The organism is Promicromonospora sp. NFX87, from assembly GCF_048564965.1.
Lineage (GTDB): Bacteria > Actinomycetota > Actinomycetes > Actinomycetales > Cellulomonadaceae > Promicromonospora.
In genome coordinates this window covers 3,460,161-3,517,831 of record NZ_CP183413.1, presented here as the reverse complement: position 1 = coordinate 3,517,831, position 57,671 = coordinate 3,460,161, and the positions used below count along the sequence as shown (strand labels likewise).

Sequence of the window (57,671 nt, the reverse complement as noted above, 5' to 3'; positions counted from 1 at the left end):
CCGCGAACCGGGTCCGTGAGGGTGTGCACCGGTCCGAGGCGGTGATGGTGCTCGGGGGCGACGGCACCATCCTGCGTGCGGCGGAGCTGACCCGGGGCACCGACGTGCCCCTGCTCGGCGTGAACCTGGGGCACGTGGGCTTCCTCGCCGAGTCGGAGCGGGAGGACCTGCGCGCCGCCGTCCAGCGGCTCGCGGCCCGCGACTACGAGGTCGAGGAGCGTGCGACCGTCGAGGTCACGGTGCACCTGCCCGGCACGGCGGAGCCGGTGGTCGGCTGGGCGCTGAACGAGGCGACGGTCGAGAAGGCCACGCGCGACCGCATGCTCGAGGTCGCGATCGGAGTGGACGGTCGCCCGCTGCTCTCGTTCGGCTGCGACGGCGTGATCATGGCCACGGCCACGGGCTCCACGGCCCACGCCTTCTCGGGCGGCGGCCCGGTGATCTGGCCCGACGTCGACGCCGTGCTCATGGTGCCGCTGTCGGCGCACGCCCTGTTCGCGCGGCCGCTGGTGATCGGCCCGCGGTCGCGGTACACGGTCGACGTGCTGCCCCAGTCGACGGTCGAAGGAGTGCTGACCTGCGACGGCCGGCGGGAGATCCGGCTGCCCCGCGGGTCTCGCGTCGTCGTGCGGCAGGGCGGTACGGTGCGGCTCGCACGGCTGTCCAACGCGCCGTTCGCGGACCGTCTCGTGTCGAAGTTCAGTCTGCCCGTGTCGGGGTGGCGGGACCGTGTCGGGTCAGGTCACACCGAGGCGCAGGATGTACCTTCTGACCCAGCCGACATCAAGGACCCGGCCGACAACACAGCAGAGATACCACCAGAGATACCACCAGAGAATTAAGGAGTCCGGTGCTCGAGGAGATCGCTATCGAGAACCTGGGCGTCATCCGCTCGGCCCGGGTACCCCTGTCCGACGGCCTGACCGTCATCACGGGTGAGACGGGTGCGGGCAAGACGATGGTGCTCACGGGTCTCAACCTGCTCATGGGCGCCAAGGCGGACCCGCAGTCGGTGCGTCCGGGGGCGTCGTCGGCGGCTGTCGAGGGCCGCGTGCGCGTCTCCGGCCGGGACGCGGTGCTGAGCCGGGTCGACGAGGCGGGCGGCGAGGTGGAGGACGACGGGACCGTCGTCATCCTGCGCACCATCGCCGACGGCCGGTCGCGGGCCCACCTGGGCGGGCGTGCCGTACCGCAGGGTGTCCTCGCGGAGATCGCCGAGGACCTGTTCACGGTGCACGGCCAGTCGGACCAGCTGCGGCTGCGCACGTCGGCCAAGCAGCGCGACGCCCTGGACACGTTCGTCGGCCCGGCCCACCAGCGCGTGCTGGCCTCGTACCGCACCGCATGGACCGAACGCGGCGGGCTGCTCGCCGAGATCGCCGACCTCGAGGCGCGCGGCGCCGAGCGGGCGCGCGAGGTCGAGCTGCTGCGGATCGGCCTGGAGGAGATCGAGCGGGTCGACCCGGTGACGGGCGAGGACGCCGAGCTGCAGGCACTGATCGAGCGCCTGTCCAACGCCGAGGCCCTGCGCACCGCCGCGACCGAGGCGCACGAGGCGGTAGCGGGAGAGGACGCCGACGGCGCGCGCGAGAACGCGATAGCGCTCGTGGAGCGGGCGCGGCGCGCCCTGGACACCGCCGCCCACTCGGACGCGGCGCTCGGCGTGCTCGCCACGCGGTTCGCGGAGGTGGGCTACCTGCTGTCCGACGTCGCGACCGACGTCGCCGCGTACGTCGACGACCTGCAGGCGGACCCGGCCGGGCTGGAGACGGCGCACAACCGGATGGCCGAGCTGAACGCCCTGACGCGCTCCTACGGCGAGACGATCGACGACGTGCTGCAGTGGGCGAGCGACGCCGGCCTGCGCCTGCTCGACCTGGACGACGGCGGCGACCGCCTCGTCTCGATGCGCGACCGTGTGACCGAGCTGGACGGCGAGCTCGCCAGGCTCTCCGAGATCCTCACGGCGGAGCGCACCCGCGGTGCGTCCCAGCTCGCCGAGGCGGTGACCAACGAGCTGCACGGCCTGGCGATGGGCGGCGCCCACCTCGTGGTCCAGGTGGAACCGCTCGACCAGCCCGGACCGTTCGGCGCGGACCAGGTCACCTTCCTGCTCGTGCCGCACCCGGGCGCGCCGGAGCGGCCGCTCGGCAAGGGCGCGTCCGGCGGTGAGCTCTCGCGCGTCATGCTCGCGCTCGAGGTCGCGCTGGCGACGTCCGGCGGCGCGGCGGCGGCGCGCACCGCCGACACCCCGCGCAGCACCTTCGTGTTCGACGAGGTCGACGCCGGCGTCGGCGGCCGGGCCGCCGTCGAGGTGGGTCGCCGTCTGGCGCAGCTCGGCCGCAGCACCCAGGTGGTCGTGGTGACCCACCTGGCGCAGGTCGCGGCCTTCGCGGACGCGCACCTCGTGGTCACCAAGAGCTCCGACGGAGAGGCCGGCGCACAGGGTGAAGATGACGGAATGATCACGGTTACGGGCGTCCGCGAGGTCACCGCCGACGCGCGGGTCCGTGAGCTGGCGCGCATGCTGTCCGGCCAGGACGACTCGGAGACGGCGCGTACCCACGCGCTGGAGCTCCTGGAGTCCTCGGTCGTGGGACGATAGAGCGGATGAAGCTGATCTCCCGACCCGAGAAGCGCGCCGAGAAGAGCGCAGCGAAGAGCGCCGCGGCGCAGTCCCTGGCGACTACGCAGGCCACGGTGCACGGGCCTGCCCGGATCGGAGCTCGCACCAAGGAGCTCACGTCCCGGCTGAACAACGGTGACGTCGCCGTGATCGACCACGTGGACATCGACCGTGTGGCAGCGGACGCCCTGGTCTCGGCGGCGCCCGTCGCGGTGCTGAACGCGGCGCCGTCGACCTCCGGCCGCTACCCCAACACGGGCCCGAACATCCTGATCGAGGCCGGGATCGTCCTGGTGGACGGCCTCGGCCCGGCGATCATGGCGCTCGACGAGCGGGCCGACGTCCAGATCGTCGGCAACGAGATCTACGTCGACGGCGAGATGGTGGCCAAGGGCACCTACCAGACGCCGCAGACGGTGGCCGCGGACCAGGCGGCCGCCCGCGAGGGCCTGTCCGCCGAGATCGAGCGGTTCGCCGAGAACACCATGACGTACCTGCGCCGCGAGCGGGACCTCCTGCTCGACGGCGTGGGCGTGCCCGACATCCGTACCCCCATCGAGGGCCGCCACGTGCTGATCGTGGTGCGCGGCTACCACTACCGGGAGGACCTCGCGCTGCTGCGGTCCTACATCCGGGAGAACCGGCCCGTCCTGATCGGCGTGGACGGCGGCGCGGACGCGATCCTCGACGAGGGCTGGCAGCCCGACATGATCGTGGGCGACATGGACTCCGTCTCCGACCGGGCCCTGGCCTGCGGCGCGGAGATCGTCGTGCACGCCTACCGCGACGGCAAGGCACCGGGCCTGGAGCGCGTCAAGGCGCTCGGCGTGGAGCCAGTGGTCTTTCCCGCCACCGGGACCAGCGAGGACATCACCATGCTGCTGGCCGACGACAAGGGTGCCGAGCTCATCGTCGCCGTCGGCACGCACGCCACGCTCGTCGAGTTCCTCGACAAGGGGCGCTCCGGCATGGCCTCCACCTTCCTCACCCGGCTGCGCGTCGGTGGCAAGCTCGTCGACGCCAAGGGCGTCTCGCGGCTCTACCGCACGCGGATCTCCAACACCCAGCTCACGCTGCTGTCCGGCGCGGGTGTCGCGGCGGTGCTCGCGGCGCTGGCCTCGACCTCGGCGGGCCAGACCTTCTTCGGGCTGATCGGGGCACGCATCGACGACGTCGTGTCCTGGATCAGCCAACTGTTCGGCGGCTGACCGGTCGGGAGCCCGCTCCCTGACCTCCTGCCGCCCCGACCTGATGCCGGGCCCTGACCGCCCGGAACATGCCTAAGGACTCCTCCGTACCGTGATCGACTTCCGATACCACCTCGTCTCGCTCATCTCCGTCTTCCTCGCGCTCGCCGTCGGCATCATCCTCGGTGCCGGCCCGCTGCAGGGCGCGATCGGGGAGACCCTGACGGAGCAGGTGGACGCGCTGCGTGCCGAGCGCACCGACCTGCGCACCGAGCTGGACGCCACGCAGACCGCCCTCGACGGCGACGAGCGCTACATCGAGGCCGCGGGCGCACAGCTCGTCACCGGCGCGCTCCAGGACCAGCGGGTCGCGATCGTGCAGCTCGGCGACGTCCCGCAGGACGACGCCGACGGCGTGCTGAACCAGCTCACCACGGCGGGCGCGAACGTCGTGTCGACCTCCGTGCTCACCGATTCCTGGACCGACGCCGCCGAGGAGTCGTCCAACGAGACCGTCGCCGGCGGGCTGCTCGCCAACCTGGGCACTGCAGCCCCCGAGGGTGACGACCCGAGCGCGATCCTCGGCGCGGCGCTGGCGCTCGCGCTCACCGGCACGGAGAACGGCACCGAGCGGAGCGCGCAGGCGTTGGACCTCGAGGTACAGCTGGAGCGCCTCGGCTACATCGAGGCCGGCGACGAGCAGACGGAGCCCGCCCAGGCGCTCGTGCTGCTCGTCGGCTCCGCCGCGCAGCCGCAGGCGACGACCGACGGCGCCACCGAGGCGGCGGAGACCACGCCCGACGTGTGGACGTCCGTGACCCGCGCCGCCCAGGAGGTGTCCGGCGCGGCAGTGCTCGCCGGGCCGACCGACGAGCCCGGCGACACCGTGCAGGCCGTGCGCGACGACGAGGACATCGCCGCCGAGGTCACCACGGTGAGCGGCATCAACAGGCTCGTGGGACGCATCAACGTGCCGCTCGCGGTCGCGGCCCGGCTGGACGACATCGTCGGCCAGTACGGCCTCGAGGACGACGCCACGGCCGTCATACCGCCGGTGGTCGGCGCCGAATAGCTCGCTGAGGTACTACTTGCTGACGTACTAGTCGACACGGACCGAGGGGTAAGTCATGGGTGCAGGCAGGTTCATCGCCGCTGGCATCGTCGCCGGAGCCGCGACGGCGTTCGCGCGCCGCAAGCTGGACGAGAAGGTCGCGGAGGGCCGCCTCGGCGGCGCCGCCACCTGGACGCGGACCAACCATCGCGGCGAACCGATCAGCCTGCTGGAAGGCCCTGCGGTCACCGTGGGCCTCGTGGCCGGCGCGGCGGTCGGTGGCGGCAACGCCCCCGGGGCGACGGCGTTCGCCACGGCCGCCGCGGGCGCCTTCGGCCTGGTGGACGACCTCGCCGAGGACACCTCGGTGCGCACCAAGGGCCTGCGCGGCCACCTCGGCGCCCTCCTGGAGGGCCGCCTGACGACCGGCGGGCTCAAGGTGCTCGGCATCTCCGGCTCCGCGCTCCTCGCCTCCGCCGTGGGTACGCGCCGCACGGGCAGCGCGTTCGGGCACCTGGTCGACGTCGGGCTCAACGGCGCGCTCATCGGGGGCACCGCGAACCTGATCAACCTGTTCGACCTGCGCCCCGGCCGGGCGCTCAAGGCCGGTGCGGCGGCGAGCCTCCCGTTCGTGCTGGGCGGCGCGGGCGCCACGGGCGCCGTGCTCGGCGCCGCGGCGGCAGCGGCCCCCGGTGACCTGGGGGAGCAGGACATGCTGGGCGACGGCGGCGCCAACGCGCTCGGCGCGCTCGTCGGCAGCCAGATCGCGTTCGGCACGTCCCGCGCGGTGCGGTGGACGGCGCTCGCGGGCGTGGTCGGGCTGATGCTGGCCTCCGAGAAGATCAGCTTCTCCAAGGTCATCGCGGGGAACGAGTGGCTGAACAAGATCGACATGCTCGGTAGGCGGCCGGTCGTGGCCGCGGATCCGGTGGTCGAGCCCGGTCCGGTGTCCAGCGGCGGGCGGTCGACCTCTGCCTCCGACCCCATGGGTTCCCCGGGCGCGTGAGCCGCGTCAGAACCCTGGCGAGCGCCGCGCTGCTCGTCACCGTCGTCACCCTCGCCAGCCGCATCGTCGGGTTCGGCCGCTGGCTCGGGCAGGGTGCGTGGCTCGGGTCCGACGGCGTCGGGACGGTCTTCAACTCCGCCAACCAGCTGCCCAACCTGCTGTTCGAGGTGGCTGCGGGCGGTGCGCTCGCGGGCGCCGTCGTGCCGCTGCTCGCCGGGCCGCTGAGCCGGGCGGCGTTCACCGCGGACGGCACCGCCGCCTCGAAGGAGCAGGCGTCGCGGATCGCCTCGGCGCTGCTGGGCTGGACGCTGGTGGTGCTGGTGCCGCTGGCCGGGCTCATGGCGCTCCTGGCGCGCCCGATCATCGGCCTGACCGGGCTGACCGATCCGGTGCACGTGGACGTCGCCACGGGCTTCCTGCGCGTGTTCGCCGTGCAGGTGCCGCTCTACGGCCTGGCCGTCGTGCTGGGCGGCATCCTGCAGGCCCACAAGCGGTTCTTCTGGCCGTCCTTCGCGCCGCTGATCTCCAGCCTCGTCGTGATAGTGGTCTACGCGGTCTTCGGCGCCCTGGCGAACGGCGACCAGCAGCAGGTCGCCGAGCTGTCCGGCAGGGCGCTGGTGTGGCTGGCGTGGGGCACGACGGTCGGCGTCCTGTTCCTGGCGCTGCCGCTCGTCGTGCCCGTGTGGCGTACCGGGCTGCGGCTGCGGCCCACGCTGCGGTTCCCGTCGGGGGAGGGCCCCCGGGCCGCGCGCCTCGCGTTCGCTGGCGTGGGCGCGCTGGTGGTCCAGCAGCTCTCCGTGTTCCTGACGCTCCGCGCGGCCAACGCGGCCGGCGGCGACGGCACGCTCTCGGTCTACCTGTACGCTCAGCAGGTCTACCTGCTGCCGTACGCCGTCCTCGCGTTCCCGATCGCGACCAGCGCGTTCCCACACTTCGCGGAGCACGCGTCGGCGGGCCGCCTCGACGAGCTGCGCTCGCTCGTGGCGCGGACCACCCGCAGCCTCCTGCTCGTGACGGCCGCCGGCGTCGCCGCGCTGATGGCCGCCGCGCCGTACGTCGAGCGGGTCTTCGACCTCATCGTGCGCGGCGACGCCCCCGGCATGGCGGCCGGGCTCGTCGCGCTGGCGCCGGGGCTCATCGGTTTCGCGCTGATCCTGCACCTGTCGCGGGCGCTGTACGCCGTCGACCACGGGCGCGCCGCCGTGATCGCCACCGCGAGCGGCTGGGGCGTGTCGGCGGTCGGCGCGGCCCTCGTGCCGGTGCTGTTCGCCGGGCGGTCGCCCGGACGAGGCTGCGCAACACCTGCGTGCGCCGACAACGTGCTGCAGACCGACGTCATGGCGGTCCTGGGAGCCGTCGGCACCGCGGGGATGGTCGTGGCCGGGCTGGGGCTGCTCCTGGCGGTGCGCAGGCACCTGGGCGCTGACGCGTTGAGCGGCGTCTGGCGGGCGCTCCTGGTGCTCGTGGCGGCCGCGGGCGTGGGTGCCGCCGCAGGGTGGCTCGTGCCCGCCTGGATCGGGTCGCAGAAGCCGTTCGGCTGGTTCGTGTCCGGATCAGGGCACGAGGTGGAGTTCGACGGCGGCCGGTTCGCCGTCGAGCTGGGCCTCGGGCTGGTGGTCGGCCTGCTGGCCGCGTGCGTCACGCTCGTGGTCGCGGCGCTGCTCGACCGGGACCTGCGCGCCGCCGTCGGGCCGCGGCTGGGCGCGCTGCGGGGGAAGTTCTCCCGCAAGCCCTGACACAGCGAGCGCGATGGGCCCGACGGGGGCAGACTCGATCCGAATCAAACCGACAATCCCCGAGTAATGAGCGCGTGTGCTGGTTCTAACACCACGAGCACGCCGCACCTCGGATAGGGTGGAGTTCCGTGGTCGAACACCGAAACAGTCTCCAGTCCCGTCAGCGGTCCGGCGCCTCCACGCCGACCAAGCACATCTTCGTCACCGGTGGTGTGGCGTCCTCTCTCGGCAAGGGGCTGACGGCGTCGTCACTCGGCCGACTTCTGCGCTCACGTGGCCTCAGCGTCACGATGCAGAAGCTGGATCCCTACCTCAACGTGGATCCCGGCACGATGAACCCGTTCCAGCACGGCGAGGTCTTCGTCACCGAGGACGGTGCCGAGACCGACCTGGACATCGGCCACTACGAGCGGTTCCTCGACATCGAGCTCCCCGCCTCGTCCAACGTGACCACCGGGCAGGTGTACTCCCGCGTCATCGCGAAGGAGCGCCGCGGCGAGTACCTGGGTGACACCGTGCAGGTCATCCCGCACATCACCGACGAGATCAAGTTCCGGATGCGCGAGCAGGCCTCTGACGCCGTCGACGTGATCATCACCGAGATCGGCGGCACGGTCGGCGACATCGAGTCGCAGCCGTTCCTCGAGTCCGCGCGTCAGGTGCGGCACGAGCTGGGCCGCGACAACGTGTTCTTCCTGCACGTCTCGCTGGTGCCCTACATCGGCCCGTCCGGCGAGCTGAAGACCAAGCCGACGCAGCACTCCGTCGCCGCGCTGCGCACCGTCGGCATCCAGCCGGACGCCATCGTGCTGCGCTCCGACCGCCCGGTGCCCCAGGGCATCAAGAACAAGATCGCGCTCATGTGTGACGTCGACACCGAGGCAGTGATCAACTGCGCCGACGCCCCGTCGATCTACGACATCCCGCGCGTCATCCACGCCGAGGGCCTGGACGCCTACGTGGTGCGCCGCCTCGGGATGCCTTTCCACGACGTGGACTGGGACGGCTGGAGCCGCCTCCTGGAGCGCGTGCACGAGCCGGAGCACAACGTCGAGGTCGCGCTGGTCGGCAAGTACATCGACCTGCCCGACGCGTACCTGTCCGTGACCGAGGCGCTGCGGGCCGGCGGCTTCGCGAACGACGCGAAGGTCGGCATCCGCTGGGTCGCGGCCGACGACTGCCAGACGCCGGAGGGTGCTCAGGCCTCCCTCGAGGGTGTCGACGCGATCCTCGTGCCCGGCGGCTTCGGCGTCCGCGGCATCGACGGCAAGGTGGGGGCGCTGCGCTGGGCGCGCGAGAACCTCGTACCGACCCTGGGCATCTGCCTCGGCCTGCAGTCGATGGTCATCGAGTACGCGCGCAACGTGCTGGGCTGGGCGGATGCGTCGTCGACCGAGTTCCACCCCACGAGCAGCCACCCCGTCGTGGCCACCATGGCCGAGCAGAAGGCGATCGTGGACGGCGAGGGCGACATGGGCGGCACCATGCGCCTGGGCGCCTACGAGGCGCAGCTCGCCGCCGGCTCCGTCGTGGCCAAGGCCTACGGCAGCGAGAAGGTCACCGAGCGCCACCGGCACCGGTACGAGGTGAACAACTCGTTCCGCGGCGAGCTGGAGGAGGCCGGCCTGCTGTTCTCCGGCACCTCGCCCGACTCGTCCCTCGTGGAGTTCGTCGAGCTGCCCGCCGAGACGCACCCGTACTACGTGTCCACGCAGGCGCACCCCGAGTTCAAGTCGCGCCCCACCCGCGCGCACCCGCTGTTCTCGGGCCTGATCGCGGCCGCGCTCGAGAAGCAGGCCGCGGGAGCATGACCAGCGACGAGGTTACCGACGTCATCGACCCGCGCCCGGCGCGTCGGCTGGACGTCCCGTTCCAGGGCTTCGTGGTCGACATGGTCTCGGACGAGGTCGACCTGGGCGAGGCCGGCGGCATCGTCCGCCGGGAGTACGTCGACCACCCGGGCGCGGTGGTCGTGGTGGCGCTGAACGACGACGGCGACGTCCTGCTCCTGCGCCAGTACCGGCATCCCGTCGGCGCGTTCCTCTGGGAGGCGCCCGCCGGCCTGCTCGACCTGGACGGCGAGGACCCGCACGTCGCGGCGGCCCGCGAGCTGGCCGAGGAGGCGGACATGTCCGCCGCCACCTGGGACGTGCTGCTCGACCTGCTGCCCACGCCGGGCGGCAGCAACGAGGCGGTGCGCGTCTACCTGGCCCGCGACCTCACGCCGGTGCCCGACGACGAGCTGCACACCCGGGAGGCCGAGGAGGCCGACATGGTCGTCGTCCCCGTGCCGTTGGAGGAGGCCGCGGCGCTGGCGCTCGCGGGCAAGCTGCACAACGCGGCGACGATCGCGGGGGTGCTCGCGGCGGCGATCGGGCGGGCCTCCGACTGGGAGACGCTGCGCCCGGTGGACAGCCCGTGGGAGTACCGCAAGAACTGACGGCTGGCTGACTTCGGTCGGTTGCCTCGAGATCGGTCCGTTGACTGACCGAACTCGGGGCAACCGACCGAAGTCGTCGGTGCGGCTGAGCAACGCCCACCCGGCGAGTGTCAGTGGGTGGCGCTAGCGTGTGACTCCACGGGATATTCGGACATATCTCCCTAAGGGGGCGGTTGCGATGACGGGCACCGACGCCGACACCAAGCAGGTGCACGCACAGGGACGGCCGCCCGGGCCGCCGTCGGGCAAGGGCACCACCAGGACCGAACCGCCGGCCCCACCCGCGCGCCGTCGCATGCCGTCCTGGCTCGCCGGCATCATCGGGTTCCTCGTGGGCCTGGCGCTGGCCGCCGGGGCGGTCCTCGGCGTGCTGTCGGCACTGCGCGACGACTTCCGCGACGCGTTCTGGCGGGTGCTCGTGGAGGGGCTGAACCCGTTCACGACGAGCGAGGTCGACCGCTCCGAACGTCCGGTCCTGCTCAGCATGAAGGACCTCGCGCGGTTCGTGGCGGGCGAGGCGCAGTACGAGGTCCTCGTCGACCTGGAGCGCGACGTCAAGTACGTGCCCGGCTGGGTCGCGGGGGAGCGCACCGTGCTCGTGGTGAACGGCTCGGTCGAGGCGTACGTGGACTTCGAAGGCCTGACCGAGGAGGCCATAGAGATCTCGGACGACGGCGCGACGGTGTCGGTGACGCTGCCCGAACCGGAGCTCGCCGAGCCGCGCATCGATCTCGACACCAGCCGCGCCCTGACGGAGGACCGTGGCCTGGTCGACCGGGTGGGTGACTTCTTCGACACCGACACCGACGCGCGTCAGGAGGCGCTCGCCGCGGCCCAGGACCAGATAGCGGACGCGGCCGAGAAGTCCGACCTGGCCGAACGCGCCCGGGCGAACACGGTGAAGACCCTTGAGGTGATGTTGTCCGCGTCCGGGTTCGACCAGGTAGTGGTCGAGTTCCGGTAAGTCCGGGAGGTCGCGTACCGGGACTGTCATAACGACGTCACCGGGCTGCGCTATTCTCCCCGCGTGACCAGCGAACCCGACATGCTTCCCAACGTATCGTCCCTTCCGGCGTGGCTCGTTCCGTCCGTCTACCTCAACTGGTCCGAGGACTGGCTGGGCGAGGCGGTCGCCATCGCGAGCCGTAGCCACGAGCACCGTCTGCCCGGTGGCGCGGACGGCCCGCAGCGCGGCGACGTCGTCGTCACCGTCGTGGGCTCCGAGCCGGGCATCGTGGCCGCGGTCGAGCTCATGGGCACCAGCCAGGGCGAGGACTGGGTCAGCGACGAGGTGTTCGGCCCGGACAAGCCCGTCGTCTGGGACGACCTCTTCAACGGCGCCGCGGCCTACGCGCGGTCGTCCGGCTGGCTGCCCCAGGAGCACGCCCGCCTGGTGCTCGACGGCATCGCCCACCAGTACAAGCACGGCGCCACCGGCACGCTCGACGCGGGCAACTGCGAGACCGACGAGCTGTCGCCGAACCTGCACGTCCTGCGCCTGCTCGGACACAAGCAGGTGGCGGGCACCGACCTGCGCCGCGAGGAGCGCTGCGCCTCGTGCGAGCGGTTCGTCGACGTCATGCAGCTGATGCCGCACGACGACGGCGCCCACACCGGCGAGACCGGCGAGCGCCCCCTCGCGGAGCTCATCGAGCAGACCTTCCTGGTGTGCGGCCCGTGCCACGCGCTGCTCCACCCGCACGCGGTGCTGTCGCAGCGCGCGCAGATGCGCCCGTCGTGCCCGTCGTGCGGTCAGCGCGGCGCCACCAAGCGCATCGTGTGGGGCCAGGCCATCCACGACAACATGAAGCTCGAGCCGGACGTCGTCTACGGCGGCTTCGACACCCCGGTGCCGACGCCCGACTGGTACTGCCCCGAGTGCTACGCGAACTTCTCGTCGGGTGCCGTGGCGCAGCGCGCGCTGGGCGACCTGCCGGAGGCCGCGCCGGTGCCCGTCTCGGTCGGTGCCGTCGGCACGCCCCCAACGGTGAGGACCTCTGGGTCCCGGAGGTCTGACCCTCCTCCCGTTGTATCTCGCGAAGTAGAGCGCCTGTCCGGTCTCGACAGGCTCGACCACCGGTGGTCGAGCCTGTCGAGACCGGACAGGCGCTCTACTTCGCGGGCCCGGGACTAGTGGGCGCCCGGGCCCAGGAGGCGGTCGTACTCGGCCATGGCCGTCGCGACGGCGGTCTGGGCCCAGAACCGGTGGTACGTGAACTGCGGGACGTCGCCGCCGTCCAGGTACTCCTGGACCTCGGGGAACATCGGGTCGTCCGCGTAGAACGACCGCAGGTCCAGGAACGAGACTCCGGACGAGACCTTGTCGCCGTTCGGGTTGGTGCCCGTCCAGCCGCCCGGCACGTAGACGCCGTTCCCGCCGGGCTGGTACTCGTCGTCGAACCGGGCGAAGTCGGCACGGGACTCGACGGTGCCGATGCCCTTCTCGTCGCTGTTCTGCTCCCACATGGCGTCGAGCAGCGACTTGGCGGTGCCGGCCGCCTGCTCGTCGCCCGAGGCCGCGGCGTAGTAGATGAGCGTGCGGGCGATGGCGCCGGCCACGCCGACGTCCTGCGCGTGCGAGACGATGTCCACGTGCAGGCCCGTGTTGGTCCCCGGGTCGGCCGGGTCCCACGTGTCCGGGGCGCCGCTCCACGACAGCTCCGACGGCACCTGCCACGAGTCGGCCGTCACGGTGATCTCGTCGAGCACCCAGGGCACCCACCTCTCCAGGATGGACCGCGCGCGCTCGTCGCCCGTCTGGTGGTACAGCTGGGCGATCCGCTCGACGCCCCACCCCTGCATACCGAACCACTGGTTCGACGGCGGGTCGCGGTAGACCGGCGCCTCGTCGTACGCCATGTCGTAGAACGTGGGCGTGCCCGCCGGGTGCGAGCCGTAGGCGCCGTCCACGTTGTTGGTGGCGCCGCCCGCGATGCCACCCTCCGCGGACTGCAGCCACTGGAAGAACTCGAGCTGCCGGTCCATGCTGGTCGACCAGTCGTCCCGGGCCGTGGGGGAGGCGGGCACGAGGTCGGCGTCGGCGGACAGGGCATAGGCCGCTAGCGGGTTCTGGTAGCCGAAGTGCGCGTGCGAGGAGCCGATGCGCCACGCCCACGGGCCGCTCGTGTCCAGGGCGCCGCCCCAGGCGTAGTACCAGGACAGCAGGTAGTGCGCCGAGCTGCGTCCGGAGCCGGCCCCACGCCCCGGCGACTCGCAGCCGATCCGCTTGAAGTACTTGTCGAACAGGGAGTAGCGCAGGTAGTCGCCCATCCTGGACGCCTTGTGCACGGTGCCGGAGATCTCGCCGCCCGCGCCCTGCTCGTTCGCGAACTGCTTGGCCCAGTACACGGCCTCCACGGCGCGGGCGTCGGCGTCCGGCGCGTTCGTGTACTTCCACTGGCGGGCGTAGCTCGCGTCGCCCGTGAACAGGTCCAGGTAGCCGTTGGGGCCGCCGTAGGAGAAGTCGTCGATGGCGGGCTGCGGGATCGTCTCCCACACCGACTCCCGCGGCCCGCGCTGGAACGTGTTGATGTACGACGTGCCCTCGTAGTCCGGGCCCAGCAGCTCGGAGGAACCGGGGGCCGCGCCGAAGCCGTACACGTTGTCGACGTCGGCCAGCCAGTGCATGCCGTAGATCTCGCTGGTGCCGTAGGTCTGGCGCAGCTCCGCGCCGATCGGGTCCTGGCCGACGGAGACGTCCGAGTCGAGCTGCGCGGGGTAGGCGCTCGGATGGTTGTGCTCGGGGGCGTACGTGGCGGGCGACGCCGGGTTGTACGCGCCGTTGGTCGGCTGGTTCTCCGTGGTCGGGATCATGTACGCCTCGAGCGTGTCCCAGGCGTTGTTGAACGGGTCCCAGTCGCCGGTGACCTGACCGTACGAGGCCTCCAGCCACAGCCAGAAGCTGTACGCCTCCGACGTCGTCTCGTGGCCGTAGTCCGGAGCCTCCACCAGCAGGGTCTCGGCCGAGTGGTAGGGGATGCCCTGCGCGGAGAAGTAGCCGTTGGCGGGGTCGTGCAGCTTCGCGTACATGGCCAGGAACCGGTCGGCGTATTCTCCGGTTACCGCACGGGGGTTCATGGCGTGGCCTCCGATGCGTGCGTCGTCGAACGGCGCTCGCGGTGCGAGCGTACCTCCGACGGTCGGCGCGCCGGCCCGCACGGGCAACGGACTTAACTGATTCACACCGGCGGGCCGGTCGTGGCCAGCACGCCGGCGACGATCGCGCGGGCCAGGTCGTGCGCCGTCGGCCCGGCAGGGGTTCCCGGGCCGACGGCGTCGCCCGCGGCGCCCGCGTCACCCGAGGCGCCTGCGTCGGCCGGACCGGTGACCAGCGTGAACAGCGCGCCGCCGTAGAGCGTGATGAGCAGCGGCACCGCACGAGCCGGCAGGTCGAGGCCGAGCTGCGCGTGCTCGTCGCCGGTGAAGCCCGCGGCCCCGCCGGCGAGCCGGGCCAGAGCGGCCGTGAGCGCGGGCCGACGCCGGGACTCGAGCACCAGCTCGAAGACCGCCAGGTACCGGTCACGGTGCGCCGAGGCGGCGACCTCCAGCGATGTGCCGATCAGCTCGGCGAGGTCCGGTGCCGGACCGTCAGGACCGTCAGGGGCATGCCGGGCCGTCTGCTCGACGGCCGCGGCGTCGGCCTGCGCCATGTCGGCCAGGTGGAGCTCCACGATCCGCTCCGCCGCCGCCACCAGCAGCTCCTCGCGGTTGCGGAAGTAGTTGGAGGCGGTCCCGGCGGGCAGGCCGGCGGCCCGTTCGGCGGACCGGTGGGTGAGCCCGTGCACGCCGTCCGACGCGAGCAGCGTGATGGCGGCGTCGGTGAGGCTGTGGCGTCGGGCGGGGTTGGAACGGGGCACTCTCCGAGTATGGCACCATGAGTACTACTACGATCGTAGTGGTAAAGGTGATCGGCCGAGGAGGCTTCATGTCGAAGAGCGCAATCGTCGTCGGAGCGGGAATCGCAGGGCTCACGACCGCCAACGCGCTGCTGCGCTGCGGATGGGACGTCCAGGTGCTGGAGCGTTCGCCCGAGGCGCGCACCACCGGCGCGGGCATCGTCCTGCTCGCCAACGGGTTGCGCGGCCTGGACGCCGCCGGAGTCGGCGACGCGGTGCGCGCCGTGGGGGAGCGGACCTATCCCGGCACGCTCAGGGACGGCGCGGGTCGCACGCTGGTGCACGTCTCTCCCGAGCAGATCGCCGCACGGTTCGGCACCGTGGCCATCGCGTTCCACCGGCCGAGCCTGCAGGCGGCACTGCTCGGCGGGCTCGGCGACCTGGCCGTCACCTACGGCGCGTCCGCCGTCGCGGTCGACCCGGGCGACACCGCGCGACCCGCGACGGTCACCCTCGAGGACGGCTCCACCCTGAGCGCGGACCTCGTGGTCGCGGCCGACGGCGTCCGGTCGCGCCTGCGGTCCGCGATCGTCCCCGACGCCGCGGAGCCCGTCTACGTCGGGTCGACCACGTGGCTCGCGGTGCTCGACAACCCAGGGGTCACCGAGATGTCCCAGACCTGGGGCCCAGGTGGCGAGTTCGGCCTGATCACGCTCGGCGACGGACGGCTGTACTGGTACGGGACCCAGGTCGGCCCGGTGGGGCGGCCGACGGGCGACCCCGCCGTCGACCTGGCCGCCGCCCGCGCCGCGTTCGCCGGCTGGCACGCCCCCATCCCCGAGGTCCTGGCCGCCACCCGGCCCGAGCAGCTCCAGCAGCTCGACCTCTACGGGTTCCCCAAGCCGATCCCGCGCATGGCCGGCGGCCGGGTAGCGCTGGTGGGCGACGCCGCGCACGCCATGCCGCCGAACGTGGGCCAGGGCGGCGGCCAGGGCATCGAGGACGCGGTGGTGCTGGCGGCGTCGGTCTCGGGCGCGGACTCCGTCGTCGAGGGCCTCGCGGACTACGACCGGGTGCGCCGGCCGCGGACCGCGGGCGTGCTGCGCTCCGCGTGGGCGAGCGCGAGGTTCGGCGAGCAGCTGGGCAACCCGGCGCTCGTCGGGCTGCGCAACGCGGCGCTCAGCGTCGTCCCGGCACGGCTGATGCTCGACGGCATGGCGCGGTTCGCGAGCTGGACGCCGCCGGCGCTGCCGATCATCCGGTGAGATGTGCCCCGCGGCCCGTCGGCGGCGCCGGGGAAAGGTGGTGCCGCAAGCCTGAGGGCTGCGGGAACACGCCGTAGAGTGGCGCACATGCTGCCCGCCCCCTCCGCTCGTGGGCCGGGAGCGCGCGAGGAGCGACAGAGGGTGGCGGTCCTCGGCCCGGTCGCCGTGCTGTCCGACGCCGGCCCGGTCGCCCCGCGCGGCACTCGCGCCGCGGCCCTCCTGGTCCTGCTGGCGCTGGCCGCACCCCGCGCGATGACGATCTCGACGCTCGTGGACGAGCTGTGGGGCGAGGACCTGCCGGCGAACCCCCGGGCCGCGCTGCAGAGCCTCGTGTCCCGGCTACGGACACTTGTGCCCGACGTCGTGCGGTCGACCCCCGCGGGGTACGCCCTCGGCGGCCCCAGCGACCTGGACCATGCACGGGCCGCGGCCGCCGGGGCCCGGGAGCTGCTGGAGAACGGGTCCGGAGCTCGGGACCAGGCGGCGGCCGCGGCAACCCTCGACGAGGCCCTCGCACTCTGGCGCGGCGCGCCGGGGGACGGGCTCGACGACGCGGCACCCCACGTCCTCATGGAGCTGCAGGAGACCGCCGGACGGCTGCACGGCGAGCTGACCGCCCTGCGCCGTCGGGCCGCGGTCGCCTCCGGGGACCACGCCCGGGTCAGCACGCTCGCCACCGCCGCCCTGGCCGCGAACCCGCTCGACGAGGACGCGGCGCGCGACCTCATGACGGCGCTCGCGGCGTCCGGGCGCCCCGAGGAAGCCGTACGCGTCTTCGGCCGCCTCCGGCACGCCCTGGTCGCAGAGCTGGGCACCGACCCCGCACCGGACATCGCCGCCCTGCACGCCCGGATCGCAGCGGGCACGACCGATGCTCCCGCGCCCGCCGACGAGCGTGCGGCCGGCCACCCCGCCGCCGGCCACCCCGCCGTCGGGCGCTCCGTGCGCGGGCTGCGCGCGGCGACCACGCCGCTCATCGGGCGCGCCGACGACGTGCACGCCGTCATGACCGAGCTGGGGCGGAACCGGCTGGTGACCGTCCTCGGCGCGGGCGGGCTGGGCAAGACCCGGCTGGCCCAGGAGGTGGCGCGCACGGTCGCCGGTGACGGGACGCCGTCGACGGCGGGCCCGCTCGCCGGGCTGTCGATAGCGGTGGCCGAGCTCGCGGGCGTGCGGACCGACGGCGACGTCGCGCTGGCGATCGCGGACGGCTTGGGGGTGTCGTCGGTGACACGCCTGACCGACCGTCTGCTGGCCGGTGACCTGCACGACCGGATCGTGGAGCGCGCCAGGAACGCCCGGACCCTGCTGGTGCTGGACAACTGCGAGCACGTGCCCGAAGGCGCCGCCCGGTGGGCGGACACCCTGCTGTCCGCCGCGCCCGGGATGCGGATCCTGGCCACGAGCCGCGCACCCCTCCAGCTCCCCGCCGAGCAGGTGTACCCGCTCGCCCCGCTCACCTCGGGAGCGACACCCGGCGCGTCCGGCGCGAACGTCCCGGGCCCGGCCGTCGAGCTGTTCCGCCAGCGAGCGCTCGCGGCCCGGCCGGGTGCACACCTGCCGGACGACGTGGTGGCCCGGCTCTGCGACCGGCTCGACGGCCTGCCCCTGGCGATCGAGCTGGCGGCCGCCCGGGTACGGACGCTGTCGGTCGAGGAGATCGAGCGGCACCTCGGTGCCCGGTTCGAGCTGCTGCGCGGCGGCGACCGCACGGTACCCGACCGGCACCGCACGCTCGAGGCGGTCATCGACTGGAGCTGGAACCTGCTGGAGCCCTCCCAGCGTGAGCTGTGGCGGCGGGTCTCCGTGCTGCCCGACGGGCTTTCTGCCCAGGCGGCAGCCGCGCTGAGGCAGCTCGGGGACGCGGGGCCAGGGTCGGGTGCAGGGTCGGGTGCGGAGTCGGGTGCAGGGCGGCGTGCCGCGCCAGGAGGTGTCCCGGGAACCGACCACGCCGGGACCGCCCCGCTCGGCGTGCTCGACGACATCGACGGGCTCGTGACGCAGTCCCTGCTCGTGGTCGAGGAAGGCGCCGCCGCACCGGCAGCGGACCCGGCCGGCGGGCCCAGCAGGCCGGCTGGCCCCGTGCGGTACCGGATGCTGGAGACGGTGCGCGAGTTCGGCCTGCTGCGTCTGACGGAGGCAGGCGAGGACGACGCCGTCCGCGACGCGCTGCTCGACTGGGCCAAGGAGCTCTCCCGGCGCTGCACCGCCCACCTGCTCGGACCCGGCCAGGTCGCCGCGGTCGCCGAGCTGCGCCGCGAGCACGAGAACCTGCTGTTCGCCCTCCGTACGGCGGGGCGCACGGGGCGACCGGAGGTCGTCCTGCACGGCTATGTCGCGCTCGGCGGGGCGTGGACCCTGCGCGGAGCCGAGGAACGCGCGGCGGACCTGGCGCCTGCGGTGCTCGACGCCGTCACCGGCTGGGCGGTCCCGCCCGGCGAGGCCGACGTCACCGCGCTCGCGCTCGCCTACGCATCCGCGACCACCGCGTTCTCCGGGTCGACGGCGCACCTGCGCGCGCTGGCCCGGCTGCGGCGGGTGGTGCGCGACCACCCTGACGCGGTGAGCTCCCGGACCCGCGCGGTCGCGAGCATGCTGCTGGCTCCTACACCGGAGACCATGACCCGTCTCGCCGGCTCGGCCGACCCGTTCGTCGCGTTCCTGGCCCACCTCGCCGCCTCCCAGGAGGCGGAGAACGCAGGGTGCCTCGACGAGGCGCTGGCCGAAGGGGAGCACGCCTACCACCTGTCGCACGCCATCGGCGACGTCGCCTGCCCGGCAGGGGCCGCCATGTTCCTCGCCGGGGTGGCGAGCGAAGTGGGCGACACCCGGACCGCTGCCCGCTGGTCGGGTATCGCCCGCGGTGGCCTGACGGCGCTCGCGGCCGACGGTGCGCTGCGGCAGCTCGACTGGGTGGACCTCGCCGCGGCCCTCGACGTCGACGACCTGGCGGAGGCCGACCGGATCTGCGAGCGCCTCGACCGGGCGGGGACCAACGCCGACGAGTCCGACCGCGGCGGCGTCGAGTCGCGTGCGGTCGCCGGAGCGGGTCGTGCGGAGATCGCCTATGCCCGGGGTGACGTCGCGGAGGCACTCGCCCGGTACGGGGAGGCGGTCGGCGCCTTCACGGGCGTTCCGGGCGCGCGAGCGGGCGGCGTCGGCCAGGGGTACGACGTCGGCGTGTGGGCTGCCGCGGAGGCCGGGGCGGACCCGGACCCGGCGGCGCCCTGGGCGGTGATCCTCGGGGCCGCGTGGGTGGTGCGGCTCGTCGGAGCGGGGCAGGACGCGCGGGCGGGCCAGGTGGCCGACACCGTGCGGCGTCGTGCCGTGCGGCTGTACCGGGAGTGGATGCGGAACGTCGCCGACCATCCGGTGCTCGGCACGGTGTGTCTCGGCGTGGGCGCGGTGCTGGCCCTGGCAGAGCCGCGGTCCGGCGTCGGGCAGCCGGGACCTGACCGTGGTCTGGAGCTGCTGGCGCTGGCCGAGGCGCTGGGCTCGCGGCAGGACCTGCGTGCGCTGCGCCGCGAACCGGTCTTCGCCGCCGCCGCCGAGAGGTTCGGGGTGGCGGCGGTCGCGGACGCTCGGGCGGCGGCCGCGGCGATCGACCGTGGCGTTCTGGCCGAACGTGCCCTCACGATGCTGGAACGCCTGGGGCCGTGAGCCCGCCTCGTCGGTCGGGCTTGCCTCGTCGGTCGAGCTTGTCGAGACCAGGTCTCGACAAGCTCGACCGACGAGACGCCGTCAGGCCTTGCGCAGGTAGCTGCGGACGGCGATCGGGGCGAAGACCGCCACGACGACCGCCGCGCTGAGCAGCGTCCAGCCGACGTCGGCGGTGACCGCGCCCTCGTTCGCGAGGGCGCGTACGGCCGAGACCAGGTGGGACACCGGGTTGACCGCGACGAACGCCTGCATCCAGCCCGGGAGGGTGCTGACCTCGACGAACGCGTTCGACAGGAAGGTCAGCGGGAACAGGACCATGAACGAGACGCCCTGGACGAACGTCGCCGAGCGGGCGATCACGCCGATGTAGGCGAAGATCCAGCTCAGTGCCCACGCGCACACGATGACGAGCAGGCCGGCGAGCACGACGCCGACCACGCCGCCTTCGGGCCGCCAGCCCATGACCAGGCCGGTCAGGAACGTGATGGTGGTCGCGACGAGATACCGGACGGTGTCGGCGAGCAGGGCGCCGGCCAGCGGGGCGATGCGGGCGATCGGCAAGGAGCGGAACCGGTCGAACACGCCCTTGTCCATGTCCTCCCGGAGCTGGACCCCTGTCACCACCGAGGCGGTGATGACGGTCTGCGCCAGGATGCCGGGGATGATCAGCGGGAGGTAGGCGCCGACGCTGCCGGAGACCGCGCCGCCGAACAGGTACGTGAACATCAGCGTGAAGATGATCGGCTGGATCGTCACGTCGATGAGCTGCTCCGGCGTGTGCCGGACCTTGAGCAGCCCGCGGTAGGCCATCGTGACGGACTGCGAGACGGTGGCGCGCAACCCGACGACGGTCGGCTGGAGCGTGGTGGTGTGCGTCGGCGCGGTGAGGGTCGCGGAGGTCATGCGGTCACCTTCTTGACGTTGTCCGTGCTGTTGTCCGTGCTGTTGTCCGTGCCGGGTTCCGGGGCGACGTCGGACGCCGCGTGGCCGGTGAGGGTCAGGAAGACCTCGTCGAGGCTGGGCTTGTCCAGGCTGACGGAGGCGATGGACACGCGTGCCTCACGGAGCCGGACGAGCAGGTCGGCGACGGCCTCCGCGTGGGGGACCGGCACGGTGATCCGCAGGCCCCCCGGGGCGACGGTTCCCGCGGTGCCGAAGACCTGCTGCACCAGGCCGAGGGCGGTGCCGAGGTCGTCCGGCTCGGCAAGCCCTACCTGGAGCGACTGGGCACCGACCGTGGCCTTGAGCTCGTCGGCGGTGCCCTCGGCCACCACCTGGCCGTGGTCGATGACGGCGATGCGGTCGGCGAGCTGGTCGGCCTCGTCGAGGTACTGGGTGGTGAGCAGCACGGTGGAGCCGTCGGCGACCAGCCGGCGGATGGTGTCCCACATCTGGTTGCGGGTGCGCGGGTCCAGGCCGGTGGTGGGTTCGTCGAGGAAGATCAGTGGTGGGCGGGCGATGAGGCTCGCGGCCAGGTCGAGCCGTCTGCGCATCCCGCCGGAGTAGTTGCGCAAGGGCCGCTTCGCGGCGTCGGTCAGCGAGAACTCCTCGAGGAGCTCGGCGGACTTGACCCGTGCGGCACGGGTGGACAGGCCGAGCAGGCGTCCGAAGATCACCAGGTTCTCGGTGGCGCTCAACGTCTCGTCGACCGATGCGTACTGACCGGTGACGCCGATGAGCGAGCGGACGGCGGCGCCGTCGTGGGCGACGTCGTGGCCGAAGATCCGCGCCTCGCCGGCGTCGGGTCGCAGCAGGGTGGCGAGCATGCGGATGGTCGTCGTCTTGCCTGCGCCGTTCGGCCCGAGGACCCCGTAGACGGTCCCGGTCCGAACGGTGAGGTCGACGCCGTCCACGGCGCGGTTGTCGCCGAAGATCTTGACGAGGCCCTGTGCCTCGATCGCGTTCGTGTTCATGGCCCCAGCCTGTGCGGGGCCGCTCGCACGGCGCTGTCAGACCGCTGTCACGGGTCACGCCGGACGAACAGCACGGCGGCGGTCCCGCCGACCGGTGCGATCCACGCGAGTAGACCGCCGCCGGATCAGCCGGCCGTCACCACGGTCCGCCGGGACCAGCACATGCTCAGCGCACCCGCGTCGTCAGCACGACCCGGGTCGTCCCGGCGATCAGCACCGCCGCGCCGATCATGTGCAGCCCCACCAGCAGCTCGGGCAGGTCGGTGAAGTACTGCACGTACCCGATGAGGCCCTGCGCCAGCGTGATCGCGAGCAGGATGAGGGCGGCGCGCCGCACCGCCGTCGGCCCGCCGCGCACGGACACGAGGTAGGTGACCAGGACGGCCAGGAACGCCCATACCGCCGCGGCGTGCCATCTGGTCAGCAGCGCCGGGTCGATGGCGATGCGGTAGCCCACCTCGGCGTCGCCGCTGTGCGGGCCGGCGCCCGTGGTGAGGACGCCGAGCACGACGACGACGGCGGTCAGCCCGGCCAGCGTCCAGGCGAGGGCGCGTACGCGCGGCCCGACCACCAGGGTCGGGGCGCCGTCGCCCTCGCCGTGCCGGTGCAGCACGTAGAGCGACGCGGCCACGAGCCCCGCCGAGACGCCGAAGTGCAGCGAGACCCAGCCGGGGTGCAGGTGCAGGAGCACCACGACGCCACCGATCAGGGCCTGCATCAGCACACCCACGATCGGCACCAGGCCGAGCACGCGGTAGGACGCGGACCGCTTGAGGTCAGTGCAGACCGCGACCGCGAGCAGCACCGCGATGATCCCCAGCACGCCGGTCAGCGTGCGGTTCCCGAACTCGATGTACGGGTGCAGGGTCGTGGCCTCGTGGAACTGCGGGGTGAAGCTCCCGGGCTCGCACTGCGGCCACGTGGAGCAGCCCAGGCCCGACTCGGTCAGGCGCACGGCGCCGCCGGTCCCGATGATGCCGATCTGGCCCACGAGGTTCGCGACGAGGATCGCGCGGGTCCAGTGGCGGAAGCGATCGACACGTCCGGCGAGCGCGGCGAACCAGGAGGTGGGGGCGGCGGTTGCGGTCACCCCCCAACGCTAGCGGTCGACGACGGCGTCGCCTCCCGCACAGGTCCCTGACCCGGTGTGATTCTCGCCCGGGTGTGCTGGCGAAGTAGAGCGCCTGTCCGGACGCTCGCTCTACCTCGTCGACCGAGAGGCCACGAGGTAGAGCGAGCGTCCGGACAGGCGCTCTACTTCGCCGACTCCGTCAGAGACCGGTGACGTTCAGCAGCCGGTTGGGCGAACCGGTGCCCGGGTTGGTCACGACGCCCGTCGTGGCGGCGTTGTTCAGCGTGGTGCCGACCTGGGCCGGCGTGGCGCCCGGGTTGGCGCTGAGCACGAGGGCCGCGGCGCCCGCGACGTGCGGCGTGGCCATCGAGGTCCCGCTGATGGTGTTGGTGGCGGTGGTGCTGTTGTACCAGGCCGACGTGATCTCGGAGCCCGGCGCGAAGATGTCCACGCAGGTGCCGATGTTCGAGTACGAGGCGCGGGCGTCCGTCCTCGTGGTGGCGCCGACCGTGATCGCCGCCGGGGTGGAGGCGGGCGACCGGGTGCACGCGTTGGTGGCGGTCTCGTTGCCGGCGGCGACCGCGTAGGTGACACCGTCCGCGATCGACCTGGCGACGGCGTCGTTCAGGGCCTGCGAGAACCCGCCGCCGAGCGACATGTTGGCCACGGCCGGCTGTCCGGCGGCGTGGTCGGCGGTCACCCAGTCGATGCCCGCGATGACGCCGGCGGTGGTGCCGCCACCGCTGCAGTCGAGCACGCGGACCGCGACGAGCGTGACGTTCTTGGCGACGCCGTAGGACGTTCCGCCCACGGTGCCCGCGACGTGCGTGCCGTGGCCCTGGCAGTCGGTGGCGTTGTTGTCGTTGCTCACGGTGTCCCTGCCGTGGATCGCACGGCCGCCGAAGTCCTGGTGGGTGGTCAGGATGCCCGTGTCGATGATGTACGCCTTCACCCCGGCGCCCGTGCTCGTGTAGGTGTACGAGTTGTTGAGCGGCAGCGCCCGCTGGTCGATGCGGTCCAGGCCCCAGGAGGGCACCGGCGTCTGGGTGGCGGAGGCCGTGACCACCTGGTTCTGCTCGACGTACGCGACCGACGGGTCGGCCTCGAGCTGCTTGGCGTCGGCCGCGGACATCGTCGCCGAGAACCCGCGCACCGCGTTGCTGTACGAGCGGACCACCTTGCCGCCGTACTCCTGCACCAGGCTGCTTGCCGCGTTCCTGACCTGCGTCCTGGCGACGTCGTCGTTGTTGAGGACGACGATGTACGAGTCCTCGACCGCCGCGCCGGCGACAAGCGCGGGCGCCTGCTCCAACGGTGTCGAGGCCATCGCCGCTGCGGCGGGTGCCGCTGCGAGGACGAGTGCGATACCGGTGCCGGCGATCAGCCGACGGCGGTTGCTGTGCATGGTCACGTTGCCCCCCTGGGGTATGTAGGTGAAGGTGACCCTAAATCGGCAACTTCATCCCGCATACCTCGCAAAAGGGTCATACTTTTCACCTATGGGGCTTGACTGGGTCTTTACTCGCAGGGAGGCCGTAGTCGTGTCAGACCCTCAGGTCACCTTCGTGACCTGAGGGTCTGACACGTCGCGGTGGTGGGTGAGTCAGAGACCGCTGACGTTCAGCAGCAGGTTGGGCGAGCCGGTGCCCGGGTCGGTGACGACGTCCGGCAGGGCCGCACCCGTCAGGGCGTCGCCGACCTCCGCGGGTGTGGCGGCGGGGTTGCCGCCCAGGACGAGCGCCGCGGCGCCCGCGACGTGCGGCGTGGCCATCGAGGTGCCGCTGATGGTGTTCGTCGCCGCGTCGTCGGTGTACCAGGCCGACGTGATGTCGGTGCCCGGCGCGAAGATGTCCACGCAGGTGCCGATGTTCGAGTACGGCGCGCGAGCGTCCGTGTCCTCGGTGGCACCGACCGTGATCGCCTCCGGGGTGGAGCTCGGCGAACCGTCGCAGGCGTCGGCGGCGCTGTCGTTGCCCGCGGCGAGGGCGAAGGTGACGCCGTCCGCGACGGCCGCGGACACCGCGTCGTTCACTGCCTGCGAGAACCCACCGCCGAGCGACATGTTGGCTACCGCCGGCTCGCCGGCGGCGTGGTCGGCGGTGACCCAGTCGATGCCGGCGATGACGCCGTCGAAGCTGCCCGAGCCGCCGCAGTCGAGCACGCGGACCGCCACGAGCGAGACGTCCTTGGCGACGCCGTACTCCGTGCCACCGACGGTGCCGGCCACGTGCGTGCCGTGTCCGGCGCAGTCGGTGGCGTCGTCGTCGCCGTCCACCGTGTCGATGCCGCTGACCGCACGGCCGCCGAAGTCCTCGTGGGTGGTCAGGATGCCGGTGTCGACGATGTACGCGGTCACACCCGTGCCGGAGTTGCCGTAGGTGTACGAGTCGTCGAGCGGGAGCCCCGCCTGGTCGATGCGGTCCAGGCCCCAGGAGGGGACCGGCGACTGCGTGTCGGTTGCCGTCATCACGCGGTTCTGTTCCACGTACGCGACGGACGGGTCGGCCTCGAGCTTCTTTGCCTGGCCGGGCGACATCGACGCGGAGAACCCGCGCACCGCGTTGGTGTACGAGTGGCGGACCTCGCCGCCGTACTTCTGCACGAGACCGCTGGCCGTGCTCCGGACCTCGGCCTTGGCGACGTCGCCGTCCTTCAGCACGACGATGTACGAGTCCTCGATCAGCGCGCCCGCGACGGGTGCCGATGTCGTGTCGGTTGATGCAGCCGGTGCTGCGCCCTGCGCCGACGACGCCGTCGCCGCGGCGGCCGGGGCTGCCGCGAGTGCGAGCGCAATGCCCGCACCGACGATCAGCCGACGGCGGTTGTTATGGGTGGAAGTCACGTTGCCTCCTGGGGAATGTAGGTGAAATGCACCCTAAAGGCGTAGATTTCACCCGCCAACCCCACGAGTTGGTCATACCTTCGGCGTATGGGCCTCGGGTAGGTACTTACCCGGATACGGGTGGACCGGTCAGTGCCAGCGGAAGAGGCGCGCGGCGCCGGCGCCCAGCGCGGCGGTCCAGCCCAGCAGGATCACGACGGAGAACGGCGGCACGGACCCGTGCAGCAGGGCGCCGCGCATCGCCTCGCCCAGCGCCCCCGAGGGGAGCAGCACCGCGACGTGCGCCAGCGGGCCGGCGAGCTGCGCGGCGGGCAGCAGCACGCCGCCGCCCACCGTGAGCAGCACGAGCACGAGGTTGGCCACGGCGAGCACGCCCTCGGCGCGCAGGGTCCCGGCCAGCAGCAGCGCGAGGGCGGTGAACGCGGCGGTCCCGAGCAGGCCGGCGCCGACGACGGCGGGCAGCGCGCCGAGCTCCGGACGCCAGCCGAGGGCCACCGCGACGCCCGCGATGACGAGCACCTGCACCACCTCGACCGCGAGCACACCGAGCACCTTGCCGGCCAGGAGCCCGCCGCGGCCCAGCGGGGTCGTCGCCATGAGGCGCAGCACGCCGTTGCGCCGGTCGAACGCGGTGGCGATGGCCTGGGACGTGAACGCCGTCGACATCACGGCGAGCGCGAGCACGCCCGGCGTCACGAAGTCGATACGCGTGTACCCCTGCGTGTCGAGGTCGAGGAACGAGGTGCGCACGAGCCCCACCAGCACCAGCACGGGCAGCACTATCGTCACGAGCAGCTGCTCGCCGTTGCGCAGGATCGCGCGGGTCTCGAACGACGCCTGGGCGGCGATCCGGCGGACGGCCGGCGCGGCGGCAGGGGTCTCGACGGGCGCCTGATCCTGTCGGAGGGCGCTCATCGCAGGTTCCTTCCGGTGAGGTCGAGGAAGACGTCCTCGAGGGTGCGGCGGCCGGTGCTGACCGACCGGGCCAGCACGCCGCGCTCGGCGAGCCAGGCGGTCACGACCGCCAGCGCGGCGGGATCCACGGCCCCGGTCAGGGTGTAGACCCCGGCCTCGCTCTCGCCACCCGTCCACCCCTCGGACCCACTCAGTTGAGTGCTGGGTATTTGCCCAGCCGAGGACCTCTGACTGGACAAATATCCAGCACTCAACGAGGTGTTGAGGGTGGTGAGCAAGGGGGTCAGGTTCAGGCCGGGGGTGGCCTCTATGCGGATCGTGCTCGGGCCCGCGGCTCCGTCCGTCAGGTCGCGCACGCTGCCGGACGCGATCACCTTGCCGTGGTCGACGACGTGCACGTGGTCGGCCAGGTCGGCGGCCTCGTCCATGAGGTGGGTCGTCAGGACGATGGCGACGCCGTCGGCCCGCAGCTCGCGCACGAGGTCCCAGACGGCGCGCCGGCTCTGCGGGTCCATGCCGGCGCTGGGCTCGTCGAGGAAGACGACGTCGGGCCGCCCGACCACCGCGGCGGCGAGGGCGACACGCTGACGCTGCCCGCCCGACAGGCGGCGCACCGTGGTGCGCGCGAAGCCGTGCAGGCCCAGCCGTTCGGCGAGCTCGTCCACGGGGCGCGGGCTCGCGTACATCGCGGCGACGTGCCGCAGCAGCTCCAGCGCGCGCACCCCGGTGGGGAGGCCGCCGTCCTGCAGCATGACGCCCACGCGGGGGCGCAGGGCGCGCGCGTCGGCGACGGGGTCGAGGCCCAGCACGCGGACCGTGCCGCCGTCGGGGGAGCGCAGGCCCTCGCAGCACTCGATGGTGGTCGTCTTGCCTGCTCCGTTGGGGCCCAGGACGGCGGTGACGGCGCCCCGGCGGGCGATCAGGTCGAGGCCGTCCACGACCGCGCGGCCGTCGTAGCGTTTGACGAGGCCGCGCACCTCCACGGCGACCGCGTGGTCGCCGGCGGCCGTACCGGCGGCGCTGACTGTGGTGGCGCCTGCGGCGTCCGCCTGGGCGGAGTCGATCGCGGGCGCGTCGGACAAGGGCACCGCACAATCGTAGGTGGCGGCGCGCGGACCGTCGTCGTGCGACGTGACCTGGGTGTGGATCACACGTGTGAGATGTGTCGCGAACTGGCCCAACTGAGGTTCGCCTTCCTTGCGCATCTCGAATTAGGGAACAAGGATGTTCTCAAAAGCATTGGCGTCTACGAGGCGTGCGCACCGGGGGTGAAGTTTGCCCCCGGAGCGGTGCGAGACCGACGCAGGACCGACGTGAGGGAGGTGACCAGCATGAGCGCAGCGACACAGGTGGCAGCGGGCCACGTGGCGAGCCACGAGACCGACGGCACCACGCGTCGGCGGGTGCTCGAGCTCGTCGCCTCCCGGGGCCCGGTCACCGCCGGCGCCCTCGCCGCCGTCCTGGAGCTGACGGCGCCCGCCGTGCGCAGGCACCTGACCCTCCTGGAGGAGGACGGCAAGATCGCCGTCCACGAGGCCTCGCGGTCGGGCGTGCCCCGCCGCGGGCGCCCCGCCCGGCGGTACGTCGTCACGGGCGGCGGCCAGTCCGAGCTCGCCGGCGGCTACCAGGAGATCGCGCGGCAGGTCCTGCGGTTCCTGCGGGAGACGGGCGGCAGCGCGGCGGTGACGGGCTTCGCCAAGGAGCGGTTCGACGCCGTCGCCCGCAGCTATGCGCCGCACCTCACCGCGGAGACCGCGGAGGGCCGCGCCGCCCAGCTCGTCCAGCTGCTGTCGGCCGACGGTTACGCCGCCTCCGTGCGGCCCGTCCCGGCGCCGCTGAGCGGTCCCACTGCCGGCACCGTCGCCCGTGCGGTGCAGCTCTGCCAGGGGCACTGCCCGGTCCAGCACGTGGCCGAGGAGTTCCCCGAGCTGTGCGAGCAGGAGGCCCGCGCGTTCAGCGAGCTGCTGGGCTCGCACGTCCAACGCCTCGCGACCATCGCGGGCGGTGCGCACGCGTGCACGACGAACATCCCCGTGAACCTCCCTGTGAACATCCCCCTGAACCACCCCGCGAAGACCCCCACCGAAGGAAAGTGATGAGCGCAGAAACGCAAGCGCCAGAGCAGCGCTCCGACGATGAGATCATCGCCAGCATCGGCTCTTACGAGTACGGCTGGCACGACAGCGATGCCGCGGGTATGTCCGCGCAGCGAGGCCTGAGCGAAGAGGTGGTTCGCAACATCTCGGCTCTGAAGAACGAGCCCGAGTGGATGCTGAACCAGCGGCTCAAGGCCCTGCGCCTCTTCGGCAAGAAGCCCATGCCGAGCTGGGGCTCCGACCTGTCGGGCATCCACTTCGACAAGATCAAGTACTTCGTGCGCTCCACGGAGAAGCAGGCCACCTCCTGGGAGGACCTGCCCGACGACATCAAGAACACGTACGACAAGCTCGGCATCCCCGAGGCGGAGAAGCAGCGCCTCGTCGCGGGCGTCGCGGCCCAGTACGAGTCCGAGGTCGTCTACCACCAGATCCGTGAGGACCTGGAGGAGCAGGGCGTCATCTTCGTCGACACCGACACGGGTCTGCGCGACTACCCGGAGCTCTTCCAGGAGTACTTCGGCACGGTCATCCCCGCCGGTGACAACAAGTTCTCCGCGCTGAACTCGGCCGTGTGGTCGGGCGGCTCGTTCGTCTACGTGCCGCCGGGCGTGCACGTGGAGATCCCGCTCCAGGCCTACTTCCGGATCAACACCGAGAACATGGGCCAGTTCGAGCGCACGCTGATCATCGCCGACGAGGGCTCGTACGTGCACTACGTCGAGGGCTGCACGGCGCCGATCTACACGTCCGACTCCCTGCACTCGGCAGTCGTCGAGATCATCGTGAAGAAGAACGCCCGCGTTCGCTACACGACGATCCAGAACTGGTCGAACAACGTGTACAACCTGGTCACCAAGCGCGCCACGGCCGCTGAGGGCGCCCAGATGGAGTGGGTCGACGGCAACATCGGCTCGAAGGTCACCATGAAGTACCCGGCGATCTACCTGCTGGGCGAGCACGCCCGCGGCGAGACGCTGTCCATCGCCTTCGCCGGTGAGGGCCAGCACCAGGACGCCGGCGCCAAGATGGTCCACGCCGCGCCGAACACGGTGTCGTCGATCGTCAGCAAGTCCGTGGCGCGCGGCGGCGGCCGCACGTCCTACCGCGGTCTGGTGCAGGTGCTCGAGGGCGCCAAGCACTCCGCGTCCACCGTCCTCTGCGACGCGCTGCTGGTCGACCAGATCTCCCGCAGCGACACCTACCCCTACGTCGACGTCCGCGAGGACGACGTCTCCATGGGTCACGAGGCCACGGTCTCGCGGGTGAGCGAGGACCAGCTGTTCTACCTCATGTCCCGGGGTATGGAAGAGACCGAGGCCATGGCCATGATCGTGCGCGGGTTCGTCGAGCCCATCGCGCGCGAGCTGCCCATGGAGTACGCGCTCGAGCTCAACCGCCTCATCGAGCTGCAGATGGAAGGGTCCGTCGGCTGATATGACGACTGCTACCACTGATCTGAAGACAGATCACACACGCGCTGTTGCCGACGGCGCCCACTCGCACGGCGCCGTCAAGCCCCAGGGCTCGCGGGCCGAGCGCCGCACGTCGTTCTCCCTCGAGGACATCCCGGTCCCCAACGGCCGCGAGGAGGAGTGGCGCTTCTCCCCGGCGGACCGCCTCCAGCCGCTGTTCCAGGCCGAGCTCGGCGCCTCGGGCGTCACGGTCCAGGTCACGGCGGCCCCCGAGGTCACCGTGGAGACCGTCGGCCGTGACGACTCCCGTCTCGGCACCGCCGGCCAGCCCGGCGACCGCACGGCGGTCACCGCGTGGAACGCCTTCGAGCAGGCCACGATCGTCACGATCCCCAAGGAGGCAGTGGCCTCCGACGTCACCTCCGTGCGCCTGACGGGCGTGTCGAAGGACGCGACGGCGGCCCACGTGCTGGTCCGCGCCGAGCGGCACTCCGAGGCAGTGGTGGTCCTGGACCACGACGGCAGCGGCACGCTCGCCGAGACGGTCGAGATCGTCGTCGAGGACGGCGCTCAGCTCACCGTCGTCAGCGTCCAGGACTGGGCCGACGGCGCCGTGCACGCCTCCTCGCACCGGGCCCGCCTGGGCCGCGACGCGAAGCTCAAGCACGTCGTCGTGACGTTCGGCGGCGACGTCGTGCGCGTCACGCCGGACGCCGAGTTCACCGCCCCCGGTGGTGAGGTCGAGATGGTGGGCCTCTACTTCGCGGACACGAACCAGCACCAGGAGCACCGCCTCTTCGTGGACCACGCGGTGCCGGACTGCAAGTCCCGCGTGACCTACAAGGGCGCCCTGCAGGGTGCCGGCGCGCACACCGTCTGGGTGGGCGACGTCCTGATCCGGGCGGCCGCCGAGAACACCGACACCTACGAGCTCAACCGCAACCTCGTCCTGTCGGACGGCGCGCGCGCGGACTCGGTGCCGAACCTCGAGATCGAGACCGGCGAGATCGCCGGAGCCGGCCACGCCAGCGCCACCGGCCGGTTCGACGACGAGCAGCTCTTCTACCTCCAGGCCCGCGGCATCCCCGAGACCGAGGCGCGCAAGCTCGTCGTGCGCGGCTTCTTCGCGGAGCTCATCCACGAGATCGGCATCCCGTCGGTCGAGGAGCGCCTGCTCGCCTCCATCGAGGCCGAGCTGGAGAAGTCGATGAGCGTGATCACCGGAGCACCGACCGCATGACCGCGCAGCTGGCCTGTATGACCGACGATCTGGGACCGGAGGAGGCGATGCTCGTGGAGCTCGACGGCGCCGACGGCGCCCCGGTGCCCGTGACCGTCGCTCGTGACGCGGACGGCAACTTCCACGCCATCTCCGACATCTGCTCCCACGGTGCGGTCTCGCTGTCCGACGGCGAGGTGGAGGGCTGCCTGGTCGAGTGCTGGCTGCACGGCTCCCAGTTCGACCTGCGGACCGGTCAGCCGATCCAGCTTCCGGCGGTGCGCCCCGTGCCCGTCTACCCGGTGACCGTCGACGGCGACAAGGTGCTCGTCGACATCGACGCCACCGTGCCCGTTTCCTGAATCTTCTGACTTCGCAAGCAACCCTGGAGTAATCGATATGCCCACCCTCGAGATCCGCGACCTGCACGTCAGCGTCGAGACCAAGGAAGGCCCCAAGCCGATCCTGCGCGGTGTCGACCTGACCATCGCCAGCGGTGAGACCCACGCCATCATGGGCCCCAACGGCTCGGGCAAGTCCACCCTCGCCTCCGCGCTCGCCGGCCACCCCAAGTACACGGTCACCTCGGGTACCGCCACGCTCGACGGCGAGGACCTGCTGGCCATGTCCGTCGACCAGCGTGCCCGCGCCGGCCTGTTCCTCGCCATGCAGTACCCGGTCGAGGTCGCCGGCGTCTCGGTCGCGAACTTCCTGCGGACCGCCAAGACCGCCATCTCCGGCGAGGCCCCCGCCCTGCGTACGTGGGGCAAGGAGGTCCGCGGCGCGATGGAGAACCTGCGCATGGACCCGGCCTTCGCCGAGCGTTCCGTGAACGAGGGCTTCTCCGGCGGTGAGAAGAAGCGCCACGAGATCCTGCAGATGGAGCTCTTCAAGCCCCGCTTCGCGATCCTCGACGAGACCGACTCCGGCCTCGACGTCGACGCGCTGCGCATCGTGTCCGAGGGCGTGAACCGCGCCAAGGAGCAGACCGACATCGGCATCCTGCTCATCACGCACTACACGCGGATCCTGCGCTACATCAAGCCCGACTTCGTGCACGTCTTCGTCGACGGCAAGATCGCCGAGGAGGGCGGCTCCGAGCTGGCCGACCGCCTCGAGGAAGAGGGCTACGACCGGTACCTCGTCAACAACAAGACGGTCTCTGCCTGATCCACCGCAGACGCATCTGCTGATGCTCTGCTGATTTTCTGCAAGGGGAAGACCATGACCACCACCGCCACCGTGCGACCGGGCAACCAGGAACCGCTGGCCGCCGCTGCCGCGGGCGCCGGGCCCGTCGAGACGCAGCTCTCGACGACCGAGCTCGCCGCCGTCCGCGCGGACTTCCCGCTGCTCGAGCGCACGGTGCGGGGCGGTCAGACCCTCGTGTACCTGGACTCCGCCGCGACCTCCCAGAAGCCGCAGGTGGTGCTCGACACCGAGGTGGACTTCTACGAGCAGCGCAACGCCGCGGTCCACCGCGGCGCGCACCAGCTCGCGGAGGAGGCCACCGAGGCGTTCGAGCAGGCGAGGGCAGCCGTCGCGGCGTTCGTCGGGGCCTCCGATGGCGAGATCGTCTGGCAGCCGGGCGCGACCGCCGCGATCAACGTCGTGGCCTACGCCTTCTCCAACGCGACCCTGGGTCGCGGCGGCGAGGCGGCAGAGCGGTTCCGGCTGGCGCCGGGCGACGAGATAGTCGTCACCGAGGCCGAGCACCACGCGAACCTCGTGCCGTGGCAGGAGCTGTGCGCCCGCACGGGCGCCGTCCTGCGCTGGATCCCGGTGGGCGACGACGGCCGGCTCGACCTGTCGAACCTCGACGCGGTCGTCACCGAGCGCACCAAGGTGCTGGCCTTCGGGCACGTGTCGAACGTGACCGGGGCGGTCGCGCCCGTCGCCACGCTCGTCGCGGCGGCGCGGCGGGTCGGCGCCCTCACGGTGCTCGACGCGTGCCAGTCCGTGCCGAACATGCCGGTGGACTTCCACGAGCTCGGCGTCGACTTCGCCGCGTTCAGCGGGCACAAGATGCTCGGCCCCACCGGCGTCGGCGCGCTGTACGGGCGGCGCGAGCTGCTCGAGGCCATGCCGCCCACCGTCACCGGCGGGTCCATGGTCGAGGTCGTGACCATGGAGAGCACCACGTACGCGCCGCCCCCGCAGCGCTTCGAGGCGGGCACCCAGATGGTCGCCCAGGCGGTCGGCATGGGGTGCGCGGCCCAGTACCTCGACGAGCTCGGCATGGCCGGCGTCGCCCGGCACGAGACCGAGCTGGCCGCCGAGATGCTGAAGATCGCCGACATCCCGGGCGTCCGGGTGATCGGGCCGCTCGACACGGCGGACAGGTTGGCCGTCGTCTCGTTCGTGGTCGACGGCGTGCACGCGCACGACGTCGGACAGGTGCTGGACGACAAGGGCATCGCCGTCCGCGTGGGACACCACTGCGCGCAGCCGCTGCACCGCCGGTTCGGGGTCGCGGCGACGGCCCGCGCGTCGGCGTCGGTCTACACGACCGTCGAAGAGGTAGTGGCGTTCCGGGAAGCGTTGGCGGGGGTCCGCGCGTTCTTCGGAGCGGAATGAGAACTTCAGCGAGGCTGTTCGGACGGTTGTCCGGACGATCGAGAGAGGCAGCGTCGTGAGCACGCTCGAGCAGATGTACCAGCAGGTGATCCTGGACCACGCGAAGCGTCCGGTGGGCCACGGCCTCGTCGACCTAGCGGAGGTCGAGGGACACCTCGCGGGGGAGTCGCACCAGGTGAACCCGACGTGCGGCGACGAGGTGACCCTCCGGGTCGACGTCACGCCCGAGGGCACGGTGGCCGGCGTTTCGTGGGAGGGGCAGGGATGCTCCATCTCCCAGGCCTCGGTGTCGGTCATGACGTCGCTGGTCGAGGGCGCGCCCCTGGCCGAGGTGGCGCGGCTCGACGGCCTGTTCCACGACCTGATGTCGTCCCGCGGCAAGGGCCTGGACGACGACGCCGCGGAGGACGCCCTCGGGGACGCGACAGCGTTCACCGGTGTCTCGCAGTACCCCGCGCGAATCAAGTGCGCGCTGCTCGGCTGGGCGGCGCTCAAGGACTCGCTGGCGCGCAGTGGCGCGCTGGCAACGAGCTGAGGAGAGACCGATGACTGAGGCGAGTACCGAGGTCGGGCAGGAAGCCCCGGCCGCTCCCGCTGAGGGAGTGGGCCCGTCGCCCACCACTGCGGTGGACGTCGAGGAAGCGATGCGCGACGTGATCGACCCCGAGCTGGGGATCAACGTCGTCGACCTGGGCCTGGTGTACGGCATCCAGGTGGACCAGAACAACCACACGACCATCGACATGACGCTCACGTCGGCGGCCTGCCCGCTGACGGACGTGATCGAGGACCAGACGGCGCAGGCGCTCGAGGGCATCGTCGACGGGTTCCGCGTGAACTGGGTCTGGATGCCGCCGTGGGGTCCGGAGAAGATCACGGACGACGGCAAGGAGCAGCTGCGGATGCTCGGGTTCAACGTCTAGTTGAGTTCTGGTTCGCCTGCTTGACCACGCCATGATGCCGGCTGACTGGGCCAGCGATGGATTACAGAGGTGGACCGCGGCTGGCGGGAAGGGTTTCGTCCCGAGAGATGCGACAGGGGGCGTGGACGCCTTGGCGTTCACGCCCCTTGGGGATGTGGCAGCACTTCGGGCGCTGCGTTCAGCCGTCCGTTTGCCCGGCAGGTCCGAAGTCAGCCCGGGCGCCGGGCGTCGCATCGCTCAGTGCCGCGACCAGCTCGTCGATGCTCTTGCCGGTCAGCTCATCCTCGAGGGAGTAGTCGACCGCGTCCTCATCGGGGGCCTTTGCTTCGCTCAGGACCGTGCCCTGGACTTCTCCGACACCGATCTCTGTGCCGTCGTACGGGATGATGGAGTCCGAACCCAGGCTGACCCACTTCTCCGGATACTGTTTCCCGCCGTCGGTGAACTCGGGCTCGTGCACCAGCGCCATGATGTAGGTGTGGCCGACCTCCACGCGAGGCTCGTCTGCGGCGGCCATCTCGATCTGCTCGCCGTTCTGGAGTGCCCAGCCCCAACCGCTCCACTCGAACGTCGCCGGCGCCGCGTGACGAGGCTCCGCCGAGGTCCACACCACGTCGTCAACCTGCATCGTCACCATACGGTCCACGGAACCCTCTCCGTTGGCCGCGGCGTCATCATCGAGTGGCAGAGCCTCATCGGCCACCGCGGTAGCGACCACGACATGGTCGGCGTACGTCACCCAGTCCTCGGCCGTGGTGTTCGGGTACCTGTCAGAGCCTTCGGCGATCACAGGGCCATCGGCGATCGCAGGTTCACCACCGGCGCATCCGGCCGTACCGAGAAGGAGCCCTCCCGTGGCAGCCAACACCAGGGCTCTTCGCATCTGTCGTGCTCCGTGTCTCGACATTGCAGCTCCTAATAGTTGGCGTTGATATTGAATACCTGTTGCGACCCCAGGTTGTCTTGCGTGGAGCCGATCGGAGTTCTCAGGCACCCCAGCGCCGGATCGGTTTGCGACTGCGGCTGATGAGCTTGCGCGCCATGAGTCAGCCCCAAGGCGTGACCCGCTTCGTGGCAGATCAGACCACGGCTGGAGTAGAAGTTCGGTTCGATATCGACGTAGTGCTGGTCGCACACGTACCCGGATACCGGATCGTTGCACCATGTGATGCCCTCGTTCCCGCCGGGTACGGCGCTCTCGCTGAGGATGAGGTCCGTCTCGTCAGTGCCGCTGTACGTCGGGCTGGCGTCATAGGCGACGCCGAGGTCTGTGGGCGCGTACTCGTCCGCCAGTACGCTGGCTACCCGTTCCCTGTCTGCACCCTCGAGCGAGCTCTGGGGGTAATAGGACCAGTAGGAGCTGTCCGTCTTGCACAGCACGGCGCTATTTTCGCCCCCAGCGCTACAGTTCGGGTTGTAGGTCTGGGTCGGGACCAGATTGTCCGCGGCCCAAACGGTCGCCGCGCTTGCTATCACGATCGCTACGGCGCCGGCTACGGCGGTCCACCCCTCTTCGAGCGATACCTCGTTTGGAACTGTCCATGAAGTCACCTCTGGGTGGCGTGGTCTGCATGTCGCGTTCAAACAGAGTCTGCGCACACCGCGCATAGCCCGAGTAGGAAAACAGCGGGTGAAGCCATCGCGCAGGATTTCGCCATTCGGTGCGGCGCAGCGACGACGCGGTCCACGGCGAGGACGGTCCGCCCAGTGCTAGCAGGCGGGCGGTTAGCACGTGTTAGTCGATCGGGGCGGTGAGCGCCGGGAGGGGGGGTCGCGGCGCTGGTGCGCACCCGGTGCCGAACTGCGAAATCACCCTATGTGTGGCTCGCATTGGACGGGTGGCGCCAGTAGGTTTTGCGGCACCGACGGACCGGTGGAAGGGCGGGCTACCGTGAATCACTCGGAAGGTTTCAAGTCAATGATCACTCGCCTGAAGGCATGACGGCGGAACTCGAGATCGTCGGCGACAGCCTTGTCCTGCACGCGTTTTCGGTGGGGCGTGGGGCGGTGAACGACAGCGTCGAGATCGACGTGGCAGGCGTGGACGAGTTCACGGTACCGGCGAGGACCGAGGGCCCGTGCGGCTCGGTGTCGACGGGCTACGCGGCACTCGTTCAGGCCTACCGTGAGTAGCTCGGCTGAGGATGTGGGTACTGATCGGCTCCAGGGATCGCGGTCGATCGCCCGGTTGTTGCCGGGGGTTCGTCGTGTGCTGTATCTCGTCGGGCTGGGCGGCGTTTCGGACGCTCTGGGTGTCGAGAGCCCGACCAAGGACTTGTTGGACTTTGCCCAGGAGACCCAGAAGGCGTTGGTATCTCTGAGAAAGATGCCGGACTTCGCCATGTTGTCCCAGGACGACCGGCGCGGCGCAGAAGCCGCGTTCGACGACGTGCTGGGACGGGCCAAGGAAGTCGACATCTGGCGCGGCATCGTCGATGGCCCACACGGGGTCACCCGCCGGCTGCTCGCCGATCCCGCCGCGGTGGCCGTGAGAGCGGACCTGGGCCCGGGTGAAGCGCAGCACTACTTCGACGTGATGATCGCAGAAGTCTCCGCGCGACTATGCAGCTGGCTGGAGAGCCGGCCCTTCGACACCGACACGTTGGTGGTTGCCGCGACCAGAACGTTGACGGAGCAGAACGAGGAGACTCAACAGCTCATACAGGAGCTCATATCCCTCCATCGGCCGCCCAGAGACGAGCATGAGAGGGAACTTGGCCGCCAACGGCTGACAGCCCGAGCGGAGTCGTCTCGAGCACTCCTCGTACCTGACGTGCTTCCTCTCCGACCCCGCCTGCAGAGTACCGATCTCGCGTCGATCGGCGCCGCCGAGTTGCCATTTCCGGCTGTGATCACGGGCGACGGAGGGCAAGGGAAAAGTGTCCTGCTGGGGCAACTCTTCGACGCTCACATCGCAGACCGGGAAGTGATCTTGATCCTGGCGAGTCAGGTGCCGGCGGGAGCCGCTGTCTCTACCCCAGAATTGCTCGACGCGGAACTTGGTCGAGCGGCGTACGGGCTTCCGAAAGCACCGTCGCTCACCGAGATTCTGGCCTCAAGAAGCAGCGGCGGGAAGCCGTTGCTCCTTTTGGACACCCTCGACCTCATCCTGTCCGACTCCTCGGCGGACGCCGTCATTCAGCTGATGGCCCTGCTGGCGCAGCTGTGTGATCTTGTGCTGACCTGCCGCGCCCGCGAGTGGGAGGACCTCATCTCTCCCTCGAGTCTGAGATGGACAGATCTCAGGCTGTCGGGCCTCGACAAGGATGAAATCGTCGACTGGGCTAGTGCATACCTCGCCACGGAGGATATGCCGACCGACCTCGCTGAGAGTTTCAGTTCCTCCGTCGCCGCGGCCGCGAATGACAAGGGCCGCCGCGAGGTCCTCGCAGTCCCGCTGCGGCTCGCGATGGCATGCCGAATCTACGCTCCACAAGGGGCGCTACCCGAAGACCTGTCGGTCACGCGGCTGTACTCCACCTACTGGGACACCCGTGTCGCGCACGACAGACGAGGGCGGCGAGGGCAAGCCGCGATGGACCAGGAAGCCGCGGCTCTGGAACTCGCCGGAGACCTCTGGCACATCAGCAAGATCCGGTTCAGCGATTGCGTCGCCGCGACAACGAAGACCGTGCGCGTATGCCGGACGTTGCTCAGCGAAGGAATCCTCAAAGCGGCCGCAACGAGGTACAGCTTCTTCCACCAGACATTCGCTGAGTACGCCGTCGCTCGTTATCTCGCAACTCACGGTTCAGTGGACGACTGGGAAGCACTCGAAGGAGTCCTGGCCGACGGATCAGCTGGCCACTGGGGTGTTGTGACACACCTTGTCGTGGGGCCTATGGACCTCGCTCGCTTCGAGGAGATAGTCGTTCATATCCCGAGGAAGGGCGCTCTGGGTGTACGACTGCTTCTGCGCGGTGCACTCGCGCGACCTCCTGAGGACACAGGTCCCATGTTCGAGGACTTGGCGAACTCGCACCCCCGAAGCCTTATCGGTGCAACCGATCTGCTTGAGGAAGCGTCACCGGAATGGGTCCCACGCGTGTTGGCCCACGCCAACCGGTGGCTTGCGGACCCAGACCTGCGCAGTGGCGTCCTCGTCAACGCGGTAGCACTCCTGATACGGAGATCGCCGAAAGACCTACGACCAGACCATTTCAGGGCCGCACTAGACGCACTGCTGAGCTCGCCAGGCGCCGAACTCCCACACGATTGTCGACGGCTCCTCAACCGTGCGCTGGCCGAGACCAAAGGGGTCGTGTACCTGCCGAGCGTGGTCGCCTTGTACCGCTACGAGGACCTACCCGATGCTGCGCGAGTTGAAGTGATCGCGGCCCAGGTGAACCGGCCGACGGTGGGAGCCGACCGCGAAGTCCTTGCTGCCGCACTGGCAGCCCCATGCCCCACAGATAGTGTCGACGATGCGGTTGCGCTGATGCTGCGCTGCTGGCACGAACCGGAGGCACGCGAGGCACTCGGGTGGACCTCTTGGCGGGAGCTGCTTGCGACCACGTACCCGGCTCGGTGGGATGCCGCTCAAGTCCGTGCCGTCGCCCGGATAGCGCAGGACGACCTCAGTGTCCTGCGCGAGGTGATAACCACCGGCATGGCACACCAAGAGATCTCTCGAGACCGGATCCACAACACAATCGACTTCCTTGCCGGCTGGATACCGCGCGGGGTCGCAGCAGCCGCTCTCGCTACACGGGCGGATCCGCACCGAGAGGCCGCGGGCACCTTCGCCGTCCTCACCCGCACGGTGTCTCCCGCCTTGAACTCCACAGATCGACGCGAACTCATCGACCGGTTGCGGCGCTACACCGACTACGACGAACGCAGAGTGTGGCCCGCTCTCGTTCGTGCCGCGATACCCGACGCGTCACTACTGGAGGAGCTGCTCACCGAGGCCGCCGGTGTGGTTGATACGACAGCTCGGCAGAGCACCTTCAGGGCTTGTCTCGACGAGCTCGGCTCAGAAGGACTCGTCACGCATCAGGGTGCCCTGCGCGCGCTCGTTCCGTCCTCGGATCCAGCTGATCGTGAATTGCGTGCGGAACTGGACGGGTACCTTGCCTTGGACGATCCGCGGGCTCGCGCAGCTGTGCGAGAGCACATGGCCAGGCAACCGAACGCCAAAGAGCCGCTGGCGGCTGGAGGGTCGATCGTCAAGGTGCTCGAGACTCAAGAAGTTGATCTGGGTCCTGACCTGACCAACTTCTTGCTTGACGTGATCGACAGCCGGCACGAACACGTCGTACAGACCATTGCCCGCTGCCTCACCGCAAGGATTGGAATCGTCCACTGGGACAGCGCAGCGGTCCTGCGCATCGTGGCCAGACACCAGCGGTCACTGCAGCGGCACGAAGACGCACAGGTGGCGGCAGCGCTCAAGGGCATGGTGGGCGCACTGCTGCACGCCGACAAGACCGAGCTGCGTGAGCTAATCACCCCGAGCGTCGTACTGGCCGTCCTCGACCAGTACATCGACTGCCTCGAGAACTTGATCGCGAACCCCACCCGCAAGACCCAGCAGCTCATCCCAGCCCTGTACTGGCAGCTGCAGCAGACACTGACCGAGCTAGCGATGCCTGGACTCCCCTTGCAGACGACCGAAACCTACCTGGGCAAACTCCTGGTGGACTTCGACACAGCCGTCATCGGCGAACGCTCGCTCCGTGCACTAGTGAGCACTCTCGTCGGATTCTCCGCACGACACCCCACCCGCTGGGGCACCGCTGTGGAGTCGAGGTGGCCACAGATGCCTGATGCGAACAAAGCGGCTTTCCCGAAGTGCCTCAAGAGGGGGAACCTCCCGGATGCCCGCGTCCGGGCACGAAACCTTGCGCTTCGTAAGGACTGCCCTCCTGAAGTCGCGCAGGCATTGCTGAAGGCCTTTCCTGACTGAGTGCACGGCAGTAGTCGTGCGTACAGGCGAGGAGTCCCACCCAGGGCGCCTGCCGTGGCGGCCGTTCTCGGTCGGAGACTTCGAATCCCAAACTGATCCCACAGTCCCAGGGGGCCCCAACGGCCCACGGCCAGCAGCAAACCCCCAGGTCAGGACCAGTATGCACAGTTCAATGTCTAGCGGTTGAAGTGGTCGGGCGGTAGTTCCCTGAACTGGGAGATGCCGCCTGACCTGTTGTCTTCTTCGGGCCTGCGGGACGGAAGCGGACCGCCGGTGCCGCGCGAGAACGACCCCCGGGTGATCTCCTCGGGCTTTCGGCGCCTTGTCGGGCTGGGAGGGCTACGTTGGCAGCAGTCTGCCAAACGCAGGCCCAGCGCGTCTGGGCATCCCGGGCGCACCAGCCCCGGGAGTAGTCATGCACCCACGCGTACGACGTCTCCCCAGAGCCCTGGCCTCGGCCGCCGCTCTGACGCTCCTCGTGACACCCGCGGTCGCGGTCGCCGCACCCGGGGGGAATGCCAACGGCGGCATCCCTACCACTGTGAGCAGCGCGGAGATGCGCGAGAGCTCGGACCTTCCCCTGGAGACATCGGAGCCGACGCTCGACAGCACCCACCTCCGGGTGGGCTCTACTTTGCGAGCGCTTGCGGGTTCGTGGACGTCGGGTGCCCAGTTCACGTATCAGTGGTTCGCGGCCGGCGAGGCGATCAGTGGCGCGACGCGGTCCACCTTCACGCCGACTGCGGCGCAGCTGGGTAGGAGGCTCTCTGTCCGGCTCGACGGCTCGCGAGCGGGTTACATCTCGGCGATCCGGACCAGCGAGCCCACGTCCAGCGTCGTCTCTTTGGGGAACATTTCTCAGGGGCGGCCGGTGATTGTCGGTAACGCGACGCCCGGTGCCACGCTGAGCGTCGCTCGGCCGCCGGCGGTGCCTGCGCCCGACTCCGTGTCCTACCGGTGGCGGCTCGACGGGGCGTCGATCCGGGGTGCGAACCGCAGCGAGCTGACCATGCGGTCCGACTGGAGGGGCCACGACATCACGGTCAGTGCGACCGTGGAGAAGGCCGGGTACGTCGTCAAGAGCGTCACGTCCCCGGCTGCGCGGGTCGGGGGCGCGTACATGGTGTCTCCGAGGCCGGTGATCTCCGGGACCGTGCGCGTGGGTTCCACGCTCACGGCGATCCGTGGTGCCTGGTCACCTACGCCGTCGTCGTTCTCGTTCCAGTGGTACGCGGACGGACGGCCGATCTCGGGGGCCACCGCGTCGAAGTACACGCTGACGGGGACCGAATACAAGAAGGAGATCACGGTGTCCGCGCGTTCCTACCGGGCCGGTTACGGCACGGTGCTGCGGCGTAGTGCGGCGACCGACGCGGTGCTGGCGTCAGCCGTGCGGTGGGCCGCCCGCGGGGAGATAGGCGGCTGGTCCTCCTTCCCGGTGGGGCCGGGCGGTGTAGCTCCGACGACCTACATCGCGCAGCCCGGCCCAACCACCAGCTGCTACTGGGAGCGCTCTGCTACCGCCGACTGGAGCGTCGACCCGTTCGCCAGCGAAGGCTATGGCCAGCGTGTGTTCGAGGTGCTCGACACCGATATCAGAGTCGGGGCCAGCAAGGACTGCGGCGTCTTCATCAAGTACTACCCCGGGATGGTCAGGACCAGCGACGCGACTGCCGCGCACGGTGTCTATGTCCTTGGCGATCACCTCGAGCGCGGTGTCTACTCCACCTCCGGTCCGGCTGCCGGCGCGCGGTTGTGCGATTACAGCTTCTACAAGGGCTTCTACGGCCACCAAGCCGAGATCGGTTGGGACTACGTGACGGAGGCCGCGACCATCACGATGCCGGATTCCGCTACCGGTTTCGAGACGGATGGCTGCAGCTGGAAGCGCATCGGCTGAGCCGTCGCCCGGGCGCCGGCGGGCGGCTACGGAGGCGCCGAGAGCTTCTTCAGCCGACGTTGTAGACCACGAGCAGAGCGAGCCATGCGCTGACCGTCGAAGCCGCGGTCCACAGGATGATCGCGATGCCCTGCCAGAGCAGGACCCACGGCTTGGGTACGCCACCGGCGACCAGCAGTGCGGCGGTGAACTGGGTCGGCATCGCGAGCGGACCGAGAAGACTTGCCCCAGGAACTCCGAACCGGGTGAGGTAACGCCGGAAACGTTCCTTGCCCTTCGATTCTGGCTTCTCCTTCGTCGGCGCCTCCTCCACCGCGTCGCTGCCTGGCTCCGTCGAGCTGGCCGATACACGCACCGCTTCGCGCCGCGCAAGCCGCTCGAGGGTTGCCGTACGTGCGCGGCTGCTGAGGGTGACGATCAGGAAGACGCAGAGGAAGTTGCCGCCCGCCGCCGCGATCCCGGCCACGACGGGATTGAGGCCACCGAGCACACCGACCGTCGTCGCGAGCTCGCCCTCGACGAAGGGCACGGCGCCGGCCAGCGCGATGATCAGTGGTTGGATCACGTCCGGAACGGCAGCAACGAGATCCCGGAATCCCTGGACCAGTGGTTCGACCGGATTCATGGTGCGCTCTCTTCCAGCAGAGTCGCTTGTCGACGCTGCGTCTTTCAGGGGTGAAGGTGATCAGTCGGGCTGCGTGAGCGTCGCGAGAGTCGTCGCGAACGCGGTTCCTACGATCTGTGCGACCAGGCTGCTCAGGATGATGTCGGAGGTGGCCTTCGCGCCCCAGTCACCGCGCTCGAGGTTCTTGCCGCGCGTGTAGACCTCACCGGACCAGGGGATGTCGGCGTGCATCGCGGCCAGATTCTTGCTCGCCGAGAGGAGCGCACCGAGCGTGGCCGTCCGGGTGTCAGGGTCGGTGCCCTCCACCAACGCCGAACGAACCGGCACGAGCAGCCGGTCACGCATACCGGTGTCTCCGCCTCTGAGCACCTGTGTGGGAAAGATGCCGAGGAGGCGGTGTGGCTCCTGGCGGATATCGCCTCGGGCGACGAGCCGGTTCAACGTGCTCTCTCTCGACCGGGTGCCGATATCGACCACGAGTCCTCTGATCCCTGTCGGGGACTTCGGGACCCTTTCCCATGCTCCGCGGAGCAGCGTGTCCTCGGGACCGCCGCCGACGGCGCGAACACGGCGTTGTTCGTCGTCGAGCTCGACATGTCCTCGCGAGGCGAGCTCGATGAGGATCGCGCCGCCGAGCGTGTACATCAATGACAATCCCTCACCTGCGATGGTGCCGCTGCGGGGATCGAACAGGAGGAGCATGACGGCCTCCGGCAGCGTGAGGTCCGCACCACGGGCATCGGCCGTGTCTCTCGGTAGGGGGCCTTCGGCTGCGCTCGTCACTTTGCTCCTCCATCAGTCCTTGCGTCGAGAACCAGTGGAAACTATGTCCTCGGGGCACAGTCAAACCCAGAGGCGGACGCGGCTGACCGGATCTGTCGTAGTCGGTCGAGGCGTGCCTGCCAGTTCACTCGGGTCTCTTGTCGATCTGACGTGCGCGGCGCAGCACGTCGAGCTGTGCCTGGTTGTAGAGCGCTTCGAGGGCGTGCTGGATCGTGCTCTGGACCGCGGCGGCCTGGTGGGGCTTGCTCGCCTTGGGGACCAGCTTGACCGGATGGTCGTCGCCGGGCCTCCTGACGAAGGGCGCGAGCCGCTCGGCGAGGGCTTGCCGTGTGGTGTCGTCGGCATCCTCGGGAAGGTCGCGGAACGCTTCGTCGAGCTCCGGGGTGGGGTCGGACTCGAGAAGCCGCCGCACCGCGTCCATCGACTCGTCGGAGTAGAGCTGGGCGTAGATGGTCAGGAGCGCGCGATCGTTGTCGCGCAGGGGTGCGGCGACCGCGCTGAACCCGGCTGGGACGTCCGCCGCCGCGCCGGGCTGGGACAGTACGGCCAGCTCCCGCCTGATGTTCTGGATGTGCTCGACCGTCGCCTCGAGCTCCGCGTCGATGGTCCGGAAGAGTGCCGCGAGGCCGTCATGGTCCTTGATACCGATCTCGGCGACCTGCGCGAGCGGTACGCCCAGCCCGACCAGCCGCTTGATCTGCAGCAGGCGCGTCAGATGGGCGACCTCGTAACGCTTGTAGCCGTTGGGCGCGCGTTCGGGCTCGTCGAGCAGACCGATCTGGTGGTAGTAGCGCACCGACTTCACCGTGGTGCCGGCGAGCTCGGCCAGCTCACGGGTGCTCCAGGCCATGGGGGCTCCTCGGTTCAGGCAGCGCTACGCGCTTCTCCGCCCAGGTTAAGGGACCACCCCGACGTCCACCGCCGACCCCAACCGGCGGTTTGACCCTGCCCCGGGGGCACGGTTTCAACTGGGAAACCACGTGGGCTCGTGAGCGGCGAGCGTCGATCCCTCTTGAGAAAGGCCGTACATCGTGCGCACACCAGAGCCTCCTGTACCCCAGAGCGCGGACATCCGACCCGACCCCGTTCCCGTCGATGACGCAGCAGTCGAACTGCCTGGGACGCTGCCCGACCGCCCGTTCGGCGTCCACTTCCGGATGGCGCGCTGGAAGTCCCTGGTCATCCTGATCGCGATACCGGCGATGCTGCTCCTGGTCCAGATCATCGTCTTCCAGCCGGTCGTCATGATCGAAGGCCCGGCAGACCCGAACAGGCCCACGCTCTCACCGCTCACGATCGTCGCCACGGGCCTCAGCACCGCCATCACCGCGTTCCTCTCGACGGTGCTGGTCGCGAAGATGGCGAAGGTGCCGTGGCAGGCGGTGTTCCGGCACACCCGCGCCTTCGACCGGCGCCGCCTGGGTGTCTATCTCCTGGGGTCGGCGGGCGTGGTCGGCCTGGGCGTCCTCGCGACGGCGCTGATCGCGCCAGGGTCCAGCGGGTGGGGAGCCTTCGAGGTCGGGGCGACCACCGTCGCCGTCCTTGTCGCCACCCTTGTCGCCACCCCGTTGCAGTCGGCAGGTGAGGAGATCGCCTTCCGCGGGGCGGCCATCCCCGCCGCCGGCTCCTGGTTCCGTAGCGCCCGGCTCGCCGTCGTATTCGGCGTCCTCGTCTCTGGAGCGCTCTTCGCAGCGGTCCACGTGTCCCTGGACCCCTGGCTGGTCAGCTATCTGTTCGTCTTCTCCGCGTGCACGGCGATCATGGGCCTGATCAGCGGCGGGCTGGAGGCCGCGATGGCCTTCCACGTCTCCAACAACGTTCTCGTCGGCGTCGTGAACGCCCTCTTCGCAGGCGGTGGCGCGTCGGTGATCGACCGGGGCGCCGGCTCCGGGCCGGGCGCCTCCCTCGTCATCCTCATGGTGATGAACGTCCTGGCCGTCGTCATGGTCTGGCTCGTGGAGCGCGCCAAGCGCTCGAGCCTGGGCGGGGAACCCCCGCACACCCCGCGCTGAACCATGAACGACCACACATCCAGGTTCCGCCTGGTCCCGATGGCACGCCGCGACCCGCACGAACCGGGCAGGTCGGCCAGTGCCCTCGAGCTGTTCTACGACCTGGTCTTCGTCGTGGCGGTGAGCATCGCCTCGGTCCAGCTCCACCACGCCCTGACCGAGGGGCACGTGCTCGACGGCCTGCTCGCCTACGCGATGGTGTTCTTCGGGATCTGGTGGGCCTGGATGAACTTCACCTGGTTCGCCACGTCCTTCGACACCGACGACTGGCTCTACCGGGTACTGACCATCGTCCAGATGGCCGGCGTGCTGGTCCTTGCAGCGGGCATCGAGCACGCCTTCACCGCGGCGGACTACACGTTGCCGATCCTCGGCTACGTGGTCATGCGCCTGGCCATGGTCGCCCAGTGGCTGCGCGCCGCGCGCTCGCACGCGTCCGTCCGCCGTACCGCTCGGGCCTACGCCGTAGGCATCTCGGCGGTCCAGGTCCTCTGGCTCCTGCAGCTCACCCTGCCCGACGCGCTCGGCATGATCGCGCTGGTCCTTCTCGTCGCCGCCGAGATCGCCGTCCCGGTCATCGCCCAAGGACGCGGGACCACGCCGTGGCATCCCCAGCACATCACCGAGCGCTACGGCCTGTTCACGCTCATCCTCCTCGGCGAGAGCCTCCTCGCCTCCTCCAACGCAGTCATCGAGGCCGTCCACGACACCGACATCCTCGGACCCCTGATCTCGATCGCCGCGCTCGCGTTCGTCGTGACCGCCGCCCTGTGGTGGATCTACTTCTGGCCGCCCCACCACCGGTCCATCACCACCCTCGGTGGAACGCTGCGCTACGGCTACGGCCACTACTTCGTGTTCGCCGCCGCCGGGGCGTTCTCCGCAGGTGTCGAGGTCCAGATCGACGCCCTGACCGGGCACAGCGCGCTCAGTGACCTGGCCGCCTCCTTCACCGTGACCGTCCCGGTCGCTATCTTCCTCGTGGCCACCTGGTGGGTCGCGATCCGGGACCACGCCGATCCGCTCGTCAACACCGTCGTCCCGCTCGGTGCGGTCCTCGTCATCTGCGACCCGCTGATCCCTGGTGTGCCCGTCACCCTGACCGCCGTGATCCTCGTGCTCGTCGTCATCGCCCTGGTCCTGCACCCGCCGGTGAGCGCGCCCGCCGCTCCGCCGCCGGGCCGGTTCAGTCCACGGTGAGGACGACCTTGCCGGGCGCCCGCTCCGCACCTGGTGCGAAGGCGTCCGGCAGCTCTCGCCACGACCGCAGGGCTGCGACCACCGGGTCGAGGCGCCCCTCGTGGATCTCGGTCGCGAGCCACGTCAGGTCAGGGCCGAGTCCGGCCTCGGCCCCGAGGAAGAACGTCGTCAGGGTCCGGTCGTGCCGGTTGCCGTCACCGAACAGGTCCCCGTACGCGAAGCGTTCGTCCTCCCCGGCCGCGTGCCCCAGGGCGACGAGGATGCCGCCGGGCGCGAGGCGCGCGAACGCCCCCACCAGGTAGGAGCCGCCGAGCAGGTCGAGCACTCCGGACACGTCACGGCTCAGGTCGGACGGCGAGACGACCACCTCGTGCGCGCCGAGCCCAAGCAGCCGCTCCCGCGCAGCAGGGTTCCTGGTGGTGGTGACGACCTCGGCGCCTCCACGGGCCGCGAGCTGCACGGCGTACAGCCCGACCGCACTGGTCCCGCCCAGCACCAGCACGCGGCGGCCGAGGAGGGGGCCGAGGCGGCGGAGCCCGCGCAGCGCGCTGGTGGCGGCGACGGGCACGACGCTCGTGACGTTCGGGTCGGCGCCGTCGGGGGCGATTCCCACGGCCTCGGCGGTCACCAGCCGTCGTTGCGCCCACGCGCCGTAGGGCCCCAAGGAAGCCACGATCTGGCCGAGGCGCGGGCCGGTCCCGTCGGGTGCCTCGGCCACGACGACGCCCGCGGCGTCCCAGCCGGGGATCATGCCGTCGGGCAGGTGCGGCAGCCCTTCGAGGTCGCCGTGGTTCGGCGCGAAGGCCTGCACCTGGATGACCGCGTCGTGGGGTCCGGGCACGGGGTCGGGCACCTCGCGCAGGCTGAGGTGGCTGGCTGACGAATGGTCCACTGTCCATGCGAGCATGTCGCTACTGTATGCCAAGTGCTACTGAGTGCCAGTTTGCTAGGATGGCGGCATGACGACGCAGTCCGCCGCCGGCACCCTTCGCAGCAGGCGCATCGCGCGCAGTCGGCAGCGTCTCGTCGACGTCGCACTGCCGGCCTTCGCCGAGCGCGGGTACGACGCGGTCACGGTCGACTGGTTGTGCGACCAGGCCGAGGTGTCCAAGCGAAGCTTCTTCCGCTACTTCGACGGCAAGGAGGACCTCGCGCTGACACCGCTGAACGATGTCTGGCACGCCCTGATCGCCGACCTCGACGGCGTGCTCGCACGCAGCGGCCCGCTGCTGGAGGTCCTGGGTGACTCGCTCGTCGAGGCCGTCGAGCGAATGCCCCCCGGGTGGGAGCGCCTCGCGGTGCTGAGCGCGCGCCTGAGCGGCACCAACCCGGCGATCGACGCGGCGGGCATGGTGGTGTGCGAACGTCTGACGCGGCAGGTGGTCGACGCGATCGCGGCGCGGCTCTCGGATGTGTCCGGAGCGGACTTCTCGGCGCGCTTCGTGTGCGCCGTCGCGATCGCCTGCCACCGGGCCGCCGTGGACTCCTGGCAGTCGGCGTCCGGCGCCGCGACGAGAGCGACCCGCGCCGAGCTGTGCGTGCTGATCCGGGCAGCACTCGCTGCTGCCCCTTCGGCGCTGGAGATCAGGCTTCCCTGACGGTGCCCCTGCCGGGGAGCGCGTAGGGCGGTCGTCAAGGTAATCAGTCACGACAATCAGTCACGACAATCAGTCACGACAATCAGTCGAATAGAGGAACACCATGCTCGGCACGCCCCTGACCGCACAGTTCCTGCACGGCGCCGCCGAGCTCGAACGCACCGCGCGCGGCCTGCGTCCCCACCGTCTCCCGGGCTGGGTCCGGCAACAGTTCCCGGACCCGCAGCTGCTGATGGCGGAGGGGCAGCCGTCGGGCGTCCGCGTGGTGCTGGCCACCAGCGCCCGCACCGTCTCGCTGGTGACCCACCCCCTGCGCGTGGCCTACCGCGGTGCCGACCGCCCGCGGGGCGCCGTAGACCTGGTGCTCGACGGCGAGCCCGTCGCCAGCAGCGTGCTCGACGGCGGCGACCTGATCGAGGTCGACCTGGGGACGGGCGCCACCGAGCTCCGTCCCGGCCCGCCGCACACCACCACGTTCGACGGGCTGCCCGCGGGCGACAAGCTGGTCGAGCTCTGGCTGCCCCACAACGAGTCGGTCGAGGTCGTCGAGCTCCGCTCCGACGCGCCCGTCGCTCCCGTGGAGCCCTCGCGTCGCGTCTGGCTCCACCACGGCAGCTCCATCAGCCACGGGTCGAACGCGAGCACACCCACTGGGATCTGGCCGGCCCTCGCCGCCCGCCTCGGGGGCGTCGACCTGCGCAACCTCGGGCTCGGCGGCAGCGCACTGGTCGACCCGTTCCTCGCCCGTGTCATCCGCGACGCGCCCGCCGACCTGATCAGCGTCAAGCTGGGCATCAACGTCGTCAACCTCGACGGGATGCGGCTGCGCACCTTCGTCCCGGCGGTGCACGGCTTCCTCGACACGATCCGCGACGGCCACCCGACCACCCCGCTCGTGCTCGCCTCGCCGATCTTCTGCGACATCCACGAGGACACCCCGGGACCGGGCGCCATCGATCCCGACACGCTCGGGACCGGCCAGGTCCGGTTCGTCGCCACCGGCCGCAGCGAGGAGCAGCAGCAGGGCAAGCTCACGCTCAAGGTCATCCGCGACGCGCTGGCCGCCGTGGTCGAACGCCGCGAAGACCCGAACCTGCACTACCTCGACGGCACCACGCTCTACGGCGCGGACGACGCCGTCGAGCACCCCCTGCCAGACGCCCTGCACCCCGACACCGCCACCCACCGGCTGATCGGCGAACGGTTCGCCCGGTACGCGTTCACCGGAACGGGACCGTTCACGCCGTGAGCCCGCATACGGTCGCAACACCGACTTCAGCCCACCAGTTCCTGCGGCTCCTAGCCTCCGTGCGCGACCGAGCGGCGTGCCTGGGCCCGGAACTTAGCGGGTGACGAGCCGACCACTCGGCGGAACGCGGTGCTGAACGCGCTCTCGGACTGGTAGCCCGTGGCCCGCGCCAGCTCGGAGATCGACAGCGTGTCGCGGGCGAGGGCGTCGCGGGCGAGGTTCATGCGCCACTGGATCAGGTACTCCAGGGGCGGGACGCCGACGTGGCTCTTGAAGGCCTGGGCGAACGCGGAGCGCGACATGTGGCTGATCTCGGCGAGCTCCTGGAGGCTCCAGGAGTGGGCCATGTCCGCGTGCACGGCACGCAGGGCGGCGCCGATGCCGTCGTCGTTCAGGGCGCCCAGCCAGCCACAGGGCCAGTCCGTCTGGCCGGCGTGCGCACGCAGCATGTGCACGAGCAGGACCTGTGCGAGGTGGTTCTGCACCAGCGGGCCGCCGGCGGCGGTGGCCTCGACCTCGGTGGCCAGGAGCGTGATCAGCTGCCCCAGCGCGTTGCCACGCGGATCGGCCGCGCGGACGATCACGAGTGGTGGCAGGAGATCGGTCAGGAGGGACGCGTTGCTGTCGTCGAAGGCGATGTGCCCGACGCAGAGGTAGAGGTCGTCCTCGGACTCCGGGCCGATCCGTACGAACCCGTTCTCGGCACCCGCCCACACCTGCTCCGCGGGGCGCGGGCTCGCGTCGGGCGTGCCGGCCAGCACATAGGGCGGCGGGTTCCCCAGCATGAAGGTGTCGCCCTCGCGGAGGAGCACCGGCTCGTGCCCGTTGAGGATCAACCAGCACGTGCCGCGCACGAGGCCGCCGATTCTTACGTGCGGGAACGCCTCGAAGCGCAGTGCCCACTCGCCGACGGCCCGGAGGCTGGGCTCGAGCACCGTGCGGGGCCGGAGCAGGCCGATCGCGTCAGCCACCGGATCACTGAAACCGAGCAACGCTCAACCCCTGGATCATCAGTAAGAAATCGTGGACTATCCGTTATGGATCATACCGCCGCGGTCCCGCAGGATCGGTGCAACAGCAGTCCGCGACGAGAGATACGAGGACAGATCCACATGGGACAGCTTGAGGGCAGGACGGCGGTCGTGACCGGCGGCAGCAGCGGCATCGGCCTGGCGACCGCGGTGCGGCTGGCGGACGAGGGTGCGTACGTGTTCGTCACGGGACGGCGCGAGGCCGAGCTGAAGGCCGCCGTCACGACCATCGGGTCCGACCGGGCGACGGGCGTGGCCGGCGACATCTCGAAGCCGGCGGACCTGGACCGGCTCTACACGGCCGTCCAGGCGCGGGGGAGCGGGCTGGATGTGCTCGTGGCGAACGCGGCGGTCGGCTCGTTCGTGACGTTGGAGCAGACCACGGAGGAGCATTTCGACCAGACCTTCGGGATCAACGTGCGGGGCACGCTGTTCACCGTGCAGAAGGCGCTCCCGCTGCTCAACGACGGCGCCTCGGTGATCCTGACGGGCTCCACGGCCGCCGACCGGGGCATGGAGGCGTTCGGCGCGTACTCGGCGTCGAAGGCCGCGATCCGGTCGTTCGCGCGGACCTGGTCCAACGAGCTCAAGGGGCGCGGCATCCGGGTCAACGTCGTCTCGCCGGCATGGATCGAGACGCCCGGAGGCACCGCCGCTTTCGGCGACGAGGAGACGGCCCGGGCGATCAAGGAGCAGGTTGCCGCGACCGTGCCCAAGGGCCGGATGGGGCAGCCCGAGGAGGCCGCGGCGGTCGTGGCGTTCCTCGCCTCGGACCAGAGCAGCTACGTGGTCGGTAACAACCTCTACGTCGACGGCGGCACCAACCAGGTCTGAGCAGGCCCCCACGCCGGTCAGCTGACAGGTCCGGGGCAGTCGCAGGGTGGGGCCGCGGTCGGCACCGGGTGAACTGACGATCCTGGCCTGCGGTCCCCGCCACGGCGGCGGATGCTGGAAGGCAGGCGGGCCGTGCCGGCCCGGCGGAGCCCCCTCCTCGAAGCGGCTCCTCGCACAGCGGACGGAGACGGAAGCATGCCCACGGTAGTCACGGATGACGGCGTCGAGATCTTCTACAAGGACTGGGGGAGCGGGCAGCCGATCGTGTTCAGCCACGGCTGGCCGCTCTCGGGGGACGACTGGGACACCCAGATGCTGTTCTTCGTCCAGCAGGGATACCGCGTGATCGCGCACGACCGGCGTGGTCACGGCCGGTCGACCCAGGTCGGCGACGGCCACGACATGGACCACTACGCGGACGACCTGGCCGCGGTCACGGCGCACCTCGACCTCCGTGACGCCGTGCACATCGGACACTCCACCGGTGGCGGCGAGGTGATCCACTACATCGCGCGGCACGGCGAGGCGCGCGTGGCCAAGGCCGCGATCCTCTCGGCCGTGCCCCCACTCATGCTGCAGACCGAGGCCAACCCCGGCGGCCTGCCGCTCAGCGTGTTCGACGACCTGCGGGCGCAGCTCGCGGCGAACCGTTCGGAGTTCTACACGGCGCTGGCCTCGGGCCCGTTCTACGGGTTCAACCGACCGGGTGTGGAGATGCGTGAGCCGCTGGTGCGCAACTGGTGGCGGCAGGGCATGACGGGCGGCGCGAAGGCGCACTACGACGGCATCAAGGCGTTCTCGGAGACCGACTTCACCGAGGACCTGCGCCGGATCACGGTCCCGGTGCTGGTCATGCACGGTGACGACGACCAGATCGTGCCGTACGCGGACTCGGCGCCGTTGTCCGCCGAGCTGCTGCAGAACGGCACGCTGAAGACCTACCCGGGCTTCCCGCACGGCATGCCCACCACGCACGCCGACGTCATCAACGCGGACCTGCTGGACTTCATCAAGTCCTGACCTTCGTGGTCCCGCCCGTCGGGCGGCAACGAGACGAGCGGGCTGGATCGGCCCGCTCGTCTCGCTCGCACATCCATGTGGCGGGGAGCGGTGGTGCACGGCGTCTTGCCGCGCGTCAGCCCTGCCGGGTGGGTCGCACGACGATCTCGCCGATCTCGACGTCCCGCGGCTGCTCGATGGCGAACACGATGGTCCGGGCGACGGCGTCCGCGTCGATCCCCAGCTGCGCCATGTTGCGCTGAACCTCCTCGCGGACCTCCGGCGACATGTCCATGGAGTCGATGAGCTCGGTGCGCACGTAACCCGGTGAGACCGAGGTGGTGCGCAGCACCCCGTCCGTGGACTCCTGGCGTAGGCCCTCCAGCAGGGTCCGTACCGCGTTCTTCGTGGCGGCGTAGACGGCCTGGGTCGGCACGATCTTCAGGCCTGACGTCGAGACGGTCGTCACGAGGTGACCCTCGCCCTGGCGGCGGAACACCGGCAGCGCCGCGGCCAGCCCGTTCAGCACGCCGTTCAGGTTCACGTCGATCATCGCCTGCCAGCCGTCGACGTCGACGTCCGCCACCGGGCCGAGCCTCGCGATGCCCGCGTTGCTGACCAGGACGTCGAGCCGGCCGAACTCGTCGACTGCCTGCTGGACCAGTCCGTCCAGGTCCTCGCGGCGCGTCACGTCGACTGCCCGGGCGATCGCCCGCCCGCCGTCCTTCCGGATGCGGCGGACGGTGTCGTCCAGGCGGTCCGTGCGCCGGGCGCCCAGGACGACGCTCGCGCCGCGCTCCGCCAGCCGGAGGGCGGTGGCCTCGCCGATGCCGCTGCTCGCACCGGTGATCGCGACGACCTTGCCCTGGATCCCCGTCGTGGTGTCAGTCATGTCTGTGTTGCTCCTCGCCGATATAGTGGACACGTGTCCGGTTCCAAGAACCGTAACGGACACGTGTCCGTTTGTCGAGAGTCGAGGAGCCGCCCATGGTCAAGGCCGCCCGTAAGGACGCGGTGGAGAACCGCGCGCGGATCATCGAGGTCGCCCGCCGGGAGATCGCGGCGTCGGGCACGACCGAGCTGCGGCTGAACGCGATCGCCAAGGAGGCCGGCGTCGGGCAGGGCACCCTCTACCGGCACTTCCCGACGCGGGAGGCCCTGCTGGTCGAGGTCTACCGGCAGGAGGTCGACGAGCTGGTCGCCCTCGCGCCACGGCTCCTGGGAACCGCCGAGCCCGTGGACGCTCTCGCCCAGTGGTTCGACCGTGTCGCGGAGTACGCGCGCGTGAAGCGTGGCGTGCTCGCGGCCGTCGAGGCGTCGGTCTGGCGGGAGCTCACGGACCACAGCCTCGGCCCGATCGGCGACGCGATCACCGTGCTGCTCGACGCGGGCAAGGCCGCCGGGCAGATCCGCGACGACGCCGACGCCGGCGACGTCATCCTCCTGATCGGCTACCTCTCGCGGCTGGACGAGGACGAGTGGGACCGGCGGGCGCACCGGCCGCTGCACATCGTGCTGGACGGCCTGCGCCGGCGGTGAACCGGCCGGGTCCGGCCGGCGTCAGCTTCCTCCCTCGTGGGCGAAGCTCGGTTCCACCGCCTCCAGCCGCGGTACCGCGATGCCCAGCCGTCGCGCTTCCGCCAGGGTGTCCCGGCAGACTGCCCGTGGCTCCTCGGCCTCCGGGTCGGAGTGTGCCTCGAAGCTCAGGCGCGGCAGTGCGACATGCCTCGTCAGCCAGGCGAGCGCCGACGCCGTCAGCCAGGTCGGTGCGCGCATGGGCAGCACGCTGGCCCGATGGCGCCGTAGGTCGACTCCGCGCGCCTCGAGGAGCGGCAGCAGCTCACGGCCGGCCAGCAGCGCTTCGCGCAGGCCGCGCCGCGCTCCGGCCAGGTCGGCCAGCGAACCCAGCCGCAGGCTCTGCGTGTACAGGCTGGCATCCATGACGAAATGGATCCACAGCCAGCCGCGGAGATCGGGCTGCTCCAGGACTCGGAACCCGGCCTCGCGAAACAGCTCGCGCACGGTCCGTTCGCGTTCGGTCGGGGGTGTGCCGAACGTGCCGAGGATGACCGACGGCAGTATCGCCGCATGGAGCACGTGGTTCTCGCCGAAGCCGCCACCAGACTGCGGAAAGCCCCACGCGACCTGGTCAGGGGGAAGGTCTCCGATCGCGTCCAGCGGCTCGGCCCAGATGTTGCCGAGGACCAGCACCGTGGCCGTGCCGATGCGCGGAGCCAGGAAGGCCGCCGCCTCCGAAAGGTGATGGTGCGACACGCTCAGCACGATGAGGTCGAAGTCGTGGTCCGGCTCCAGCTCCTCGCGGTAGCGCACCGGCCACTCCTCCACGACGTGTTCTCCCCGCAACCGCCGTCGCGCATCGAGCAGGTCGAGGTTGATCGTCTCCCCGTACTCCGCCGCGCGGCCGGGACGGACGTAGAACTCGACGTCATGTCCTGCCCGTTCCAGGGCCCAGCCGTTCACGGTGGCGATCACGCCTCGTCCGAACATCAGGATCTTCACGCTGTACCTCGATGGGTTAGGCTAAAACTGGAGATCGTCTCCACTTCAAAAATATGGAGATAGTCTCCGTTTGTCAACGCTCCGCATGTCAGTGGGAGGTACTGCATGAACACCGCCAAGCCACTGCGGGCCGACGCCCAGCGCAACCGCGAGGCCCTGCTCGCCGCTGCCCGGGAGGTCATCGACGCCGGAGACTTCTTCGACCTGCGCTTCGACGACTTCGCCCGCCTGGCCGGCGTGGGCACCGGCACGCTGTACCGCCACTTCCCGACCAGGGAAGCGCTGGCTGAGGCGGTCTACCACGAGGAGGTCGCCACGCTCAGCGAGCGCGCCCGCGAGCTGCGAGCCACGCTGCCCGCGGTGGACGCCCTGGCCGCGTTCCTGCGCGGCATGGTCGACCACATGGACACCTACCAGGGCCTCGCCCGCACGCTGGCCACGCTCATGGCCACCCGGTCGAGCGCGCCCGCTGAGGGCGGTCAGGCACTGGAGCGGGCTGTCGCCGACCTGGTGGCGGACGCCGTGCGCGACGGCGCCGTCCGCGACGACGTGGACGCGGGCGCCGTCATGATGGCGCTGCACGGCATCGGTGCGGCCCATGACCACCGACCGGGCTGGCGGGCCGAGGCCGACGGTGTGATCACGCTCCTGCTGGACGGACTGCGCTTGCCGCCCAGAGGCGAATGATCCGGGTTGCTGCCCACGAAAGGCCGCTCCCTCTCGGGGGAGCGGCCTTTCGTAGCGCTGCGGGACGCGCTCTGATCAGGGCGTGAGGTCGAGCATGTCCTCGGCGACCGCGAGGACCGGCCAGACGTTGCCGTCGGCGTCCCGGAGCTCGTAGGCCGGGAGCAGCAGCACCGCGCCGTCCGGCATCTGCTGCTGCGCCACACCGAGACGGGCCGACTCGATCGTCACGTCGGTCACCGGCCAGGAGATCTGGGCGCCCGGGGTCGGAGCAGGGGGCACCGTCGGGTTCGGGGCGGGCATCATGTCGCTGCTGGCCGTGTCGTCCTCCTGCGCGGCGCGGGCGTCAGCCGCCTGCGCGATCATGCCGCCCGAGGTGCCGAACCGCGGGTCACCCAGCCGCTCCACGGCCTCGGCCTCGCTCACCACCGGGTACTGGCCGAGCGAGATCGTCTCCGCGAGGAAGCCGTACAGGTTCGCGATGCCGGACGCCGACACCGACGCGCTCCACGACAGCCCCGTGCGCTGCCCCTCGACCACCTGCCACGCCGTGACGTAGCGCCACGGGTCGCCTTCGTACGACTCGCCCGCCTCCAGCTCGAAGCCCGCAGGGTCGACGCCGAGGCGGTCCATCACGTCCCGCAGCGCCTCGACGGCGTCGCCCGTCGCCGGGGCCGCGTCGGGCGTGCCGGTCGGGCAGTCCGGGGCCGGGAGGATCTCCGAGCTGTCGGCGCCGCCCTCGTCCGTCGTACCCGGCTCGGTCGTGTCCGGTTCGCTCTTGCCCGAGGGAGGGCAGGACCACGGGTCGCGCGCCGGGTCGTAGAAGTCGAAGCCGCCCGAGCCGTCCGCGTAGACGTGGACCGTCGGGCCGCCGCCGTCGGCCGGGCCGACCACCCAGGAACCGCCCTCCTGGCGCGGCTCCCCGGAGGCACCGAGCGTGTCGGCCACGCGGCGCGCCGTCTCGGCCGACAGGACCCCGGCGGGGTCGAGGCCGAAGGCCTCGGCCTCCGAGCCCGACGTCGACAGGCCCGCACCCGCGTTGAACACCGTGCGGCCCCAGAAGCCGTACGGGTACGACAGCTTCTCGTCGGCGCTCTCGGCCGCCATACCCCTGTCTGTCGCCGCCATCGGTCCGGGAGCCGGCCCGGCCGCCTGCTCGGTGCCGCGCGAGTCCGCGGCACCGACCGGGGCCTCCAGCGTGATCGGCGCCTCGGCCGTGCCCCCGCCCACGCCGTCGGGGCCGCTGGCCCCCGCGGCGCCCGCCAGGTACCCGCCGCTCCCGACCGCGACGAGGGCTACCGCGGCGGCCGTACCGAGCCATCCGGTCCGACGCCGGGCCCGCCGCGCGGCGAGCTCGTCGCGGGGCACCGGCGTGCTCGGCAGCTCGGACGCCTCGTCCTGGCCTGGCGCGTCCTGGCCCTGCCTGCCGGATTCGCCGTTCTCGTTGGTGTCCATCGTGGTCCTCCGTGCTGAACGTGGGGGCCGGGGCGCTCCTCACACCCTTCATGTGTGCCGGCCGTGCCCGTTCTTGCGGCTCCCCACACGGTTCG

The 57,671-nt window shown here is 70.9% G+C and carries 50 protein-coding genes (1 of these 50 only partly in view); 31 read left to right on the top strand and 19 right to left on the bottom strand.

Annotation, left to right across the window (positions count from 1 at the left end; genetic code table 11):
• The 10 genes from ACNYC2_RS15855 to ACNYC2_RS15810 all read left to right on the top strand — a co-directional run.
• On the top strand, nt 1–842 hold the 3' portion of the coding sequence (locus ACNYC2_RS15855) for an NAD kinase (RefSeq protein WP_419702720.1). Its footprint begins 148 nt before the window's first position; the window shows 842 of its 990 coding nt (coding positions 149–990); the start codon falls outside the window, past its left edge; it ends in the stop codon at nt 840–842.
• 8 nt (nt 843–850) lie between these two features.
• A complete protein-coding gene (gene recN, locus ACNYC2_RS15850) occupies nt 851–2,605 on the top strand; it encodes a DNA repair protein RecN (RefSeq protein WP_419702719.1) in 1,755 nt (584 codons plus the stop codon).
• Nucleotides 2,606–2,610: 5 nt separating this feature from the next.
• On the top strand, nt 2,611–3,834 hold the full coding sequence (gene steA, locus ACNYC2_RS15845) for a putative cytokinetic ring protein SteA (RefSeq protein WP_419702718.1): 1,224 nt from the start codon (nt 2,611–2,613) through the stop codon (nt 3,832–3,834).
• Nucleotides 3,835–3,925: 91 nt separating this feature from the next.
• The gene (locus ACNYC2_RS15840) at nt 3,926–4,885 is read left to right on the top strand and encodes a copper transporter (RefSeq protein WP_419702717.1); all 960 of its coding nucleotides are present in this window, start codon (nt 3,926–3,928) and stop codon (nt 4,883–4,885) included.
• A gap of 55 nt (nt 4,886–4,940) precedes the next feature.
• Complete coding sequence (locus ACNYC2_RS15835) at nt 4,941–5,870, top strand: hypothetical protein (protein ID WP_419702716.1); 930 nt, start codon at nt 4,941–4,943, stop codon at nt 5,868–5,870.
• Complete coding sequence (gene murJ, locus ACNYC2_RS15830; RefSeq protein WP_419702715.1) at nt 5,867–7,606, top strand: murein biosynthesis integral membrane protein MurJ; 1,740 nt, start codon at nt 5,867–5,869, stop codon at nt 7,604–7,606. The genes ACNYC2_RS15835 and murJ overlap by 4 nt, the downstream gene beginning before the upstream one ends.
• Before the next feature lie 128 nt (nt 7,607–7,734).
• A complete protein-coding gene (locus ACNYC2_RS15825) occupies nt 7,735–9,417 on the top strand; it encodes a CTP synthase (RefSeq protein ID WP_419702714.1) in 1,683 nt (560 codons plus the stop codon).
• Nucleotides 9,414–10,046: an NUDIX domain-containing protein gene (locus ACNYC2_RS15820; protein ID WP_419702713.1), complete on the top strand. Its 633-nt coding sequence runs from the start codon at nt 9,414–9,416 to the stop codon at nt 10,044–10,046. The genes ACNYC2_RS15825 and ACNYC2_RS15820 overlap by 4 nt, the downstream gene beginning before the upstream one ends.
• A 178-nt stretch (nt 10,047–10,224) precedes the next feature.
• Complete coding sequence (locus ACNYC2_RS15815) at nt 10,225–11,010, top strand: DUF4230 domain-containing protein (RefSeq protein WP_419702712.1); 786 nt, start codon at nt 10,225–10,227, stop codon at nt 11,008–11,010.
• Between the two features lie 63 nt (nt 11,011–11,073).
• Nucleotides 11,074–12,180 (top strand): hypothetical protein, encoded by a 1,107-nt coding sequence (locus tag ACNYC2_RS15810; RefSeq protein WP_419702711.1) that lies wholly within the window; start codon nt 11,074–11,076, stop codon nt 12,178–12,180.
• On the opposite strand, the gene ACNYC2_RS15805 is transcribed toward ACNYC2_RS15810, so the two are convergent.
• Nucleotides 12,177–14,123 carry a glycoside hydrolase family 48 protein gene (locus tag ACNYC2_RS15805; protein ID WP_419702710.1) on the bottom strand — a complete coding sequence of 649 codons (1,947 nt, stop codon included), beginning with the start codon at nt 14,121–14,123 and terminating at the stop codon, nt 12,177–12,179. The genes ACNYC2_RS15810 and ACNYC2_RS15805 overlap by 4 nt on opposite strands.
• 101 nt (nt 14,124–14,224) lie before the next feature.
• On the bottom strand, nt 14,225–14,902 hold the full coding sequence (locus ACNYC2_RS15800) for a TetR/AcrR family transcriptional regulator (protein ID WP_419702709.1): 678 nt from the start codon (nt 14,900–14,902) through the stop codon (nt 14,225–14,227).
• Between the two features lie 68 nt (nt 14,903–14,970).
• Here ACNYC2_RS15800 and ACNYC2_RS15795 point away from each other — a divergent pair, with 68 nt between their 5' ends.
• Both ACNYC2_RS15795 and ACNYC2_RS15790 read left to right on the top strand, forming a co-directional pair.
• The gene (locus ACNYC2_RS15795) at nt 14,971–16,146 is read left to right on the top strand and encodes an FAD-dependent oxidoreductase (RefSeq protein WP_419702708.1); all 1,176 of its coding nucleotides are present in this window, start codon (nt 14,971–14,973) and stop codon (nt 16,144–16,146) included.
• Nucleotides 16,147–16,233: 87 nt separating this feature from the next.
• Nucleotides 16,234–19,806: an AfsR/SARP family transcriptional regulator gene (locus ACNYC2_RS15790; RefSeq protein ID WP_419702707.1), complete on the top strand. Its 3,573-nt coding sequence runs from the start codon at nt 16,234–16,236 to the stop codon at nt 19,804–19,806.
• Between the two features lie 81 nt (nt 19,807–19,887).
• On the opposite strand, the gene ACNYC2_RS15785 is transcribed toward ACNYC2_RS15790, so the two are convergent.
• From ACNYC2_RS15785 to ACNYC2_RS15755, 7 genes are all read right to left on the bottom strand, one after another.
• Entirely contained in the window at nt 19,888–20,709 is an 822-nt protein-coding gene (locus ACNYC2_RS15785) for an ABC transporter permease (RefSeq protein WP_419702706.1), read from the bottom strand.
• On the bottom strand, nt 20,706–21,719 hold the full coding sequence (locus ACNYC2_RS15780; RefSeq protein ID WP_419702705.1) for an ATP-binding cassette domain-containing protein: 1,014 nt from the start codon (nt 21,717–21,719) through the stop codon (nt 20,706–20,708). The genes ACNYC2_RS15785 and ACNYC2_RS15780 overlap by 4 nt, the downstream gene beginning before the upstream one ends.
• A gap of 166 nt (nt 21,720–21,885) precedes the next feature.
• On the bottom strand, nt 21,886–22,809 hold the full coding sequence (locus ACNYC2_RS15775; RefSeq protein ID WP_419702704.1) for a COX15/CtaA family protein: 924 nt from the start codon (nt 22,807–22,809) through the stop codon (nt 21,886–21,888).
• A 181-nt stretch (nt 22,810–22,990) separates the two neighbouring features.
• Nucleotides 22,991–24,196, bottom strand: a complete 1,206-nt coding sequence (locus tag ACNYC2_RS15770; protein ID WP_419707840.1) for a S8 family peptidase — start codon at nt 24,194–24,196, stop codon at nt 22,991–22,993.
• 198 nt (nt 24,197–24,394) lie between these two features.
• Nucleotides 24,395–25,633, bottom strand: coding sequence for a S8 family peptidase (locus ACNYC2_RS15765; protein ID WP_419702703.1), 1,239 nt, complete (start codon nt 25,631–25,633; stop codon nt 24,395–24,397).
• Between the two features lie 129 nt (nt 25,634–25,762).
• Nucleotides 25,763–26,548 carry an ABC transporter permease gene (locus tag ACNYC2_RS15760; RefSeq protein WP_419702702.1) on the bottom strand — a complete coding sequence of 262 codons (786 nt, stop codon included), beginning with the start codon at nt 26,546–26,548 and terminating at the stop codon, nt 25,763–25,765.
• Entirely contained in the window at nt 26,545–27,531 is a 987-nt protein-coding gene (locus tag ACNYC2_RS15755) for an ABC transporter ATP-binding protein (RefSeq protein ID WP_419707839.1), read from the bottom strand. Before ACNYC2_RS15755 ends, ACNYC2_RS15760 begins: the two co-directional genes overlap by 4 nt.
• Before the next feature lie 348 nt (nt 27,532–27,879).
• On the opposite strand from ACNYC2_RS15755, the gene ACNYC2_RS15750 reads away from it, so the two are divergent.
• From ACNYC2_RS15750 to ACNYC2_RS15715, 8 genes are read left to right on the top strand one after another with little or no spacing between them, the layout of a single operon-like run.
• A complete protein-coding gene (locus ACNYC2_RS15750; RefSeq protein WP_377139609.1) occupies nt 27,880–28,644 on the top strand; it encodes a helix-turn-helix transcriptional regulator in 765 nt (254 codons plus the stop codon).
• Nucleotides 28,644–30,080 (top strand): Fe-S cluster assembly protein SufB, encoded by a 1,437-nt coding sequence (gene sufB / locus ACNYC2_RS15745; protein ID WP_357510494.1) that lies wholly within the window; start codon nt 28,644–28,646, stop codon nt 30,078–30,080. The genes ACNYC2_RS15750 and sufB overlap by 1 nt, the downstream gene beginning before the upstream one ends.
• 1 nt (nt 30,081) lies before the next feature.
• On the top strand, nt 30,082–31,299 hold the full coding sequence (sufD, locus tag ACNYC2_RS15740) for a Fe-S cluster assembly protein SufD (protein ID WP_419702701.1): 1,218 nt from the start codon (nt 30,082–30,084) through the stop codon (nt 31,297–31,299).
• Entirely contained in the window at nt 31,296–31,640 is a 345-nt protein-coding gene (locus ACNYC2_RS15735) for a non-heme iron oxygenase ferredoxin subunit (RefSeq protein WP_357446543.1), read from the top strand. The genes sufD and ACNYC2_RS15735 overlap by 4 nt, the downstream gene beginning before the upstream one ends.
• A gap of 37 nt (nt 31,641–31,677) precedes the next feature.
• Nucleotides 31,678–32,448: a Fe-S cluster assembly ATPase SufC gene (gene sufC / locus ACNYC2_RS15730; protein ID WP_419702700.1), complete on the top strand. Its 771-nt coding sequence runs from the start codon at nt 31,678–31,680 to the stop codon at nt 32,446–32,448.
• Nucleotides 32,449–32,502: 54 nt separating this feature from the next.
• Complete coding sequence (locus ACNYC2_RS15725) at nt 32,503–33,855, top strand: cysteine desulfurase (protein ID WP_419702699.1); 1,353 nt, start codon at nt 32,503–32,505, stop codon at nt 33,853–33,855.
• Nucleotides 33,856–33,910: 55 nt separating this feature from the next.
• The gene (sufU, locus tag ACNYC2_RS15720) at nt 33,911–34,390 is read left to right on the top strand and encodes a Fe-S cluster assembly sulfur transfer protein SufU (RefSeq protein ID WP_419702698.1); all 480 of its coding nucleotides are present in this window, start codon (nt 33,911–33,913) and stop codon (nt 34,388–34,390) included.
• Between the two features lie 10 nt (nt 34,391–34,400).
• On the top strand, nt 34,401–34,778 hold the full coding sequence (locus ACNYC2_RS15715; protein ID WP_275007227.1) for a metal-sulfur cluster assembly factor: 378 nt from the start codon (nt 34,401–34,403) through the stop codon (nt 34,776–34,778).
• A 178-nt stretch (nt 34,779–34,956) separates the two neighbouring features.
• Here the strand turns inward: ACNYC2_RS15715 and ACNYC2_RS15710 are convergent, their stop codons facing one another.
• Both ACNYC2_RS15710 and ACNYC2_RS15705 read right to left on the bottom strand, forming a co-directional pair.
• Nucleotides 34,957–35,568, bottom strand: coding sequence for a hypothetical protein (locus tag ACNYC2_RS15710; protein WP_419702697.1), 612 nt, complete (start codon nt 35,566–35,568; stop codon nt 34,957–34,959).
• A 125-nt stretch (nt 35,569–35,693) separates the two neighbouring features.
• Entirely contained in the window at nt 35,694–36,158 is a 465-nt protein-coding gene (locus ACNYC2_RS15705) for a hypothetical protein (protein WP_419702696.1), read from the bottom strand.
• Nucleotides 36,159–36,716: 558 nt separating this feature from the next.
• Here ACNYC2_RS15705 and ACNYC2_RS15700 point away from each other — a divergent pair.
• From ACNYC2_RS15700 to ACNYC2_RS15690, 3 genes are all read left to right on the top strand, one after another.
• Entirely contained in the window at nt 36,717–36,911 is a 195-nt protein-coding gene (locus ACNYC2_RS15700) for a hypothetical protein (RefSeq protein WP_419702695.1), read from the top strand.
• A 76-nt stretch (nt 36,912–36,987) separates the two neighbouring features.
• A complete protein-coding gene (locus ACNYC2_RS15695) occupies nt 36,988–40,686 on the top strand; it encodes an NACHT domain-containing protein (protein WP_419702694.1) in 3,699 nt (1,232 codons plus the stop codon).
• A 478-nt stretch (nt 40,687–41,164) separates the two neighbouring features.
• Complete coding sequence (locus ACNYC2_RS15690; protein ID WP_419702693.1) at nt 41,165–42,586, top strand: hypothetical protein; 1,422 nt, start codon at nt 41,165–41,167, stop codon at nt 42,584–42,586.
• A gap of 49 nt (nt 42,587–42,635) precedes the next feature.
• On the opposite strand, the gene ACNYC2_RS15685 is transcribed toward ACNYC2_RS15690, so the two are convergent.
• The 3 genes from ACNYC2_RS15685 to ACNYC2_RS15675 all read right to left on the bottom strand — a co-directional run bounded on the left by ACNYC2_RS15685 (nt 42,636) and on the right by ACNYC2_RS15675 (nt 44,844).
• Nucleotides 42,636–43,211, bottom strand: coding sequence for a small multidrug efflux protein (locus tag ACNYC2_RS15685; protein WP_419702692.1), 576 nt, complete (start codon nt 43,209–43,211; stop codon nt 42,636–42,638).
• A gap of 60 nt (nt 43,212–43,271) precedes the next feature.
• Nucleotides 43,272–43,994: a GOLPH3/VPS74 family protein gene (locus ACNYC2_RS15680; RefSeq protein ID WP_419702691.1), complete on the bottom strand. Its 723-nt coding sequence runs from the start codon at nt 43,992–43,994 to the stop codon at nt 43,272–43,274.
• Nucleotides 43,995–44,118: 124 nt separating this feature from the next.
• Nucleotides 44,119–44,844, bottom strand: coding sequence for a MerR family transcriptional regulator (locus ACNYC2_RS15675; protein ID WP_419702690.1), 726 nt, complete (start codon nt 44,842–44,844; stop codon nt 44,119–44,121).
• Between the two features lie 181 nt (nt 44,845–45,025).
• On the opposite strand from ACNYC2_RS15675, the gene ACNYC2_RS15670 reads away from it, so the two are divergent.
• On the top strand, nt 45,026–46,006 hold the full coding sequence (locus tag ACNYC2_RS15670) for a CPBP family intramembrane glutamic endopeptidase (protein WP_419702689.1): 981 nt from the start codon (nt 45,026–45,028) through the stop codon (nt 46,004–46,006).
• A 3-nt stretch (nt 46,007–46,009) separates the two neighbouring features.
• Nucleotides 46,010–47,206, top strand: a complete 1,197-nt coding sequence (locus tag ACNYC2_RS15665) for a low temperature requirement protein A (RefSeq protein WP_419702688.1) — start codon at nt 46,010–46,012, stop codon at nt 47,204–47,206.
• Here ACNYC2_RS15665 and ACNYC2_RS15660 read toward each other — a convergent pair.
• Nucleotides 47,193–48,113 (bottom strand): zinc-binding dehydrogenase, encoded by a 921-nt coding sequence (locus ACNYC2_RS15660; protein WP_419702687.1) that lies wholly within the window; start codon nt 48,111–48,113, stop codon nt 47,193–47,195. The two genes, ACNYC2_RS15665 and ACNYC2_RS15660, sit on opposite strands and share 14 nt — an antisense overlap.
• A 52-nt stretch (nt 48,114–48,165) precedes the next feature.
• On the opposite strand from ACNYC2_RS15660, the gene ACNYC2_RS15655 reads away from it, so the two are divergent.
• On the top strand, nt 48,166–48,804 hold the full coding sequence (locus ACNYC2_RS15655; protein WP_419702686.1) for a TetR/AcrR family transcriptional regulator: 639 nt from the start codon (nt 48,166–48,168) through the stop codon (nt 48,802–48,804).
• Between the two features lie 103 nt (nt 48,805–48,907).
• Nucleotides 48,908–50,053, top strand: coding sequence for a GDSL-type esterase/lipase family protein (locus tag ACNYC2_RS15650; protein ID WP_419702685.1), 1,146 nt, complete (start codon nt 48,908–48,910; stop codon nt 50,051–50,053).
• A 50-nt stretch (nt 50,054–50,103) separates the two neighbouring features.
• On the opposite strand, the gene ACNYC2_RS15645 is transcribed toward ACNYC2_RS15650, so the two are convergent.
• The gene (locus ACNYC2_RS15645) at nt 50,104–51,024 is read right to left on the bottom strand and encodes an AraC family transcriptional regulator (protein WP_419702684.1); all 921 of its coding nucleotides are present in this window, start codon (nt 51,022–51,024) and stop codon (nt 50,104–50,106) included.
• A 141-nt stretch (nt 51,025–51,165) separates the two neighbouring features.
• On the opposite strand from ACNYC2_RS15645, the gene ACNYC2_RS15640 reads away from it, so the two are divergent.
• Together ACNYC2_RS15640 and ACNYC2_RS15635 are read left to right on the top strand one after the other, a co-directional pair.
• Complete coding sequence (locus tag ACNYC2_RS15640) at nt 51,166–51,918, top strand: SDR family NAD(P)-dependent oxidoreductase (protein ID WP_419702683.1); 753 nt, start codon at nt 51,166–51,168, stop codon at nt 51,916–51,918.
• A gap of 195 nt (nt 51,919–52,113) precedes the next feature.
• Nucleotides 52,114–52,938 carry an alpha/beta fold hydrolase gene (locus tag ACNYC2_RS15635; RefSeq protein ID WP_419702682.1) on the top strand — a complete coding sequence of 275 codons (825 nt, stop codon included), beginning with the start codon at nt 52,114–52,116 and terminating at the stop codon, nt 52,936–52,938.
• A gap of 115 nt (nt 52,939–53,053) precedes the next feature.
• On the opposite strand, the gene ACNYC2_RS15630 is transcribed toward ACNYC2_RS15635, so the two are convergent.
• On the bottom strand, nt 53,054–53,809 hold the full coding sequence (locus tag ACNYC2_RS15630) for an SDR family oxidoreductase (RefSeq protein WP_419702681.1): 756 nt from the start codon (nt 53,807–53,809) through the stop codon (nt 53,054–53,056).
• Nucleotides 53,810–53,904: 95 nt separating this feature from the next.
• Between ACNYC2_RS15630 and ACNYC2_RS15625 the strand changes: the two genes are divergently transcribed.
• Entirely contained in the window at nt 53,905–54,456 is a 552-nt protein-coding gene (locus ACNYC2_RS15625) for a TetR/AcrR family transcriptional regulator (protein WP_419702680.1), read from the top strand.
• Nucleotides 54,457–54,477: 21 nt separating this feature from the next.
• Here the strand turns inward: ACNYC2_RS15625 and ACNYC2_RS15620 are convergent, their stop codons facing one another.
• Nucleotides 54,478–55,437 carry a ketopantoate reductase family protein gene (locus ACNYC2_RS15620; protein ID WP_419702679.1) on the bottom strand — a complete coding sequence of 320 codons (960 nt, stop codon included), beginning with the start codon at nt 55,435–55,437 and terminating at the stop codon, nt 54,478–54,480.
• Nucleotides 55,438–55,542: 105 nt separating this feature from the next.
• Here ACNYC2_RS15620 and ACNYC2_RS15615 point away from each other — a divergent pair, with 105 nt between their 5' ends.
• Nucleotides 55,543–56,124 carry a TetR/AcrR family transcriptional regulator gene (locus ACNYC2_RS15615; RefSeq protein WP_419702678.1) on the top strand — a complete coding sequence of 194 codons (582 nt, stop codon included), beginning with the start codon at nt 55,543–55,545 and terminating at the stop codon, nt 56,122–56,124.
• 75 nt (nt 56,125–56,199) lie between these two features.
• Here the strand turns inward: ACNYC2_RS15615 and ACNYC2_RS15610 are convergent, their stop codons facing one another.
• On the bottom strand, nt 56,200–57,576 hold the full coding sequence (locus ACNYC2_RS15610; RefSeq protein ID WP_419702677.1) for a hypothetical protein: 1,377 nt from the start codon (nt 57,574–57,576) through the stop codon (nt 56,200–56,202).
• Nucleotides 57,577–57,671 lie beyond the last annotated feature (95 nt).

Coding starts and splice junctions, on each gene's coding strand:
- steA (WP_419702718.1), top strand. CDS start 2,611: ATGAAGCTGATCTCCCGACCCGAGAAGCGCGCCGAGAAGAGCGCAGCG.
- ACNYC2_RS15835 (WP_419702716.1), top strand. CDS start 4,941: ATGGGTGCAGGCAGGTTCATCGCCGCTGGCATCGTCGCCGGAGCCGCG.
- ACNYC2_RS15820 (WP_419702713.1), top strand. CDS start 9,414: ATGACCAGCGACGAGGTTACCGACGTCATCGACCCGCGCCCGGCGCGT.
- ACNYC2_RS15815 (WP_419702712.1), top strand. CDS start 10,225: ATGACGGGCACCGACGCCGACACCAAGCAGGTGCACGCACAGGGACGG.
- ACNYC2_RS15805 (WP_419702710.1), bottom strand. CDS start 14,123: ATGAACCCCCGTGCGGTAACCGGAGAATACGCCGACCGGTTCCTGGCC.
- ACNYC2_RS15795 (WP_419702708.1), top strand. CDS start 14,971: ATGTCGAAGAGCGCAATCGTCGTCGGAGCGGGAATCGCAGGGCTCACG.
- ACNYC2_RS15790 (WP_419702707.1), top strand. CDS start 16,234: ATGCTGCCCGCCCCCTCCGCTCGTGGGCCGGGAGCGCGCGAGGAGCGA.
- ACNYC2_RS15785 (WP_419702706.1), bottom strand. CDS start 20,709: ATGACCTCCGCGACCCTCACCGCGCCGACGCACACCACCACGCTCCAG.
- ACNYC2_RS15780 (WP_419702705.1), bottom strand. CDS start 21,719: ATGAACACGAACGCGATCGAGGCACAGGGCCTCGTCAAGATCTTCGGC.
- ACNYC2_RS15770 (WP_419707840.1), bottom strand. CDS start 24,196: ATGCACAGCAACCGCCGTCGGCTGATCGCCGGCACCGGTATCGCACTC.
- ACNYC2_RS15760 (WP_419702702.1), bottom strand. CDS start 26,548: ATGAGCGCCCTCCGACAGGATCAGGCGCCCGTCGAGACCCCTGCCGCC.
- ACNYC2_RS15750 (WP_377139609.1), top strand. CDS start 27,880: ATGAGCGCAGCGACACAGGTGGCAGCGGGCCACGTGGCGAGCCACGAG.
- sufB (WP_357510494.1), top strand. CDS start 28,644: ATGAGCGCAGAAACGCAAGCGCCAGAGCAGCGCTCCGACGATGAGATC.
- sufD (WP_419702701.1), top strand. CDS start 30,082: ATGACGACTGCTACCACTGATCTGAAGACAGATCACACACGCGCTGTT.
- ACNYC2_RS15735 (WP_357446543.1), top strand. CDS start 31,296: ATGACCGCGCAGCTGGCCTGTATGACCGACGATCTGGGACCGGAGGAG.
- sufC (WP_419702700.1), top strand. CDS start 31,678: ATGCCCACCCTCGAGATCCGCGACCTGCACGTCAGCGTCGAGACCAAG.
- ACNYC2_RS15725 (WP_419702699.1), top strand. CDS start 32,503: ATGACCACCACCGCCACCGTGCGACCGGGCAACCAGGAACCGCTGGCC.
- ACNYC2_RS15715 (WP_275007227.1), top strand. CDS start 34,401: ATGACTGAGGCGAGTACCGAGGTCGGGCAGGAAGCCCCGGCCGCTCCC.
- ACNYC2_RS15700 (WP_419702695.1), top strand. CDS start 36,717: ATGACGGCGGAACTCGAGATCGTCGGCGACAGCCTTGTCCTGCACGCG.
- ACNYC2_RS15685 (WP_419702692.1), bottom strand. CDS start 43,211: ATGAATCCGGTCGAACCACTGGTCCAGGGATTCCGGGATCTCGTTGCT.
- ACNYC2_RS15675 (WP_419702690.1), bottom strand. CDS start 44,844: ATGGCCTGGAGCACCCGTGAGCTGGCCGAGCTCGCCGGCACCACGGTG.
- ACNYC2_RS15665 (WP_419702688.1), top strand. CDS start 46,010: ATGAACGACCACACATCCAGGTTCCGCCTGGTCCCGATGGCACGCCGC.
- ACNYC2_RS15660 (WP_419702687.1), bottom strand. CDS start 48,113: ATGCTCGCATGGACAGTGGACCATTCGTCAGCCAGCCACCTCAGCCTG.
- ACNYC2_RS15655 (WP_419702686.1), top strand. CDS start 48,166: ATGACGACGCAGTCCGCCGCCGGCACCCTTCGCAGCAGGCGCATCGCG.
- ACNYC2_RS15650 (WP_419702685.1), top strand. CDS start 48,908: ATGCTCGGCACGCCCCTGACCGCACAGTTCCTGCACGGCGCCGCCGAG.
- ACNYC2_RS15640 (WP_419702683.1), top strand. CDS start 51,166: ATGGGACAGCTTGAGGGCAGGACGGCGGTCGTGACCGGCGGCAGCAGC.
- ACNYC2_RS15635 (WP_419702682.1), top strand. CDS start 52,114: ATGCCCACGGTAGTCACGGATGACGGCGTCGAGATCTTCTACAAGGAC.
- ACNYC2_RS15630 (WP_419702681.1), bottom strand. CDS start 53,809: ATGACTGACACCACGACGGGGATCCAGGGCAAGGTCGTCGCGATCACC.
- ACNYC2_RS15625 (WP_419702680.1), top strand. CDS start 53,905: ATGGTCAAGGCCGCCCGTAAGGACGCGGTGGAGAACCGCGCGCGGATC.
- ACNYC2_RS15615 (WP_419702678.1), top strand. CDS start 55,543: ATGAACACCGCCAAGCCACTGCGGGCCGACGCCCAGCGCAACCGCGAG.
- ACNYC2_RS15610 (WP_419702677.1), bottom strand. CDS start 57,576: ATGGACACCAACGAGAACGGCGAATCCGGCAGGCAGGGCCAGGACGCG.